The following is a 55,317-nucleotide window of genomic DNA, read 5'->3' as shown; positions in this document are numbered from 1 at the left end:
CCGCGTCCTGGCTGGCCCGGTCGCCCGCCCACATGGCGGCCGCCGCGCGCTCTGCACGTTGCTTGGGTGTCATGCTCAGGGGCTCCTCCCAAAATCCCTTGAATCTTAGGATGCACAAACCCGACCGTGCGGTCAATAGTGTTTCTTCTGGCGCGGTGTGGTCGATTTAACTATACGATGTATAGTTTGTAAATCAGGAGAGTCGAGATGACGACAGGTCACGTGTTCATGGCAATGAGCCTGGATGGCTTCGTTGCGCGCGAAGATCATGGGTTGGACTGGCTGATGAAGCAGCCGGGCGATGACGAGGACCACGGCTATGACGCTCATATCGCGCGCATGGACGGGATCGTGATGGGGGCGGGTTCGTTTCGTACGGTGCTTGGCTTCGGCGACTGGCCCTATACGCTGCCTGTGGTGGTGATGAGCCGGTCGCTGGGCGACGCGGATATTCCCGAGGCGCTCCGGGGCAAGGTGCGGCTGAGCGGCAAGGCGCCGAAGACGTTGATGGCGGAGCTGACCGCCGAAGGATGGCGGCGCGCCTATGTAGACGGCGGTGCCGTGGTGCGGTCCTTCCTGGCAGAAGGTCTGGTCGAGGACATGACCGTGACCATCGTGCCGATCCTGCTGGGTAGGGGCATTCGCCTGTTCGGAGAGCTTCCCGGGGATGTTGACCTGGAGACTTCCGAGGTGCGTTCCCATCCTTCGGGGCTGACGGACCTTGTCTATCGCGTGAAGGCAGGCTGATGGCGCGTCCGCGCAAGGGACAGGGGATCACGCGTGAGGCGGTCTTGGAGGCTGCCCTGTCCCTGCTGGGTGAAGTAGGGGCGGAGGCGGTCAGCTTTCGCGCCTTGGCTGCGCGTCTGGGTGTGACGGCAATGGCGGTGAGCCACCATGTGGGCAGTCGTAGGGACTTGTTTGCCGCGTTGGTAGCTCAGGTGTTTGCCGGGGTCGGGGAGCGGGTGGTTGGGGACACGGCCTCCGACCGTCTGTCGCAGCTCATGACGCGCTACATGGCGCGGGCGCTGGAGCATCCCGCGCTGCTGCAAGCAGTTCTGAGCGATACAAGCCTGATCGCCGGTGAACTGCAGACCCTGACGGATCATCTGATTGCAGAGGTCCGTGCCATGGGAGGGGACGGCATGCGCGAGGTTGGCGTGCTGGTTGATCACGCCCACGGCTTTGCCTTTTCAGCGGCTGCGGCACCCGGGTTGGAGCTCTCAGACTACATGGATGCCCTGGGCTGGCTCATCACAGCCTTGGAGCGCGAAAACCCCGCCTGAGGCGGGGCTTCACCTGTAGCTCCGGCGCCACGTACTGGGTGGGGGCTGTACAACGTGGCGCCGGGTGAGCTCGTGCTCGCTACAGGGTTGTTTTCGGCCACGTTGACGGCAACAGAGGGGAAGGAACGGGGAATGCCGGTGGTCTTTTCGCGGCAAAATTGGGGCAGGGATTGATTTGTTTACCCTTTGCGGGCAGGCTGAAGGCATGAATATGCAGACACCAACACCCTTTCCGGGCCAAGGTTCAGCATCGGGGCAGGGCCAGCAGGTGGCTTTCGACAGGCGCGAATTGGGCACCATCATGGGACTGTATGGACGCATGGTCGCGGCCGGTGAATGGCGCGACTATGGCATGAGTTTCCTCAAGGATGTGGCCGTATTCGATGTCTTTCGACGCACCGCCGAACATCCGCTCTATCGGATCGAGAAACGCCCGGCCCTGCGACTGAAGCAGGGTCAGTACAGTGTGATCGGCATGGACGGGCAGATATTGAGACGTGGTCAGGACCTGAAAACCGTGCTGCGCGTGCTGGAGCGCAAGCTGATCCGCGCGGTGGAATAGTCGCGCCTCTTGCCCGGTGCTTTGCGGGGGCAAGGGGCTCCCGCCGGTCCCGTGCGCGCTTGTCTGCGAGATAAGCAAGCCGCAGATCGGAACTGTCAATCACACGGCGATGGGGCGGAGGGAACGGCTCGATACACCGTAGATTTACGCAGCCCTCAGACGGTCTTGCGCGCCTTCAGGGCAGCCGTGATGGTGCCGTCGTCCAGATAGTCCAGCTCGCCGCCGATCGGCACGCCCTGGGCCAATGAGGTGACCTTGCAGCGGGTTTCCAACTCTTCTGCGATATAGTGTGCGGTTGTCTGGCCGTCGACGGTGGCATTCAGCGCCAGGATCACCTCGGTCACCCCCTCGGCCTCCACCCGTTTGACAAGTCGCGGGATACCCAGTTCGTCGGGGCCGATCGCATCAAGGGCGGACAGGGTGCCGCCCAGCACGTGATAACGTCCGGCAAAGACGCCCGCGCGTTCCATTGCCCAGAGGTCGGCCACGTCCTCGACCACACAGATCTCGCCATTGGCGCGTTTCTCGCTCAAGCAGATCTCGCAGATGTCTGCGGTGCCGACATTGCCGCAGGTCAGGCATTCGCGGGCCCGTTCGGCCACCACCTGCATGCTGTCGGCCAGCGGGGCCAGCACGAGGCCCCGCTTGCGGATCAGGTACAAAACCGCACGCCGGGCCGAGCGCGGACCGAGGCCCGGCAGCTTGGCCATGAGCTCGATCAGCTCTTCGATCTCGCGTGGGGCGTCCATGGGAGACTGGAAACCGCCCTCAGAAGGGCAGTTTCATGTCCTTGGGCAGGCCCATGCCTTCGGTCAGCGCGGCCATTTCCTCTTCGCTCTTGGCTTTTGCCTTGGCCTGGGCGTCCTTGATTGCGGCCAGGATCAGGTCTTCGACCACTTCTTTTTCGTCCGGGTTGAAGATCGACGGGTCGATGTCCAGGCCGGTCAGCACGCCCTTGGCAGTGGCCGTGGCCTTGACCAGGCCCGCGCCGCTTTCACCGGTCACGGTGATGGTTTCCAACTGCTCCTGCATCTCGACCATCTTTGTCTGCATTTCCTGTGCGGTCTTCATCATCTTGGCCATGTCGCCAAGCCCGCCCAAACCTTTCAGCATGTCACGCTCCTTCGCATCCGGTGTTGGAGGTTAGATACGGGGGGCGGGGGCTTTGCACAAGGGGGGGCACATGGGGAGAGGCGCCCCGGCGCAGATCCCCCCTTTGCGGTGTTGTGACTGCCACGCGCCGGATCAGGGTTTGGCTGGTTGGGAACGGGTCGAACCCACGTGCCAAGTGTATCGCGTTGATGCGGCGGGGTCTGCCATCATCTGGATCACTCTGATCGGCAGGCTGATCATTCCTGCAGCAGCTTGCCAGGAGAGATGTCGACCTTCGGCGCGTCTTGGACGCTTGCGGGAACGCAGCAGGTACCGACAATCCCGTAGACGGCCGGGCCTTCTGGTCGATCGGAGCGCGCCTTATCTTCTCCACGGCCGCGTCTTCGACCTTAAACAGGCGCACCAAGGCGGATGCGTCTGGCCATGGGTCGGTTTTCGCGCCCCCGTCAGGGGTGTATTGTCTATATTTGGCCAAATTGTCCCGCCCTGGTGGGGCGTTAGAGCCAAGCGGCAGCCTTTCGCGACATTCGCGGTTTTTTGACCCCCGCGCCTGTGGCAATGCTGCCGATCAAGGGAGGGGCGTCAGGTGGTGCCCCGGCAAGAGGACGCGGTGATGTCGGATCTTCTCGAGGGAGCCTTGCAGGCACTCCGGCTCGTCTTCGGGCTGGACCCGGAGCTGATCGAGATCAGCCTGCGCTCGTTGCGTGTGACCCTGACCGCCCTGTTGGTCGCCTGCATGATTGCCCTGCCGCTGGGCGCTTACCTCGCCGTGCGTCGGTTCCGCCTGCGCCGCTTCGTGATCGCCGTGCTGAACGCGCTGATGGGGCTGCCGCCGGTGGTGGTCGGGTTGATCGTCTATGTCTTTCTCAGCCGGTCCGGACCGTTCGGCGTGTTCGGGCTGCTGTTCACTCCCACGGCGATGATCATCGCCCAGGTGGTCATTATCGTGCCGCTGATCGCGTCCATCGCGCATCAGGCGCTGCGCGAGCTGTGGTCGGATTATCACGACCTGCTGATTTCGATGAACGCAAGCCAGGGGCAGCGCATTCGCGCGCTGCTGTGGGACGGGCGTCGGGCGCTTTTGACCGCCGCTCTGGCGGGCTTTGGCCGGGGCATCGGCGAGGTCGGTGCGATCATGGTCGTCGGCGGCAATATCGACCACCACACCCGCGTGTTGACCACCGCCATCGCGCTGGAAACCGGCAAGGGTGACTTCGCCCTGGCGCTTGCGCTGGGCTTCATCCTGATCGCGATCGCCATCGGCGTGAACCTGGCGATCCACGTGCTGTCGGGCACGGAACGGGAGGGCCGGTGGTGAGCAATCTTTTCCCCCTCACTGTCGAAGGCGCGCTGACCCGGCGCCGGGGTCGGGTGCTGGTTGGCCCCGTCGATTTGCAGCTCGGCCCCGTCGGCACCACGATGGTGATCGGGCCGAACGGGGCGGGCAAGACCTCGCTTCTGCGCATGTTGCATGGGATCGCCCGGCTGGGCGCGGGGCGGATCGACTGGGCCTGTGATGAGCATGAGGCACAGCGACACCAGGCTTTCGTCTTTCAGCAACCGGTGATGATGCGGCGCACGGTGCAGGACAACCTGGCCTATCCGCTGCGCCTGATTGGTGTGAAACGGGTCGAGGCGCGTGCCCGGGCCGCAGCCTGGGCCGGACGTGTGGGCTTGGGGGGCATGCTGAACAGGCAGGCCACGGTTCTGTCCGGGGGCGAGCGTCAGAAGCTCGCCATCGCTCGCGCGCTCATTCGTGATCCGGAGCTTCTGTTCCTGGACGAACCCTGTTCGTCGCTGGATGGCCGCGCTACCCGCGAGATCGAGGACATCCTGAACGGTGTCGCCAAGGCTGGTACACGCATCATCATGTCCACCCATGACATGGGCCAGGCCCGCCGCTTGGGCACCGAGGTCGCCTTTCTTCTGCACGGCAAGGTGCATGAGTTCACCGCTGCCAAGAGCTTCTTCCAAGGGCCATCCACCGAGCAGGCCCGCGCCTTTCTGAATGGAGATATCGTCGAATGAAACGCCTGATCCTAGGGGCCGTTCTGGCCAGCTTGACCGCTACGGCCGCCTTCGCGGAGGAGATGAAACTCGCGGTGACCACGTCCTTCCACAACTCGGGCCTGTCCGACATCCTGGTTCCGCAGATCAAGGCCGACACCGGGATCGAGGTGCAGCTGCTGGTGGTCGGCACCGGCCAAGCCATTCGCCTGGGCGAAGCGGGCGACGTGGATGCGATCCTGGTGCATTCGCGCAAGGCCGAAGACGCGTTTCTGGCCGACGGCTACGGCACTCACCGGCGTGAGATCATGTACAACGATTTTGTCCTCATTGGCCCTTCAGATGATCCGGCCGGGATCGCGGGCGCAGAGAGTGCCGTCGTCGCCCTGGTGGCGATTGCCGAGGTGCAAGCCGATTTCGTCAGCCGCGGAGATGACAGCGGCACGCACAAAAAGGAACTCAGCCTTTGGGCTGCCGCCGGTGTTGCCCCGCAAGGCGACTGGTACAAAGCGGTCGGGGCGGGCATGGGCGCGTCCCTGAATACGGCTGCGGGCCTGGGCGCCTATATCATGTCGGACCGCGCGAGCTGGCTGAACTTCGCCAACAAGGCTGACCAGGCGCTGCTGTTTGCAGGCGACCCGGTGCTGTTCAACCAATATGCCTTTTTGCCGGTGAACCCGGAAAGGCACCCGCATGTGAAGGCAGAGCTGGCTGAGAAACTGGAGGCTTGGCTGGTGTCGGACAAGGCGAAGGACTTGATCAACGGTTACACGATCAATGGCGAGACCTTGTTCACCTTCAACGCGAAGTGACGCGACGGTTGCCGGGTGACCGCCCCAGCGCGGCTCCCACCCTGGCGAACGTCGCGTGGGCGGAGTTGTCGTGGCCTCCCACGCCGCCGCGCCGGGGCGGGTTAAGCGGGCAGGGGCCAGACTTTCATCGCGATTGTCTTGAACTGGGCTACCCCCATGGATCGACGCTCATTGCGCGATTTCGACCCTGGTTCTTCTAGGCGCGCGACGACCTTGTCGCGGGGGGCTTCCCAGATTTCCTGCACTTCGTAGGCACCCGACATGAGCACCAGAAGTACGGCGTCAAAGGGCTTGTCGATGTTGATAGACCCAACGCGGCCCCATGACTTGCCATTCTGCTTCCAGCGGCCCTTGATCTGGAGCCGTTCAACACCCTTTGCGGTCATGCGTTCGGCGTCATAGCCGGGGCTTCGGGCTTCCATCAGGTCGAGGCCCAACAGGCGTGCGGCCTCATATTCGGCGATTTCTCCGGTCACGCCCAGGGGGTTGCCGGTCTTGTTGTAGAACGCGACGGCGAGGGGTTTTACCTGGCTTAGAATGGCAGCAACCTGCGTGTCATCCGTGTCCAAGTCACTCCTCCTCGAACGGATCCCATTCGTCTTCGACCTCCTGCAGGGCCTCGGCGGCGGCTTCGGCCTCGATCTCGTCGGGGGTGCGGATCTCGTTGATCTTGGCGCCGGGGAAGGCGGCGATGACGGCCTGGACCAGCGGATGGTCCTGGGCTTGGGCCTTCAGCTCCAACAGGGCGCTGTCACGGGTTTCCGCGATGGTCAGCGCCTCGCAATCGTTGACCAGGGTCACCACCCAGCGCACGCCGGTCCAGCCGTGCAGGCGTTGTGCGAGCCGCGCGGCCAGGTCACGGGGGGCCTTGTCGGTGGGCGTGAACTCGATCCGACCGGGGGCGTAGTTTGCCAGGCGCACACCGCCCTCGACTTCGACCAGCAGCTTCACGTCGCGCGAGGCGCGGATGAGTTCGACCACGTCATCAAAGCGGGCATAGCTGGCCAGCGAGACCTCGGGCGCCTGGGCCAGGGCTGCGGCCTGACCGCCGCCCGCGTGCATCGTGGGGGCACCGGGGGGTGGCCCGTCCATGCCCATCGGTGCGCCACCTGCGTGGGGCGTGCCGCCGGGCGCGGGATGGCCGCCGCCACCGCCTCCGCCGCCGGGCAAGGGCGGGGGCACGGGGGCGTCTTTCAGGCGCTTGGCCAGTTCCTCGGGCGAGGGCAGTTCGGCCACATGGGTCAGGCGGATCACCGCCATCTCGGCGGCCATCATCGCGTTGGGCGCGCGGCCCACTTCGTCCAGAGCGGTCAGCAACATCTGCCACATGCGTGTCAGCGCGCGCATGCCCAGACCGTCGGCCATGGCCTTGCCGCGCAAGCGTTCGTCGGGCGAGACAGTGGGGTCGTCCACCGCTTCGGGCGTGATCTTGATGACGCTGATCCAATGGGTCACCTCGGCCAAGTCGCGCAGCACTGCCATCGGGTCGGCGCCGTCGGCATATTGCGCGCCCAGTTCAGCCAGGGCGCCCGCCGCATTGCCCTTCATGACGAGGTCGAACAGATCCAGCACCCGCCCACGGTCGGCCAGGCCCAACATGGCGCGCACCTGGTCGGCGGTCGTCTCGCCGGCACCGTGGGAAATGGCTTGGTCCAGCAGCGACTGCGCGTCACGGGCCGAACCTTCGGCCGCGCGGGTGATCAGCGCCAGGGCGTCATCGGCAATCTCGGCCCCTTCCGCACTGGCGATGCGTTTCAGCATGGCCAGCATGTCTTCGGGCTCGATCCGGCGCAGGTCGAAACGCTGGCAGCGCGACAGCACCGTCACGGGCACCTGGCGGATCTCGGTGGTGGCGAAGATGAACTTCACATGCGCGGGCGGTTCCTCAAGCGTTTTCAGGAGCGCGTTGAAGGCGCTCTTGGACAGCATGTGGACCTCATCGATGATGTAGATCTTGTAGCGGGCCGAGGCCGCGCGGTAGTGCACAGAATCGATGATCTCGCGAATGTCACCCACACCGGTGCGCGAGGCCGCGTCCATCTCCATCACGTCGACATGGCGACCTTCGGCAATCGCCACACAGTGTTCGCATTCCCCACAGGGTTCCACGGTGGGTCCGCCGGAGCCGTCCTTTCCAATACAGTTCATGCCCTTGGCGATGATCCGCGCGGTGGTCGTCTTGCCGACGCCGCGAATGCCGGTCATCACGAAGGCCTGGGCGATCCGGTCTGATTCAAAGGCGTTTTTCAGGGTGCGCACCATGGCGTCCTGACCCACCAGGTCGGCAAAGCTTTCGGGCCGGTACTTGCGGGCCAGAACCTGATAGGTCTTTTCGGTGCTTTCAGACATGGTGCCCCCTGCGGTCGGGCGTACAACTGCGCCCTGAATCGGTCCCGACCAACCTAAAGCCTTGCGGGTTCGCCCTGCAACAGGGAAGCGGGGCGGTTCAGCCCGCGCCTCCCGTCGGTTTTGCCGCCAGATGGGCGCGTAGCGAGATCTTGGCGTCGTCGATATGTGCCCGGGTCAGGGCGCAGGCCAGATCCGCGTCACCCGCCTCGCAAGCGTCGAGAATGGCCAAGTGTTCACGGTTGGCCTTTTCCATTCCGTCGGTCAGCAGCAACTGGGCGCGCAGGTAGCGATCCACCCGGTCCATCGCATTGTCGACCACGCCCAGGTGATAGGGCAGGGCGCAGGCCGAATAGAGCGCCCAGTGGAACTTGCGGTTCAACCCGCCCCATTGCATCGGATCTGGGGAGGCGGCGAACTCCTCGCAATAGGTGCGCGCCTCGGCCAGCAGTTCGGCGGACATTTGCGGCACGGCGCGGCGGATCACCTCGCCCTCGACCAGGGCGCGGAACTCGAAAATCTCGGTCGCTTCCTCGATCGACAACCCGGCCACCACGGCACCCTTGTAGCGCTGGGATTTCACCAGCCCCTGTTCCTCGAGCCGCGAAATCGCCTCGCGCACCGGAATGCGCGAAGTGTTGAAGAGCCGGGCGATTTCATCCTGCCTGAGCGGTTCGCCGTCCTGCAACTCACCTTCGATGATCGCCGTGCGCAACGCCTCGAACACCAGCGTCGCGGCGGAGGCTGTTTTCGCAATATCGACCGATTTCAGTTTCATGTGCCCTCTCCGATTGGCGCCAAGTTACCTGCAGTAAAGGGAAAATTGAAGCAAGTAAATTTTATATTGAATATTGGATCCAATATGCATTACCAGATTTGGAAGCCCCGCTCTTGGGGCCAAACAACCGATTCTCACCCGGGCCGCCCCGGGTCTGTCTCTGAAAAGGAGCCCCCTCATGAGCGCCGAGCGCATTGCGAACACGATCTTCTCGGGCACGATCCCGGCCCTGATGACCCCCTGCACCGCCGACCGGTCGCCGGACTATGACGCGTTGGTTAAGAAGGGACAGGAGCTGATCGCCGCAGGCATGTCCGCAGTGGTCTATTGCGGCTCGATGGGCGACTGGCCGCTGCTGACGGATGCCGAGCGCATGGAAGGCGTCGCGCGGCTGGTCGCTGCCGGGGTGCCGACCATCGTGGGCACCGGCGCGGTCAACTCCGCCACCGCGGTGGCCCATGCAGCCCATGCGCAAGAGGTTGGCGCGCAAGGTCTGATGGTCATTCCGCGCGTGTTGTCGCGCGGGCCGTCCATGACCGCGCAGCGCAATCACTTCAAGGCGATCCTGGCGGCCGCCCCCGACCTGCCTGCGGTGATCTACAACAGCCCCTACTATGGCTTCGCCACCCGCGCCGATCTGTTCTTTGCCCTGCGTGCCGACCATCCGAACCTGGTTGGTTTCAAGGAGTTCGGCGGCGCCGAGGAGCTGCGCTATGCGGCCGAGAACATTACCTCGGGCAACCCGGATGTGACCCTGATGATCGGTGTCGATACCACCGTCTTCCATGGTTTCGTGAACTGTGGTGCGGGCGGGGCGATCACTGGCATCGGTAACGCGTTGCCGCGTGAGGTGCTGCACCTGGTGGACCTGTGCCAGAAAGCGGCCGACGGCTGCGCCACTTCGCGCGCCCTGGCGCTGGAACTGGACGCGGCGCTGGCCGTGCTGTCCTCCTTCGATGAAGGCCCGGACCTCGTGCTCTATTACAAGCACCTGATGGTGCTGAACGGCGACGCGGAATATGCGCTGCATTTCAATGAAACCGACGCGCTGTCGGACAGCCAGAAGGCCTATGTCGAAAGCCAGTATGCCCTGTTCAAGACCTGGTATGCCGACTGGGCGGCGCAGGCGTGAGGGGCGGGCAGATGGAGTATCGCAATCTCATCGCCGGGGACTGGGTCGCGGCGGGCGCCGGTGTGCCCAATGTGAACCCCTCCGACATCTCGGACATCCTGGGCCACGCGGCCCAGGCGGGCGAGGCAGAGCTGGACGCCGCCATTGCCGCTGCGCATGACGCAGCGCCCGGATGGGCGGCCTCCACCCCGCAACAACGGTTCGACGTGCTGGACTTCATCGGCACCGAACTGCTGGCGCGGCGGGATGAACTGGGCCACCTGCTGGCCCGGGAAGAGGGCAAGACCCTGCCCGAAGGCGTGGGCGAGGTCGCCCGCGCGGGCCAGATTTTCAAGTTCTTCGCGGGCGAGGCGCTGCGCCAGACCGGGGACATCCTGCCCTCGGTGCGCCCCGGTATCGGGGTCGAGGTCACACGCGGCCCCGTCGGCGTGGTCGGGTTGATCACGCCCTGGAACTTCCCCATCGCCATCCCGGCTTGGAAGGTCGCCCCTGCGCTCGCCCATGGCAACGCCGTGGTCTTGAAACCCGCCGAACTGGTGCCCGGCTGCGCCCATGCCCTGGCCGAGATCATCTCGCGCTCCGGCCTACCTGCCGGTGTGTTCAACCTGGTGCTGGGTCGCGGCTCGCAGTTGGGGCCGCAGCTGATCGCTGACCCGCGCGTGAACGCCATTTCCTTCACCGGTTCGGTGCCTACCGGACGCGGCATCGCCGGCGAGTGTGGCGCACGGATGAAGAAGGTGCAGCTGGAGATGGGCGGCAAGAACCCGATGGTGGTTTTGGACGATGCCGACCTGGACATTGCGGTCGAGGCCTGTCTGAACGGCGCCTTCTTCTCGACCGGGCAGCGCTGCACTGCCAGTTCGCGTCTGATCGTGACCGAGGGGATCCATGATCGCTTCGTTGCGGCGCTGACCGAGCGGATGCAGGCGCTGAGAGTCGGTCACGCGCTGGAGGCAGGTACGCAGATCGGCCCGGTGGTCGATGCGCGCCAGTTGGACCAGGACCTGGACTATGTGCGCATTGCCCGCGAGGAGGGCGGCGAGGTGATCGGTGGCGTGCGTCTGGAACGCCCGACCGAAGGCTTCTTCATGGCCCCTGCGCTGGTCACCGGCACCACCGCCGACATGCGCATCAACCGCGAAGAGGTCTTCGGCCCCGTCGCCAGCGTGCTCCGTGTGGCCGACTATGACGAAGCCCTGGCGGCGGCGAATGACACCGAGTTCGGCCTGTCGGCCGGCATCTGTACGCAGTCCCTGAAACACGCGACCCATTTCAAAGCCCATTCCCAGGCGGGCATGGTGATGGTGAACCTGCCCACGGCGGGCGTGGATTACCACGTGCCCTTCGGGGGCACCAAAGGGTCGAGCTTCGGGTCGCGCGAACAGGGGCGCCATGCGGCCGAGTTCTACACCACCGTCAAGACCGCCTATACGGGGGCGTAGGGTGGCCGAAGTCATCGTCATTGGCGCAGGCGTGGTCGGAATCTCGTCCGCGCTTGCCATCCAGGCGCGGGGGCATCAGGTCACCGTGCTGGACCGCGCGGGTGTGGCGGCGGAGGCATCCTCGGGAAACGCGGGCGCGCTGGCTTTCGCGGATATCGAGCCGCTCGCCACACCCGGCATCCTGCGCCAGGCACCGAAATGGTTGCTGGACCCGCTGGGGCCGCTGTCGGTCCCGCCGGGATATGCACCACGCCTGACCCCCTGGCTCTGGCGGTTCTGGCGCGCCAGCCGCCCCGCGGCGTATCGTGCGGGCACAGCGGCGCAGGCGGCCTTGATGGATCTGTCGCGTGCGGCCTTCGACCGGCAGGTGGCCGATGTGGGCGGGCAAGGGTTTGTCCGGCTCGAAGGGCAATTGCAGCTTTACGAGGGCGAAGGTCAGTTCCGCGCCAGCCTGCTGGGGTGGGAACTGCGCCGCGCCCATGGCGTCGATTTTCGCCTGCTGGAAAGCGCCGAGGAAATCGCCGCGCTGCAACCCGGCATCCATCAGCGTTTCACTCACGCGGGCTTTACGCCCGGTTGGATCAACCTCACCGACCCGAAGCTCTGGGTCGAACACCTGGCGGCGCGCTTCACCGAACGGGGCGGGCGGATCGAACGGGCCGAGGTCGTGTCCATCACCCCTGGCGCGCGGATCATGGTCGAGGCGGGCGAGCTGCGCGAAGCCGATCACGTGGTCCTGGCCGGTGGCGCCTGGTCGCGGCGGCTGGCGGCCGCGCTGGGCGACCCGGTGCCCTTGGAGACCGAGCGCGGTTACAACACCACCCTGCCGATGGGCGCCTTCGACCTGCGCACGCAGCTGACCTTCGGCGGGCATGGCTTTGTCGTCACCCGGATCGGTGAACGGATCAGGGTTGGTGGCGCGGTAGAGCTGGCCGGGCTGAAACGCCCGCCCAACTACGCCCGGGCCGATGTGCTGCTGAAGAAGGCCAAGGACTTCCTGCCCGGGCTCAACGCCGAGGGCGGTGCGCGCTGGATGGGGTTCCGCCCCTCCATGCCCGACAGCCTGCCGGTGATCGGCCCGGCCAGCGCGGATGCACGTGTGACCTATGCCTTCGGTCACGGCCACCTGGGTCTGACCCAGGCCGCGGGCACCGCCGAGATCGTCGCCGACCTGGTCACCGGGCAGGCTCCGGCCATCGACACCTCCCCCTATCAAGCCACCCGTTTCTGAGGCGCCCATGACCCAACACACGTTTCAATGCATCGACGGCCACACCTGCGGCAACCCCGTGCGGGTTGTCACCGGCGGCGCGCCGATGCTGGAGGGCGCCACCATGCTGGAGCGCCGCGCGCATTTCCTGGCGGAGTTCGACTGGATTCGCACCGGGCTGATGTTCGAGCCGCGCGGGCATGACCAGATGTCGGGCTCGATCCTCTACCCGCCGACGCGGGAGGATTGCGATGTGGGCGTGCTCTATATCGAGACGTCCGGCTGCCTGCCGATGTGCGGTCATGGCACGATCGGCACGGTGACCACCGCGATCGAACATGGGCTGGTTACGCCGCGCACGCCCGGGGTGCTGCGCCTGGACACACCCGCCGGTCTGGTGGTGGCTGAATACCGGCAGGAGGGACGGTTCGTTGAAGAGGTACGGCTGACCAATGTGCCCTCCTTCCTCTATGAAACCGGCCTGACGGCGGAGGTTGACGGCCTGGGCGAGGTCACCGTGGACGTGGCCTATGGCGGCAATTTCTATGCCATTGTCGAGCCACAGGAGGCCTTCCGCGATATGGCCGACCACGCGGCGACCCAACTGGTTGGCTGGTCGCCAAAACTGCGCGCGGCCCTGAATGCGAAATACGATTTCATCCACCCGGAAAAGCCCGAGATCACCGGGCTCAGTCATATCCTCTGGACTGGCGTCCCGGTACAGGCAGGGGCCACCGCCCGTAATGCGGTCTTCTACGGCGACAAGGCCATCGACCGGTCGCCCTGCGGCACCGGCACCTCGGCGCGCATGGCGCAATGGGCGGCTACGGGCAGGCTTGGCGTGGGCGATAGCTTCGTGCATGAAAGCATCATCGGGTCGCTGTTTCATGGCCGGGTCGCGGCCACGGCCCGCGTGGGTGACCGCGACGCCATCATACCGTCCATCGGCGGCTGGGCCCGGGTGACCGGGTTCAACACCATCTTCATCGACCCGCGCGACCCCTATGCACACGGGTTCGTGGTTACCTGAGTAGGCAGAAAGGATCAGCCATGCGCACATCGAAAGTGATCCACGTGGTCTCGGCCCATGCCGAGGGCGAGGTGGGCGATGTCATCGTCGGCGGTGTCGCGCCCCCGCCGGGCGATACGGTCTGGGAGCAGCGCGCCTGGATCGCCCGGGACGAGACCCTGCGCAATTTCGTGCTGAACGAGCCGCGCGGCGGCGTGTTTCGCCACGTGAACCTGCTGGTGCCGCCGAAACACCCCGAGGCCGATGCGGCCTGGATCATAATGGAGCCGGAGGATACTCCACCCATGTCCGGGTCGAACTCGATCTGTGTCTCGACCGTGCTTCTGGACAGCGGCATCCTGCCCATGTCGGAACCGGTAACGGAGCTGGTGCTGGAAGCGCCCGGCGGGCTGGTGCGGGTCAAGGCCGACTGCGAGGGCGGCAAGGCCAAGCGTATCACCGTGCAGAACCTGCCATCGTTTGCGCAGCATCTGGACGCAAAGCTGGAGGTCGAAGGGCTCGGCACTTTGACCGTCGACACGGCCTTCGGTGGGGACAGTTTCGTGCTGGTGGATGCGCCTGCGCTGGGTTTCTCCATCGCGCCGGACGAGGCGGGGGACATCGCCCGGCTGGGGGTGAAAATCACCAATGCCGCCAATGAGCAGCTGGGGTTCAGCCACCCCACGAACCCGGACTGGACGCACATCAGCTTCTGCAACTTCGTGACCCCGGTTGTGGACGGACAGGCGCGGTCGGCCGTGGCGATCCAGCCCGGCAAGATTGACCGTTCGCCCTGCGGCACCGGCGTGTCGGCCCGCATGGCGGTGCTGGCGACGAAGGGGCTGATGGGGGAGGGGGACGCGATCTCCACCCGCTCGATCATCGACGGCGAATTCACCGGGCGCATTGCCGGGCTGACTGACCTGAACGGCACCTCCGCGATCATTCCCGAGATTTCGGGCCGTGCCTGGATCACCGGCACGCATCAGCACATGCTGGACCCGGAGGACCCATGGCCGGGCGGCTACCGCCTGACGGATACCTGGGGGGCACGCTGAGTGCCTGACGATTTCGCGATCCACCAGCTGCCCGCCGGCGGGGGCTGGCTTGGCATCTGTCCTCTGCCGCGGGCGGGCGACATGGCGGAGCTCATGGACTGGGCGCCGGACCTTGTGCTGTCGATGACCGAGATGGATGAGATGGTGCAGCTGGGCGCCGGGGGACTGGGTGAGGCCCTGGAACAGGCCGGGATCGCCTGGCACCACTTGCCGATCCGCGACTTCGGCGCGCCACCAGTGGAGGTGCAGGCGGTCTGGCCTGCCGTTTCCGCCCAAGCGCGGGCTATCCTCGCGGGCGGTGGCAAGGTGCTGGCCCATTGTCGCGGTGGCTGTGGCCGGTCTGGCATGGTGCTTCTGCGGCTGATGGTCGAGCTGGGGGAGGTGCCGGAGGCGGCTTTGACCCGGCTGCGCAGAGTGCGCCCCTGTGCGGTTGAAACCGAAGGGCAACGCGCCTGGGCCGAACAAGGTTTGATCTAGGCGGGATCGCGCCCGCAGGGCGCGCGCCCCTGTAGCAAAATTATTCAAATAGTTTTCGCGGACGCGGAGGAGGCCGCCCTTCGTGCGGGGGCCGCGTCGGGTTGGCAAGGGGCTACGCCGCCTCGGACGCGATCCGCGCGAGAATATCCATTGCGACCGCCTCACGCCCCTCGGGCACGAAGAGGTGGTCGTGGAAGAAGCCCGAGACAGGGTTCACCCCCATGCCATGGCGTGCCAGTTCACTTGCGATACGGGCGATGAAGCCGACCGCCTCCAGCGAAGAATGCACGTCCAGCGTGATCATGCGGCAGGGAAACTCGCAGGCCAGCCCGTGCGCCTCGGCCTCGGATTTCAAGCAGATGAGCGTCGTGCCCTCGTCCTCCTGAAACACCATGCGCGGGGCCAGGCCAGCGGGCAGGCGCCCGTCGGGCAGGGTGACGAAGACATAGGTGCCTTCGACCAACTGGGCCGATAGGGTGGCAAGAAGCGCGTTCAGATCGGTTTCGCCGGACATGGGGGCTCCTGTGAAGGGTGGAACATCACGAACTCATAACACCATTGGGAGGGCTTGCCGTTTTTAGTTGAGTATCGCAGGCGACCCTGGCCCTAGTCCCGCACAGCAGATGCAGATGGATACGCTCGGATTGGTCCCGTGTTACATTGCCTTATGTGCTTCCAGAAACGAGTTGAAAACCCCAGGAAAATCAAACTGTATCGGCTCACTTCGATAGAACTCTCTCAGCTTCGCTGTTTCGGGACAGTCCATCAAATACGAACACAGCCGCTGTCGAAATTTCCACGGCTTGGCTTTGGCTGGTAAGCGTGAAAGCCAGTGTTTGTTGGGCCGCCCAACCGGGCATTCAGGGGCAAGCGATCTACCGGAAGGCAACGGGTTCCGCGAAAGGACATCAATAAAATGATCGAGTTCCTGAGGCATCGCAAATCGCAGATCAACGCCATCGAAGTGAACTTCCAGCAGGCACCATAGCTTCCTTTGAGACAGGAATGGATGTTGAACGGACTTCGGTCTCATTCTCTGCCCGCTGATATTGGTCTGCTTCACCCACCCGATCCATTTTGCTCCAGCACGTCCACTGACTGGAGTTTCTGGAAAGCTCTCGTGATATGTCAATTTGGCTGATTTCATATCTTGGTCGTCCGCTATGGCGTACTTGGTGTGATGCCTGACCCAACTGGTCAACTGAGGATTAAAGTGGCCATTTGCCTCAACAGGCCGATGTGGGTCTGTACCAACGGAGGCGGTTGGTCAGGGGACGGGTGACACCCCCGAACTGAAACGCCCGCCAGTGACCCGGCGGGCGCGGGGTTTCAACGCCCCTTGCGCTTGTGGGACTGTTTCACCACGCCCTTGACCATCTTGGCGAAGGCTCTGCCCTTGGCGCGGTTCTCGGCGATGGTCTCAGAGTTGCGATTGTCCTCGGCCAGCAGTTTGCGCCAGCGTTCCAGCCGCTCGGGGTCGAGCGAGCCGTCTTCCAGCGCCGCCTTCACGGCGCAGCCCGGTTCGGTCTCATGCGCGCAGTCCGAGAACTTGCAGTTCGTCGCCAGCTCCAGGATGTCGGCATACAGCACCTCGATCCCCTCGCTGCTTTCCTCAAGCCGCAGCGCACGCATACCCGGCGTGTCGATGATCCAACCGCCGTTCGCCATGGGTTTGAGCGTGCGCGAGGTGGTCACGTGACGGCCCTTGGCGTCATCCTCGCGGATCGCGCCGGTGGCGGCATCGCCGCCGGTCAGCCCATTGGTGAGCGTGGTCTTGCCCACGCCGGAACTGCCCAAGAGGGCGGCGGTCTGGCCGGGCTTGACCCAATCGGCCAGCATGGCCACGTCGCTTTCGTCCTTGGCGTTGACCAACAGAACGGTCAACATCGGGTCCAGTGTCCGCGCCTCGCGTTCGTAGTCACCGGGGTCCTCGCAGAGGTCCGGCTTGGTCAGCACCAGCACCGGCCAGGCGCCTGCGTCATGGGCCAGGGCCAGGTAGCGCTCCAGTCGCGCGACATTGAAATCTGCGTTGCAGCTCGACACGATGAACAGCGTGTCCACATTGGCCGCGATCAGCTGCACCTTGGCCTCGCGCCCGGCGGCGCGGCGGTGCAGCAGGGTTTGCCGGTCCAGAAGCGCGTGAACGTGGTCCTGGTCGTTGGCCAGCACCCAGTCGCCCACGGCGAAATCGCCGGTCGAGGCGCCCGGGGTCAGAAGCGTGTGCGGCCCATCGGGGCCTAATGCGATGAGGCGGTCGTAATGCACCTCGCTGATACGCAGCGGGGTCAGGTCGGTGGGGTCATATTCCGCGAATTGCGCGGCGAAATGGGAGGACCATCCAAGGTCGGAAAGAGTCAGGGTCATTGCTCTGCCTGTCTTGCAAGTAAATCGACACCGCCCGCGCGCTCGCGGCGGGGGTGGGAAGGGTTCAGGCAGGTAATGGGTCTATCCCGTCAGAAACGGCCTGCCCGAAGGGCGGTTGCAACAGTCATCAATGGCCCTCCGTGGTTTGGCGTGGGGCGGGTGGCCCCGGTTTCTGGGTGCGCGGTGAGCCAGAAGGCTCTCGTTGAATTCTTTGAATTCAACTGCCGCCCGACGTGCATGTGCTGTGCACATGCACTTGGGTGAGAGGTTGGACATCGACCCAAGCGGGGCTCGTTGTGGCTGCTACCTTCCGGTCCTGACCAGGTTGGCGAGGCGCTTGCCCGCGCCAACCCCTCGCGCCCGATATAGGCTGGGTTTGCACGGGATGCAAGACGCTGTGGGGGTCAGAAGGTCAGGCGGAACTGCTGAAAGCCGCTGGGCAGGCTGGCGCGCGGAGACAGGTGCGGGCCCGTGCCCATGGCCGCCACCTCATCGACCAGAGAGAGGGCGCGTGGGCTGCAGTCGAGGGTTGCCGTGGTGCCCGGCGGTGCCACCAACTGCCAGTGAAGCTCGGGCGTATGATCCGCGACCGGTGTCTCGCGCACATGATCGCGCAGGATATCGCGAATGCAATCCCCCGCACCCAGGACCTGCTCGGCCTCGGGCGGGATCGGATAGCGCCCGCCACCGCTGGCGCGAAATCCGTTGGTGACCAGCAGAAACTCCGCCTTGTCATGCAGCGGTTTGCCGTCGTGGTGCAGATCCTGTACCCGCCCCGGTCCCGGCGCTTGGCGGATCCGCGCCCCACGAGGTGTGTAGAGCGCGGGCTGGGTAAGGTCGATTCGGTAATCCAGACCCAGAACGGTCTCATACAGGTAGCAGGGGGTGGAGGGGGCGATCACCGGTTCGTCCCGCCGGGTCAGGTCGAGCCGATTGAACACGGAGGCCGCGCGCTCCAGCCAATCACGCATCATGGCACCGGTGACTTTCAGGGCCACCAGATCGTTGGGGTAGAGGTAAAGATCAGATATGGCGCGCAGAGTCAGCTCGCCCGCAGGTACATCCGTGTAGTGATCCGGCCCGCCGATCCCTCCGCATTTGAGTGCGGACGCCGACGAGAGGATCGGCAGTTCCGCATATGGTGTGCCTGTCAGCACGCGTGCGGCGAAATCGCGCTGTGCCCGTTGCACCAGCTGCACCGCCGCATTGGGCGCGATCAATGAGAAATAGCTGTGCAGGCGTCGGTCGCTGTGCCCCACGGGTGTGCGCACATAGGCCAGCGTGCGCTGGTGGTCAGTGGCAAGCCTGTCTGAAATCCCCACGTCTTCCGGCGCGGCAGCGTGGGCCTTGCCGTCGGAATCCCGGTCAAAGACCGCACGGAGTGCGACCTTGTCGGAGGCCACGGACCAGCGTTCGCCATCATGGGTCAGATCCAGGTCGATGACCCCCAGGTGCGAGCCCCAGAAGCCGGGAACGGCCACAGGCACATTGTTGATATGGCCGCTCTCGGGTGACAGCTCCGGTATATGCGAAGCGGAGATCCCGCCCGGAAAGATCTGATGTGCATGTCCGCCGATGATCGCGTCGATCCCGGGCACACGCGACAGAGGGATCAGCGCGTTTTCCAGGCCCGGGTGATGGTCTGCCTCGCCGATACCGGTATGGGCCAGCAGCAGCACGATATCGGCACCTTGGGCGCGCAGCGTGGGTACGACCCTTTGGGCGGCGGCCACCATATCCTCGGTGCGCGGCAGGGTCTTGAGCGTGCGGCGTGGCCGGATCGACTGTGGTGGAAGAAGGCCCGTGATACCAACGCGCAAGGGGCGCAGCGTGCCGGTCTGATCCGGCAACGTGCGGGTCAGGATCGTGTGCGGTGGCAGGAAAGTGGCGTCCGCGCCCGGCCGGTCGACATTGGCCAGGACGAAGGGGAACCGCGCCTGGTCGAGGATCTGCTCCAGCCGCGTGAAACCCTGGTCGAAATCGTGATTGCCCAAGGTGGCCGCGTCATATTTCAGCCGGTTCATGACCGAGATCATCGGGTGCGGTGTGGTCGGATCTGTTCCCGGCGCCTCCATCCGCTGGGCAAATTCGTCATCCATGGGTGTGCCGGTGAGAAAGTCGCCATTGTCGACCAACAGGCAGTTTTCGGCCCCAACTTCAGCCCGGGCGGCATGGATCAGGCTGGCGGTCCGTGCTAGTCCACGGGTCTGGGACACCGTATCGGTGAAGTAGTCGTAGGGCAGGATATGCATGTGCAGATCGGTTGTCGCGAGGATGCGCAACCGTGCCCGTGCTGATCCAATGGCGCCCTCAGCGCGAACTGCCTTGTCCAATTGGTGTATCCCGCATTGTCAGCCCCGAGCCATGACCCGGGGTCACTGTCCTTCCCGTTAACGCGGAAACTCTATCCTGTGGATAACCTTTTCGCCATACTGGGCGAGCAATTTTCCAAACATTCACGTTAAAGTTGAATTCTGGTGCAATCTACCTGGCGCAATCTGGAGGCCACCTTCCGCCCTCAAGCGTGCGGTTTACCTTTGTCCTCGGATCGCTAGTCTGCGAAAGTGCAAACTCTATGCCGGAAGGGACCTCCGCCAATGCGCCATGCCGAAACCGTGACCTTCGCAGGCGGCGGGCTGGACCGCGCTGCCCATTTGCGGGGGCGCCCCGAGGAACTGGCCTTGCTTGAGGCCGAGTACGTGCCGATGTGGAAGGGCCGCCCGGCTTTCCTTCCTGATGGGTGTGAGGGGCATCAATTGGTCCGGGTTCCTGCAGGCCACCCTGTACTGGAACCGGCGGCTGAGGCGCCCGTATTTCTGGGCCTTGTCGAGGGCAGGGCTCTGTTTGCCCAAGATATTTCCGCGTGGGAACCGGATGGGGGGCTGCCCGACCCGACCCTATTCTTTGATGCGAGCGAACAGCCGCACCCGGCTTTGACGCCGGACGCCCGGTTTGCCGAGCTGCGGGGTGTGATGGCTGGCCTGCCCGCGCTGGACGCCGAACTGGCTGCCACCGCGCGCTCCATCCTCAGCTGGCAGCGCAGCCACCGGTTCTGCGCCGCCTGTGGTGAGTCCAGCGAGATGGTGCAGGCGGGGTGGCAGCGATCCTGCCCGGCATGTGGCGCGCAGCATTTCCCCCGGACCGATCCGGTGGTGATCATGCTGGTAACTCATGGCAACTCGGTGCTGTTGGGTCGTTCGCCGGGCTGGCCGGAGGGGATGTATTCCCTGCTGGCCGGGTTCCTCGAGCCGGGCGAGACGGTCGAGGCCGCCGTTCGCCGCGAGGTATTCGAAGAGGCGGGGGTGCGTATCGGACGGGTCGGTTATCTGGCCTCGCAGCCCTGGCCTTACCCCTCGTCGCTGATGATCGGCTGTCGGGCCGAGGCGCTGGGTCGCGAGATTACGCTGGACCCTGCCGAGCTGGACCACGCGCTCTGGGCCACACGTGAAGAGGTGCTGGAGGCCTTCGCCGGTCGCCACCCGGTGCTGCGCCCGGCGCGAAAAGGAGCGATTGCGCATTTTCTTCTCAAGAACTGGCTTGCGGACCGGCTGGATTAGGCCCAGAATCCGCGCGCGCACCGGCTGACACGAGCAGGAAAGAAAAGAGGCTGTCATGAAACTGTCCACCCGAGAAGATATTGCCGCCCCAATCGAGGCGGTGTTTGCCGAGCTTTCCGATTTCGACGGGTTCGAACGAGCCGCGCTGCGGCGCGGGGCGGAGGTGATGCGCACCGATGGCAATGGCGCGGTGGGCGTCGGCATGACCTGGCGTGCTCAGTTCCCGTTTCGCAACCGCGAACGGGTGGCCGATCTGAAACTTATGGAGTTCGACCGGCCGAACGGGATGAAGGTCTTTTCCAAGATCTCCGGCGTCGAGGCCGAGATCGTGGTTGACCTTGTCGCCCTGTCGCGGTCGCGCACCCGTATGTCAATGTCCGTGGACATGCGCCCGAAATCGATCCCCGCGCGGCTGATGATCCAATCGATGAAGCTGGCCAAAACCAGCCTGACCAAGCGTTTTCAGAAACGGGTGGCGGACTATGCGTCGGTGATCGAGGATCGGCACGGGGCCTGATAATCCTTCAACCTCGACTAGCGTGATCAGACCCCGGCGTGCCCGGGGTCCGTCTTTCGCTCAGTGCCGTTTGGGATCGGCCGGGTAAGTGCCCAGGATATCCATCTGCGAGGTAAAGTAGCTCAACTCCTCCAGAGCAAGCTGCACGTTGCGGTCATCCGGATGCCCTTCGATATCTGCATAGAACTGGGTGGCCGAGAAGGAACCATCGACCATGTAGCTTTCCAGTTTGGTCATGTTCACCCCGTTCGTGGCAAACCCGCCCATCGCCTTGTAGAGCGCGGCGGGGATGTTGCGCACGCGGAAGACGAAGCTGGTCATCATGCCATGCTCACCTCCGCGCCGCGACATGTCGGGCTCGCGCGCCATCAAGAGGAAGCGGGTGGTGTTGTGGGCGTGATCCTCGATGTGACGGGCCAGGATGTGCAGCCCGTTGAGTTCGGCCGCGAGGTCCGAGGCAAGCACGCCCTCGGTCCGGCTTCCGGACCGCGCCAGTTCCTCGGCCGCGCCTGCGCTGTCAGCGGCGGCCTCGCCCTTGATCCCGTATTGCTTCAGAAACCCCGCGCTTTGCGGCAGCAGCACCAGATGGGCGCGCACCGTGTCGATATCCTCGATCTGCACGCCGGGCAGGGCCATCAGGCTGATGTGTACGCGCACGAAGGCCTCTTCGACGATGTGCAGCCCGCTTTCCGGCATCAGCCGGTGTATGTCCGCCACCCGGCCGTAGGTCGAGTTCTCGACCGGCAGCATGGCCATGTCGGCCTCGCCCTTCTGCACCGCGCGGATCGCGTCCTCGAACGTGTGGCAGGGCAGGGGCTCCATGTCGGGCCGCGCGTCGCGACAGGCCTGGTGGGAATAGGCGCCAGGTTCCCCCTGGAAGGCAATTCGTCCGGTCATATCCGCCCCTTCTTCGGAATGTTTGCGCCGAAAGGCGCGGCTGGAGGTTGTCATACCGCTTGATATTGAGGAACGGAAGCGGCTAGAAGGCTTTGGAAATCTGGACGAGACGGATCGCGACATGTTCGACACAATGACTATCACCAAGCTGGGCGGCGGCGTTTTGGGCGCTCTGCTGTTCTTCCTGCTCGGCAACTGGGCCGCTGAAAGCCTCTATCACACCGGTCCCGCCGGACATGGCCATGGCGATGAAGAGCACGCCATGGGCTATTACATCGCCACCGGCGACGATGACGCCGCGGTCGAGGAAGAGGTCGAGGAAGGCCCGAGCTTTGAAGAGCTGATGGCTGCCGCTGACCCCGCCAAGGGCGAGAAAGTGTTCTCGAAATGCAAGGCCTGCCACAAGCTGGAAGACGGCGCCAATGGCACCGGCCCGCACCTGTATGGTGTGGTTGACCGCGCCGTTGCCTCAGTTGACGGCTTCGGCTACTCCGATGTGGTTGCCGGCCTGGGCGGCGCCTGGGGTGCGGCCGAACTGAACGCCTTCATCGAGAACCCGAAAGGCTATGCGCCGGGCACCAAGATGTCCTTCAAGGGCATTTCCAAGCCCGCCGACCGCGCCAACCTGATCGCCTTCCTGCAAACGATCGGCGGCTGATACTTGCTGGACCTTCGTCTGGCAGGCACGAAAACGAGGGCCCGTCGCGAATTCGCGACGGGCCCTTCGCCTTTGGAATGATTGAGTTTTCGGGCGGACGCCAAATCGCCTGCGCAACCGGCAGCGCACGGAGCATTCACACTTTATTCACCAATTCGCACCTTGAATGTACCGGGGCTGCGGCTTTAGCTTGGATTTGAACAAATTCACGCGCAAAGCCGCGACATACGGAGGAGAGCACATGCGCCAGACGCACCGCGCCAGGGCCAGGGCGACAACTCGTACAGGGATTGATCTACGGCCCGTTCTGCTGATGCTCTACACAGCCTGCGCTTTGGTTTTGACGGGGAGTTTGGTTCATGCTGAAGGGAACATCGTTTCCCATGGATATTCCTACTTCGGTGACCTGAAATACCCTGCCGATTTTCCCCACCTGGACTATGTGAACCCGGACGCCCCCAAAGGGGGGGAAGTGGCCATTTCCAACGAACGAGGGACGTTTGACAGTTTCAACCCCTACGCGCGCAAAGGGGTGCCTGCCGCGCTGTCCTCGATCAATATCGAACGGTTGATGAGCGGTGTCGCTGATGAGGTAGGCACACAGTACGGGCTGATTGCGGAAAGCCTTGAATACCCTGCCGACCAGAGCTGGGTGATCTTTACCCTGCGCCCAGAAGTGCGCTTCGCCGATGGCACGCCGACCACGGCCCATGATGTGGCCTTTACCCATGAGCTGTTCATGGAGCAGGGGCTGATTTCCTTCCGCGAGGGGGTCAAGCGTATCATCGCCAATGTGGAGGCTCTGGACGACCGGCGCGTCAAATTCACTTTTGTCCCTGATAGCCCGGTCCGCGAGCGTATCGTGCAAGCCGGTGCCACGCCGGTGATGTCGAAAGCCTGGTTCGAAGCAACCGGCGCACGTTTGGACGAAAGCCGACTGGAACCCGCGATGGGCACCGGCGCCTATATGCTGGATCGCTTCGATATCAACGAACGCGTGGTCTATCGCCGCAACCCCGACTACTGGGGGGCGGACCTGCCAATCAACCGCGGGCGGTGGAACTTCGATCGCATCCGCATTGAGTACTTTGCCGATTCAAACGCAGCGTTCGAAGGGTTCAAAGCAGGGGCCTATACCTTCCGGATCGAAAACAGCTCGAAGATCTGGGCGACGGGGTACGAATTCCCCGCGATCGAAGACGGGTTCGCGGTACAGGAAGTTCTTGTCGACGGGGCGCAGGCGTCGGGACAGGGGTTCGTCTTCAACCTTCGGCGCGAGAAGTTTCAGGACCCTCGCGTGCGGGAAGCGATTGGCTTGATGTTCAACTTCGAATGGTCAAACAAGACCCTGTTCTATGGTCTCTATAAACGCGGTAACAGCTTTGCCGAGAACTCGCCTCTGGCGGCCAGCGGGTTGCCAGACGACGCCGAGCTGGCCTTGCTGGAACCTTTGGCCGAGCAACTGCCCGAAGGCGTGCTGGACAGCGAACCTTTTACTTTCCCTCCGAGCGGAGAACGGCAGCTCGACCGAAAGGCCCTGCGTCGGGCGGCGGCCCTGCTGGACGAGGCCGGTTGGCTTGTGGGCGATGATGGTATGCGCCGCAATGCGGCAGGACAGACCCTGAAGGTGGAGTTTCTGGAACGCAGCCCGGCCTTCGACCGTGTCATCAATCCTTATGTTGAAAATCTGCGCCGCCTGGGGGTGGATGCGAAGCTGAACCGGGTGGACAATGCGCAGTTCGTCGATCGGCGCTACGCGTTCGACTACGATGTGATCACCGACCATCTGGGTGTGGGGGAGGAGCCTGGCGGCAACTTGGAACAGTCCTATGGCTCGAAAGAGGCGGCGGTTTCTGTGTTCAATTCGGGCGGCTTGGCCGATCCGGCGGTTGACGCGTTGATCAATGTCGCGCGCAATGCCTCGACCCGTGAAGAGCTGACCACCGCCGTCCACGCGTTGGATCGTGTGATGCGGGCGAAACGGTACTGGGTGCCGCAGTGGTACAAACCAGAGTATTGGGTGGCCTATTACGACATGTTCGAACACCCCGCCGAAACGCCGCCTTATGATTTGGGCTACCTGGATTTCTGGTGGTTCAATCCCGAAAAACACGAGGCCTTGAAGGCCGAAGGCGCGCTGCGCTGAAAACGGTATAACAACACGTTAGGACACCGCGATGGGCGCCTATATCCTCAGGCGATTACTGCTGATCATCCCCACGCTGATCGGGATCATGATCGCGAATTTCGCGCTGACCCAATTCGTGCCCGGCGGCCCGATTGAACAGATCATTGCCCAGGTCGAAGGCGAGGGTGATGTGTTCGAAAGCATCGCCGGAAGCGGTGGGGACGCGGGCGCGTCACAAAGCGGTCAGGGTGGTGAGGACAACGGGTACCAAGGTGCGCGCGGATTGCCACAGGAGTTCCTGGACAGCCTCGAGCTGGAAATGGGTTTTGCCCGCATCGTATGTGCAGAGGGCTTCGAAGGCGAAGTCGACCTTGCCAACGACGCCTGCGTGAAAGAGAAAATCCCCGCGGTCGAACGGTTCTTCCTCATGATGGGCCGCTATCTGCGTTTTGACTTCGGCGAAAGTTATTTCCGTTCGGTCGGAGTGCTGGAGCTGGTGATGGAGAAGATGCCCGTCTCGATCACCCTGGGCCTCTGGTCGACGCTGATCGCCTATATGATCTCGATCCCCTTGGGTATTCGCAAGGCTGTGAAGGACGGGTCGCGGTTCGACACCTGGACGTCAGGCGCGATCATCGTGGCCTATGCGATCCCCGGCTTCCTGTTCGCAATCCTTCTGCTGGTGCTCTTTGCAGGCGGGTCGTATTTCCAGTGGTTCCCGCTGCGCGGCCTGACCTCGGACAATTTCGGTGACCTCAGCCTGGTGGGAAAGGTCGGTGACTATTTCTGGCACATTGCGCTGCCGGTGCTGGCCTCAACCATTTCGGGTTTCGCCACGCTGACGCTTTTGACCAAGAACAGCTTCCTGGACGAGATCAAGAAGCACTATGTCACCACCGCGCGCGCAAAGGGTGTTTCCGAAGGACGTGTGCTTTATGGACATGTCTTTCGCAATGCGATGCTGATTGTCATCGCAGGGTTCCCGGCGGTGTTCCTGGGCGTATTCTTTGGCAGCTCGGTCATCATCGAAACGCTCTTCTCGCTTGATGGGCTCGGGCGTCTGGGGTTCGAGGCCGCGCTGGCGCGCGATTACCCGGTGATTTTCGGGACGCTCTATTTTTTCGGGTTGATCGGCCTACTGGTCGGCATCCTGTCGGACCTGATGTATGTCTTCATCGACCCGCGCATCGACTTTGAGGCGAGGGAAACATGAAGCTGTCACCGCTCAACCAGCGCCGCTGGCGCAACTTCCGCCGCAATGGCCGCGCCTTCTGGTCGCTGATCATCTTCCTTGTCCTGTTCATTACGTCGCTGTTTGCCGAGTTTCTGGCGAATGAAAAGCCGATCCTGGTGAACTATAGGGGCGGCTATTACATGCCGCTGTTCAACGTCTACCCCGAGACCGAGTTCGGTGGAGATTTGAGGATCGAGGCGATCTATCGCGATCCCGAGGTCGAATGCCTGATCGTGACCGGCGGGCTGGTCGACTGTTGGGACGATCCCGAGGGGCTGATGGAGGACGCAGGTGACGGCGTGATCGACGGGGAGGAGATCCACAAGGGCTGGGTGCTCTGGCCGCCGATCCGCTATGGCTACAAGACCGCTGCCGATCTGGGCGGCCCGGCCCCATCGGCGCCGGATGGGGAACACTTGCTGGGCACAGATGACACCGCCCGCGACGTGCTGGCGCGGGTGATCTACGGCTTCCGCCTGTCGGTTTTCTTCACAATCGTCGTGACCATCCTGACCTCGATCATCGGTATCGCGGCCGGCGCCGTACAGGGCTATTTCGGCGGGCGCACGGACCTGATCTTCCAGCGTGCGTTGGAGATCTTCACGGCGATCCCGTCGCTCTATGTGATCATCATCCTCTTCGCCATTTTCGGCCGCAGTTTCTGGCTGCTTGTTTTCGTCACGGTCCTGTTCGGCTGGCCCGCCCTGGTGGGCGTGGTGCGCGCGGAATTCCTGCGTGCGCGCAACTTCGAATATGTGCGTGCGGCGCGGGCGCTGGGCGTGTCGAATCGAGTGATCATGTACCGCCATGTGTTGCCCAACGCGATGGTCGCCACATTGACCCTGCTGCCCTTCATCATCACCGGCACGATCTCGACCCTAGCCGCGTTGGACTTCCTGGGCTTCGGTCTGCCGTCGTCCGCACCATCACTGGGGGAGCTGACCCGCCAGGCCAAGCAGAACCTGCAGGCCCCGTGGCTGGGCTTTACCGCCTTCTTCACCTTCTCGATCCTGCTGTCCCTGCTTGTCTTCATCTTCGAAGGTGTGCGGGACGCCTTCGACCCGCGAAAGACCTTTCAATGAGTGTGCTTGAGGTAAAAGACCTGCGGGTCACCTTCCGCCAGGATGGCAAGGAAAACCCGGCCGTGCGTGGGGTGTCCTTCTCCATAGGTAGGGGCGAAACTGTCGCGCTGGTCGGTGAAAGCGGTTCGGGCAAGTCGGTGACGGCGCTATCGACCGTTGCGCTCTTGCCGGATTCGGCCACCATCGAAGGGTCCGTGACCTACGGCGGCCAGGAAATGGTCGGCGCCTCCGAGGCCACCTTGCGCCAGGCGCGCGGCAATGACATCAGCTTTATCTTTCAGGAGCCGATGACCTCGCTCAACCCGCTGCACACGATCGAAAAGCAGCTGAGCGAGTCGATCGAACTGCACCAAGGCCTGCGCGGTGACAAGGTGCAGGCGCGTATCATCGAATTGCTGACCAAGGTCGGCATTCGCGACCCGGAGACGCGGCTGAAAGCCTATCCGCATCAGCTGTCCGGGGGGCAGCGGCAGCGGGTGATGATCGCCATGGCGCTCGCCAATGGGCCGGAATTGCTGATTGCAGACGAACCCACCACAGCGCTCGATGTGACGATCCAGGCGCAGATCCTCGACCTGTTGAAAGACCTCAAGGATCGTGAGGGGATGAGCCTTCTGTTCATCACCCACGACCTGGGCATCGTACGCAAGATCGCCGACAAGGTCTGTGTGATGAAGGATGGCGAGGTGGTCGAGGCGGGGCCAACGGCCGAGATCTTCGACAATCCCACCCATGACTACACCCGCACCCTGCTGGAGGCAGAAGCAACCGGCCAACCGTTGCCGGTTCCGGCCGACGCGCCCGAGATCGCCAAGACTGACGATCTGCGCATCTGGTTCCCGATCCAGCGAGGGCTGTTGCGCCGCACGGTGGGGCACATCAAGGCGGTCAACGCGGCAACCTTCCGCGTGCGGGCAGGTGAAACCGTGGGCATCGTCGGCGAAAGCGGCTCGGGCAAGACGACGCTGGCGCTTGCCGTGATGCGGTTGATCTCGTCCGAGGGGCCAGTGGTCTTCCTGGGCGAAGACATTCAGGGTCGCAAATCACGTGACCTGGCCCCGCTCAGGCGCGACATGCAGATCGTGTTCCAGGACCCGTTCGGCTCGCTTTCGCCCCGCATGACGGTTGAAGAGATCATCGCCGAGGGTCTGACCGTGCATGGGGTCGAGCCCGGGCGCAACCGGACCGAGATGGTGGCCGAAATCATGCAGGAGGTCGGGCTGGATCCGGCAACGATGCATCGTTATCCGCACGAATTTTCGGGCGGGCAGCGCCAGCGCATCGCGATTGCGCGCGCGATGATCCTGCGCCCCAAACTGGTGGTGCTGGACGAGCCGACTTCGGCGCTGGACATGACCGTGCAGGTGCAGATCGTCGACCTTCTGCGCAAACTTCAGGCCGATCATGGGCTGGCCTATCTGTTCATCAGCCACGACCTGCGCGTTGTGCGCGCGCTATCGCATCAGGTCATGGTGATGCGTGCGGGCGACGTGGTCGAAAGTGGGTCTGTTGACCAGGTTTTTGATGCGCCGCAGACGGATTACACCCGCGCGTTGATGGCGGCGGCCTTCGACATGGAAGTACGGGAGGGTGCGGCGGATTAAGCCCGCCGCAGCCAGGGTCAGCTTGGGCCGATCACCTTGCAGGATGCGCTGCGCGCTTCCAGACGGCGGCAGGCCAGTTCGGCGCCTTCTTCGCTGAGCCCCACGAAATTCGCGTGCCAGCCATCGGGGCGTTTCACCACCTTGCGCAGGGCCTCGTCCAGCGTGCCCAGTTCGTTCAGCGCGGTCTTCAAGAGCAGCCTCTCGGCCTGGTGACGCGTGGTCATGACGCCCACGTTGACACCCCAATGTCGCCCGCCGGAGGTGGACATGCGGGTTACGACTTCGGGTTCGGCCTCTTCCGGGGCCGGGGTAGCCAGCGCGGTCAGGGTAATCGTCGCCGGGCGCGGTTGCGGCGCGGGGGTGGTAAGGGGGGCGGAGGCGGTGGCCGTAATAATCTCGGCCTCGGCCACACGCGTGTCCGCCGGGGGCTCCTCTGCGGTGATCTCGGCGACCGGTTCGGCGGCTTGGCTGGCCTCTTCCAGGGCCTCGGCCACGCTGGTCTCGAGTTCGGCGATCAGAGTGTCGGGCACGTCCTCGGCCACCGGGCGCCGGATCGGGCGTGGGCTGGTGGCGGGGGCCACGACGACGCGAATGGTCTTGCCAGGCGGGGTTTCCCCCGGGCCGGAGCCACCAGCCCCCTGATAGGCAGGGCGGGACGGGCGACGCAGCGCCACGCGGGTGGGCGCACGGCGGAAGCCCAGGTCCATCAGCTCGGCAACCTTGGCATTGCGCGAGGCCACGCTGCGCCCGCCGAAGACGGTGGTGATGATGCGCTCGCTGCCACGCTCGGCAGAGGCGACGAGGTTGTAGCCTGCCGCGCGGGTGTAGCCGGTCTTGATCCCGTCCGCGCCGCGGTAGCTGTTCAGGAACCGCGTGTTCGTATGGGCCACGCGCTTCACGCCCGCATTGGCTGTCAGGCGCGAGAACAGGTTGTAGTACTGCGGATAGTCATAGAATAGCTGCCGCCCCAGGGTGGTCATGTCGCGCGCGGTCGACAGGTGCCCGCTTTCGGTCAACCCGTGTGCGTTCTTGAAATGGGTGCGCGTCATGCCCATTGCCCCCGCGGTGCGGTTCATGCGCCGGGCAAAGGCGGCCTCGGAGCCGGAGATCGCCTCGCCAATCGCGGTGGCCGCGTCGTTGGCAGACTTGATCGCGGCGGCGCGCAACAGGTAGCGCAGCTTGATCTTCTGCCCGCGGCGCAGGCCCAGCTTCGACGGCGGTTCGGCGGCGGCCTTGGCCGACACGGTGACCAGGGTGTCCAGGCTGATCTCGCCATTCTCCACCGCCTCGAAGGCGATGTAGAGGGTCATCATCTTGGTCAGCGAGGCCGGGTGCAGCTGTGTGTCGGCATTGCGCGAATGCAGGACCTTGCCAGACCGCGCGTCAATCACCATCGCTGCATAGGGGGCGGCCAGCGCCGCCGTTTGCGTCAGCATCACGCCGACACCCAGAACCATCAGGAAAAGCCCGAAACGGGCATACTGCCCCAGACGTTGCATCACGTCATCACCTGTATTTTGCCTCGAATGTGCCGTGGTCTTGTGCCCGGCTGATTTGTCCGAAGCGTAACATGTGAATGCGCATGGGGAAAACGGATTGTTTTCAACGGGTTCAAGCGTGACCTTCACGCCACGCCCCATATGTTGGGGCGTGTGGTCCTGCAGGGGCTACATCTGCTCGAATTCCGCCACTAAACCGGGTAGGGCGCCCAGATGTGGAATTTTGCGAAAGCGGGAATGCGCCAATGGCGTGTCGGCATGTTCATAGGCCCAGGTCAACTCATGGGGCACGTGAACCGCCCAGGAGCCAGCCTCAAGTGCAGGAATGACGTCTGATTTCAACGAGTTGCCGACCATTACCGCCGCTTCCGGGCCAGTGTCGGCAAAGGCAGTCAAATAGGTCTGCGCGGTCTTGTTCGAGACCACGTGAACTCCGTCAAACAGCTCCCCCAGCCCCGATTGGGCCAGTTTCCGCTCCTGATCCAGCAGGTCGCCCTTGGTGATCAGCAGAATCTCGTGGGCTTCGGCCAGCTGTATGACGGTTTCAGCGGCGTGCGGCAGCAGGTGGATCGGATGGGCGAGCATTTCCTGCCCTGCGGCAATCAACTCGCGGATGACACTGGCGGGCACCTGCTCCTCGGTCACCTCGATGGCGGTTTCGATCATCGACAAGGTAAATCCCTTCACGCCGAAGCCATAGTGGCCAATGTTGCGCCGCTCCGCCGCCAACAGCCGGTCGGCCAGGTGATCCGGGTCGGCAAAATCGGCCAGCAGGTCTGCGAATCGGTCTTGCGTCAGGCGAAAGAACGCCTCGTTCTGCCACAGCGTGTCATCCGCATCGAAAGCAATTGTTGAGACTTTTGTGCCCATTCTGTATGTGCCTTGCAGGTTTGCCCGTGGCTGCCCCTTTTCCGGGGCGGCTCAGGGGTTATATTGTTTTGCCACATGGTGTCGAACACAAGTCCGGAGACGCGCGTGACCCTCAAGCCCTTCATGATGGCCGGTACACCCGATGATGACGGTGATGCCGCGCTGGCAGTGGCGACCAAGCCCAAGACCAAGCGGCCGCCGATGTACAAGGTGTTGCTGCTGAACGACGATTTCACGCCGATGGAGTTCGTCGTCATGGTGCTGGAACGCTTCTTCGGCATGGATCATGCTCAGGCGTTCGAGGTCATGCTGACCGTGCACAAGAAGGGCGTCGCGGTGGTCGGTGTCTTCAGCCACGAGATTGCCGAGACCAAGGTGACCCAGGTCATGCAGGCGGCGCGCGATCACCAGCATCCGCTGCAATGCACGATGGAAAAAGAGTAATCCGCGTGTCCGCATCCCGACTGACCCTGGCGCTGGAGGGTGCCGTTTCGCTGCCCGAGGGCCGGATCGCTGTGCTTGGTGCGCATGCGGGGTATGACCTATCGGCCCTGCCGCGCGAGAGCGTGCAGGTGGTGCAAAGGTTCTACCCCGATCATCAGGTCTGGGCCCGGCTGGGATATGACGTTTCCGTAACCCCAGAGGGGGTGTTCGCCGCCGCCGTAATCGTGCTTCCCCGGTCCAAGGCGCAGGCCCGCGCGATGGTTGCAGAGGCGCTGCGCATCACCGATGACGGGCTGGTTGTGGTTGATGGGCAGAAAACCGACGGCATAGACAGCCTGTTGAAATCACTTAAGAAAGAGGTTTCCATAGAGCAGGTCATTTCCAAGTCCCACGGCAAGATCGCGTGGTTCCGGGGTGGTGCGCTGCCCGGTTGGGAAACCTCGGATACCACGCTGCCCGGAGACTTCGTGACCCGGCCCGGTGTGTTCTCTGCAGACAAGATCGACAAGGGGTCGGAGGCGCTGTTGGCGGTTCTGCCGGAAGATCTCAAAGGGCATGTGGCCGATCTAGGGGCTGGCTGGGGATACCTGTCGCGCGCGATCCTGGACCGGCCCGGTGTCACCACATTGGACCTCGTGGAGGCTGATCACGTCGCGCTGGACTGCGCCCGGTTGAACGTGACCGATGATCGCGCACGCTTCTTCTGGGACGACGCTACCACCTTCGAGCCGCGCGCGCTGTGCGATGTGGTGGTGATGAACCCGCCCTTCCACACCGGCCGCGCGGGCGATCCCGAATTGGGCCGCGCCTTCATCCGCACCGCCGCGCGCATGCTGAAACCAACCGGGCGGCTGATCATGGTTGCCAACCGCCACTTGCCCTACGAACAGGAACTTTCCAGCCGCTTTGCCCAGGTCGAAGACCTTGGTGGCACGCCAGGCTTCAAGGTGCTGGCAGCGGCAAAGCCACGTCGCCAGGCGCGCTGAGTTGGTCTAGGCTCGGCCAGAGAATCAGGAGGCATCCATGTCGCTATCCATCCAGGGCAAGACCGCCATCATCACCGGCGCCGCCAATGGGGTCGGGCTGGCCATTGCGCGCCACTTTGCCGATCACGGGGCCAATGTGATCTGCGCGGATATGGACGAGGACAAGCTGATCGAGGAATGGGGCGAGAACCCGGACCCAGATGCCGAAGAGGCCTCGAACATCCGTTATTTCGCGGGTGATCTCCGCGAGAAGCTGACCATCGCCAACCTGCTGTCAGCCACGATTGATGCCTTTGACCGGGTCGACATTCTGGTGAATGCAAGTCGTCAGGTGATGACGGCGGATCCGCTGGATTCGGATGACAAGACGGTGCAGCTGCTTCTGGATCAGAACCTCATGACCAGCCTGCGCCTGAGCCAGGCCGTGGCCGCGCGCATGATGAAACAGGGCGACGGACTGGGTGACGATGACCAGGACGAGCCCCTGGGCGCGATTGTCAATCTCAGCTCGATTGCCGGGACGCGCACCCAACCCGGTTTGATGGCGTTTTCAATCGCTTCGGCCGCGCTGGATCAGATGACACGCTCGCTGGCCGTGGCCCTGGCGCCGCGCCGGATCCGGGTGAATGCCGTCAGCTTCGGCAGCGTGATGAGCGCAAGCCTGATGGACGCCCTGCGCGAAACGCCCGAACGCCGGGTGGATGTGATCGAAGGTACGCCGATGGGACGCATCGCCTCGGCCAATGAGGTGGCCGAAGCGGTGCAGTTCCTGTCTTCGGACGGGGCGGGGTTCATGACCGGCCATGTGATGGTCGTCGATGGGGGGCGGTCGCTCTGCGACGTGGTCGGCGACCCGGCCCACTGAGCGGGCTTACCCTTCTGGATACGTCACCGCGCATTGTGCAAATTCCCGCTGCAATGCCGCCTTGCGTTTGAGCAGGGCGTCAAGCTTGGCTTGCTCGGCCGCCGGGTCAATGCGCACGCGGCGGTAGTTCGGAAAATTCGAACCGGTGCAAAGACGAAAATCACCGCGATGCGAACAGAAGCCGGTCCCGATGGTAAAGCCGAAGTCCTGTTTCACCAATGCATAGCCGCGTGACAGGTTGTCCTCGGTCATGTCGATTTGAAGGTTGATATCATGCAGATGATTGCGCGCACGGCTTTCACAGGTCTGACGCTCTGTGCAGGCGGCAAGCACCAGGGGCAGGGCGACAAGAAGGAACATATAACGCATGGAACTTCCCCTTTCGTGGCAAGTCTAACCCGGTTGCGGCCCCGTGGAAACCGCCGTTTCCTTGTGGGGGGAATCCTGCTAATCCGCTGGTAATAGAGGGCAAAGGGGGATCCGATGACGGAAATGATGACAGACGAAAAGGCGCGCGCCAGCGTCTGGTTTCGCCAGCTGCGCGACGAGATCGTGGCGGCCTTCGAGGCGTTGGAAGACAAGCCTGTCAGCGGCCCCTTTGCCGATCTGCCCCCAGGTCGGTTCGAAGTGACCGAGACCACCCGCGCCTCCGACGATGGCAGTGACGCGGGCGGTGGGCTGATGTCCGTCATGCGCGGTGGGCGCGTGTTCGAGAAGGTCGGCGTGAATGTCTCGACCGTCTATGGCACCCTGGGCAAGGCGGCGCAGCAAGCGATGGCCGCGCGCGGCGTGCCCGGGATTGAGGACGATCCGCGCTTTTGGGCGTCCGGTATCAGCCTTGTCGCTCATATGCAGAACCCGCACAGCCCTGCGGTGCACATGAACACCCGCATGTTCTGGACCCCCGGCGCCTGGTGGTTCGGCGGTGGGTCCGACCTGAACCCCTGTATCGAATATGACGAGGACACGGCGCATTTCCATGCCGTGCAGAAGGAACATCTGGATCCGCATGGCGAGGCGCTCTACCCTGAGCTCAAGGCTTGGGCGGACGAGTATTTCTTTGTCCCCCACCGGGGACGTGCGCGGGGGGTTGGCGGCATTTTCATGGATGATCGCAACACCGGGGATTGGGAGGCGGATTTCGCGCTCACCCAGGACATTGGCCGCGCCTTCCTGCCCGCCTTCCTGCCGGTCACGGAGAAACGGTACAACACTCCTTGGACCGATGAGGACAAGGATGTGCAGCTGGTCCACCGCGGGCTTTACGCCGAATACAACCTGGTCTGGGACCGTGGCACCAAGTTCGGGCTGGCCACCGGCCATGACGCGAATGCGGTGCTGATGAGCTTGCCGCCAATGGCGAAATGGGTATGAGCATGAAACTGGCACTTGTGACGGGCGCCGCCCGTGGGATTGGGCATGCAACCACGAAGCTTTTCCTGGAAGAGGGGTGGCAGGTCGCCATGATCGACCGTGACGGCCCCGCGCTGGTGGCGGCGTCAGAGGGGTTGGAAGGCGTTCTGCCGATCCTCTGCGACGTGTCCCAGCCCGATCAGGTCGACGCGATGGTGGTCGAGATCCTGTCCGGCCCCGGCCGGATTGATGCGCTGGTCAATAACGCCGGGGTGGCTGATTTCGGCCCGATCGCCGAGACGGATTTCGCCCGCTGGCGCCGAGTGATGGAGACGAACCTGGACGGTGTGTTCCTGACCTCCCAGGCCTGTCTTGAGCCGCTGAAGGCGTCCCGGGGCGCCATTGTCAACATCGGATCCATTTCCGGTCACCGCGCCAGCACACTGCGCGTGGCCTATGGCACGTCGAAAGCGGCGGTTATGCATCTGACACAGCAACAGGCGGCGGAGCTGGGCGAGTTCGGCATCCGCGCCAATTGCGTCTGCCCCGGTCCGGTGCGCACCAAACTGGCGATGGCCGTGCACACGCAGGACATCATCGACGCCTACCATGATGCGATCCCGCTGAATCGCTACGGGTCCGAGGAAGAGATCGCCCAGGTCATCACCTTCCTCTGCTCGGACAAGGCCTCTTACGTGACCGGGCAGGTGGTCAGTGTCGATGGCGGGTTTGAGAGCACGGGCATCGGTCTGCCCGCGCTCAGGTCTTGACCCTAGAATGTCGACATGTGCCCTTCCAGCTCGCTGGCATCAGTGATCCCCTTCAGGGTCAGCGTGTGGCCCCCTCCGAAGTCGAACACGAGGTCCCCGCCAACGACGCTGGCAAAGGCTAGAAGCTCGGCATCGGTCTTGTCTCCGCCACCCCAGAGCCCCCTGCGAAACTTCAGGTTGTCGAACTCCGAGGCATCGAAGTCGGTGACCACATCGTCATGGTGGGTAAAGATGAACGTATCCGCCCCAGCACCTCCGGTCATGATGTCGTCTTGACCGCCTCCGTGCAGCACGTCAATTCCCGTGCCGCCGATCAGTGTGTCATTGCCCCCCTGGCCATACATCCAGTTCCGTCCGGCGTGGGATGTGAGCGTATCGTTTCCGGAACCGCCATAGAGCACGTCATTGAAGTTGCCATAACCACCATCCAGCACATCATTGCCCGTGCCCCCGTCGACCACATCGTGGCCATTCCGGCCCCAGAGCTGGTCATTGCCCGCCCCGCCATCGATCCGATTGTCGCCATTGCTGCCCTGCAGATGGTCATTGAAATCCGAGCCGATCAGGTTCTCGACATTTCGAATCTGATCCCCGTTCGCCGCGGCCCAATAGTCGTCCGAGACAAGGTTCACGCCGACCAGACCATCCGCGTCGGAATAGTCCACCGTATCTATGCCCCCGCCGCCATTCATATAGTCGGCGCCGACACCGCCGATCAGGATGTCGGTTCCGGTACCGGCCCCTCCGACGAGGTAATCGTCGCCCGTGCCGCCGATCAGAACATCATTCCCGGATCCGCCATAAAGGGAGTCGGCGCCATTGCCGCCGCGCAGCACATCATCCCCTCCTTCCCCTTTCAGCCAGTCGTTCCCGTCATTGCCAATCAGGTGGTCCATCTCTCCCGTCCCGACGAGAGTGTCCCCATCGCTTGCGCCAACTTGCGTATCGGGCATGGGCACATTGATGTATGCGACTTCGTAGGGCCCAAGATCGATCTGCACGACGCCGTCGATGACGCCTGCGGTTATGGTCGTCCAGAGCAGGTCCCCATCAGCCTCCAGGTACTCAGGGACGTTGTCGTAGATGACGCTGCCTTCCTTGAACTTCCCGTCATATTCGGCGGTGCCGACGTTCGACGTGTCGAACTTGCCAACCACCACCGTTACCTGGGTGACATTGACGCCCAGCGACCATAGGTCGATGCTGACGGTCTGGTCCTCTGCCAGCAGCGAGGGCACGAACAAGACGCCCTCTTCGTCATCTGCGAAGAAGTGCGCGTCATAGGCATCATTGTCGACACCCAGCTCGATATAGCTTTTGCCGAGGGTCTGGTCCTGGAGCGCTTTCATGAACTGGCCCGCGATTTGCAGGTGTTCGTGGCCATCGTCCCCACCGTCGATATCATTATTCGCCCCCATGGACGTGTCGTGGTAGAGCGCGCTCCACAGATGCGTCCCGTCCACGCCATTGGCCATCATGGCGCTGAACATCTCGAGCATCGGCGCGATCTGCTTCATGCCGAAATTGGCCTGCGCTTCCCAGCCGTCCTCGTTTTGATCCTTAAGGGTTTTTGTGTTTACATTCCATTCGGTGAAATGCCAGGTCAGGTCGTTCCCGGTTGCGGCGTCCCAGATCTCGAATAGATCACGCATTTCCTCGAAGCGCTGGTTGATCGTGTTATAGCCTACGGTGACCGCGTTCCCGTCAGCATCATAGACCTCGTTTTGACGGTAGTAGTAATGTGAGGCCACGCCGTCGACCAGGTTCAAGGCCTCTGCAGCTTCGAATTGATCAATGACGACGTTCGCGCGGTCCTCCCAGTCCTGGGGGCTCCAATCCGTTGTCCCTGCCTCATTGCTGAGCGTGGAACGAACCTGAACCAGGGTATCCGGATCATTTTGTGCTTCGGTCAAACCGTTCTGGGTATTGAAGGCGGAAATGGCGTCGTTGACGAAAATGGCGATTTCTGCGGCGACCTGGCCATAGGTTTTGGAACTGAAGAAACTCGCGTACTCATTGCCGATTTCAAAGGCGTTGATGTAGATTGGGCCACCAGGAGCGTCCAGAGCGGCCTGCATGACCTCGGTGACGTAGCCTTTGATGGCTGCTTCGAAGGCGTCGTACTCTGATGTTCCGCGGGTCAACTCGCCATTCACGAAAGGGTCCATGCTTGCGTCATAGGCCCATTTCGCGTGGGCGTTTGGCGAATGGGGGCCAAACCAGGCTGTCGGGATGGTGATCGTGGGGGCGGTGCCAGTTTCGGCGCACCATTTCAGGAAATCATCCAGAGGCTGGATTTCCGTGTCGTCCGGCCCTCCATACTCGGCGTTCAGGTCATTCAGGTCAAACCAGGCGTCCTGCTCGCCGTAGGCCCCTCCAGGCCAACGCACATTTTGCGTGCCCAATTCCTCGGCCACTTCATCGAACTTGCGCCAGGTTTTCCCGATCTTGTTGGACGCAGCGCTAAGGTTCAGCCCGAAGTGGTCGGCGGTAATGACCTCTGAATGTTCCGAGGGTTGGATGCTGCCGTCATAGACGGCATTGAAACTAATCGTATTAGCCATTCTGGCCTCCCGTTGGTTAATCAACGAGAGGCACGCTAAACCTGTGCGGGTGTTGGGCCTTGACTTGAATCAGCCTGACGTTGGGTCAAGCTTCGCGGACAGCATCAATCATGCGCTGCACGTTGTCGGGGTCCGCATCCGGGGTAATTCCGTGGCCCAGGTTGAAGATATGGGGACCACCCGCGAAGGCTTTGCAGATGCGCCTGGTCTCGTCGACCAGGTCTTGCCCGCCGGTCACCATGTGCGACGAAGCCAAGTTGCCCTGAACGCAGCTGTCAACCTGCACGTGTTCAGCCGCCCATTCGGCCGAAACCGAGTTGTCCAGCGCCACGCAGTCCGCGCCGGTGGCCTTGGCGAAGCCGATGTAGCCGTTGCCCGCCTCGCGCGGGAAGGCGATTACGGGGATGCCCGGGTGGCGGGCTTTCAGCGCTTGGGTGATCTCGCGGGCAGGCTCCAGCGCGTATTTGGTAAAGGCGTCACCTTTCAGCGAACCGGCCCAGCTGTCGAAGATCTTGACCACTTCGGCACCCGCTTCGATCTGCTTGGACAGATATTCGATGGTGGCCTTGGTCAGGATGTTGATCAGCCCTTCAAAGACCTCGGGCTGTTCCTGCATCAGCGCGTGGGCCGGGCCCTGATCCTTGGTGCCGCGCCCGGCGATCATGTAGGTGGCGACGGTCCAGGGGGCGCCGGCGAAACCGATCAGCGTGGTTTCCTTGGGCAGCTCGCGCGACAGAATGCGCACGGTTTCGTAGATCGGGTTCAGCACTTCGTCGATCTCGTCGATCGGTTTCAGCTGGGCCAGACCGTCCGCATCCGTGATCGTGGACAGGCGCGGGCCTTCGCCCGTGACGAACCACAGGTCGGCGCCCAGGGCCTGGGGCAAGAGCAGGATGTCGGCGAACAGGATCGCCGCGTCGAAGCCGTAACGGCGGATCGGTTGCAACGTGACCTCGGCGGCCAGGTCCGAGTTGTAGCACAGCGACAGGAAATCCCCGGCCTCGGCCCGTGTTGCGCGGTATTCCGGCAGGTACCGGCCCGCCTGGCGCATCATCCAGATCGGAGGCGTGGGCAGGGTCTCACCGGCAAGGGCGCGCAGGATGGTCTTGGTCATGGGGTCGTCCTCGTTCGCGTTGTCTCATGCGTGGTGGGCCACACGTAGCGCGATGTCAAGTCGGGCACTTGATGTAGGTTATGGACAGGCCGATTTGTCGCGTCTAAACGGGGCCCATGGTGACCAATCTTCCGACCCCCGCCGAACCCCTGAAAATCGGCACCCGCGGTTCGCCGCTGGCGCTGGCCCAGGCCCATGAGACCCGCGCGCGCCTTGGTGCGGCCTTCGAGCTGCCCGAGGAGGCGTTCGAGATCGTGGTGATCAAGACCACCGGCGATGACCGGTCGATGATCGACGCGGACCGCCCGTTGAAGGAGATCGGCAATAAGGGGCTGTTCACCAAGGAGATCGAAGAGGCGATGTTGTCGGGCGGGATCGACATCGCCGTGCATTCGATGAAGGACATGCCGGTCCAGCAGCCCGAGGGGCTGGTGCTGGACTGCTACCTGCCGCGCGAGGATACGCGCGATGCTTTCGTGTCGTTGAAATACAAGGCGATTGCGGACCTGCCGGAGGGTGCCGTGGTGGGCACTTCGTCGCTGCGCCGCAAGGCGCAGTTGCTGAACCGTCGCCCGGACCTGACCATTGTCGAGTTTCGCGGCAACGTGCAGACCCGCCTGAAAAAACTGGGTGACGGCGTGGCCGAGGCGACCTTCCTCGCCATGGCTGGTCTGAACCGGCTGGGCATGGATGACGTGCCGAAAACCGCGATCCCGACCGGCGACATGCTGAACGCCGTGGCCCAGGGTGCGATTGGCATCGAGCGGCGCGAGGATGACCTGCGTGCCAAGGAAATGCTCGCTGCGATCCACGACCACGAGACGGGCCTGCGCCTGGCTGCCGAACGTGCCTTCCTGGGCGCGCTGGACGGCTCCTGCGAGACGCCTATTGCGGGCCTGGCCACGCTAGACGGTGACACGCTGACCCTGAAAGGGGAGATCCTGCGCACGGATGGGTCCGAGGCGCTCACGGATGAGGTCACCGGCCCGACTGCCGAAGGTCCGACCCTTGGGCGTCAGCTTGCTGAAACCCTGCTGGCGCGGGCTGGCGAAGGCTTCTTCGACTGGAAATGAGCCCCGCTGGGCCTTCCCCGGCCCGGCTCCCCCCCTTTGCATCCCCCTACGAGGCCGAACGCGGGTGCCACCCCACCCCGCCGGGCCGGGAAAGGGGCGCTTGATCCGTAATGGCATCTTGGTAGGGTCGCCGGAAGGAGGCCCGCCATGACCCGATCCGTGGTATTGCGCAACAAGGACCGGTTCCCGGACCTGGTGCGCCTGCGCCTGTCCGACGGCCATCGCAGCCCCGCCGAGGATATCGATCCGCGTGACTACGACAGCCTGCACGGGTTCTTTCAGGTCTGGGGCGGGGCGTTCCTGGCCATCTTCAGCCTGGAGGGGCGCGTATTCTTCGTCCACGAACAGGACATCCTGCTGATCGAAGAGATGCGCTTTCATACCACGGGCCCCCTGGAGGCGCGTGAGTTCACCGCCTGGCACAAAACCCACCTCCTGTGCCGCCTGACTGACTCGGTGCATGAACACGGCTATGTCGAAGGCGACCCGACCGCTTTTGTTGACATGGAGGATTTCGACTTTGGTCTCTATGTGCAGAGTGTTGTCAGGAGTCGGCGTGCGTCACACCATGATCTTCCCTGAACTCGGTATTGATCGAAGCTCTCTAGGCATGCGCGATGGAGCGCCAGCGACGCCGCGCGCAGCGCGGCACCCCCTAGTGACTTCAAAGGAACGTGCCGCAGGCGCGTGACGTGAAGGCGCAATCCTTTAGTCCGGCAATACCTTGCCCGGGTTCATGATCCCCTTCGGATCCAGAGCGGCCTTGATCTGCCGCATCACTCTCAACGCCACCGGATTCTTGCGTCGCGCCATCGAAGGTTTTTTCGACAGGCCGATCCCGTGTTCGGCGGAGAACGACCCGCCCAGCTCGGCCACCACATCCTCGACCGCCTGCGTAACCGTGTCGCTCAGCGCAGTATCGGTTGGGTAGACCGTGTAGTGGATATTGCCGTCGCCCAGATGCGCCACGCTCAGCGCCTCGGCCCCCGGATCGAGCCGGGGTAGCACGCTTTCCATCCGTGTAAAGAAGGCGCCGACCTGGTCCAGCGGCACCGAGATGTCATTGTTGACCAGCGGCTGACGGCCCAAACAGACCGCGGCGGCAGCCTCGCGCCGGGCCCACATTTCGGCCCGCTGTGCGTCAGTCTGCGCAATCACCGCGTCCAACACACCACCCTGCTCCAGCATCTCGCCCAGAACTTCCTCCAGATAGGCCGCGACCGGAATGGACCCATCCGGCCCCGGCACGGCGTCGCGCGGGGCGGTTGCGCCGATCTCGACCAGAATATTGACCTCATGCCGCGCCTCGAAAGGCGCCCGCGCGCCGGTCTTGGCGATATGAGCGTCGACATAGGCGCCGGGCATGTACTCGAATGCCTCCACCGCGCCGCCGGTGGCCTCCTGCAGCCGGTTCAATAGCCCCAAAGCCTCATCCAGCCCAGGGGCTGCCACCATCGCCGTGGCAAAGGCGCGTGGGGTGGGGGAGAGCTTCAATACCGCACCGGTAATCACGCCCAACGTGCCCTCGGCGCCGATGAACAGGTCCTTCAGATCATAGCCCGTGTTGTCCTTGTGCAGCTCGCTCATCAGGTTCAGCACCTCGCCATCGGGCAGCACCACCTCCAGCCCCAGGCACAGATCGCGCGTATTGCCATAGCGCAGCACGTTCGAACCGCCCGCGTTGGTCGCCAGCATCCCGCCCAGGGTGCAGGAGCCCTTGGCCCCGAATGTCATCGGAAAGCTCAGCCCATGCTCGGACACGGCCTCGTGCAACTGCTCCAACACCACGCCCGCCTCGACGATCGCCAACCGCGCTGCGGGCTTGATCTCGCGAATGGTCCGCATCCGGTCGAGCGACAGGGCAATCGCGCCCTCGGCATGGGTGCCGCCGGAAAGGCCCGTATTGCCCCCGACCGGGACTACTGGCGTGCCGGTCTCATGGGCCTGCGCCATGATGCGGGCGACCTCTTCGGTGGATCCGGGGCGGACAACGCAAAGCGGTGCGCCCTTGTACTTGCCGATCCAGTCCGAGGCCCAGGGGGCCATGTCGGCATCGGTGAGGACGTGGGTTTGACCAACGGCCCGATACAAGGAACTGATATCTGTCAAAGCGTTGACCTCACCTTCCTACTCTCTTTCTGCGGAGAAAAATGGCAGTTCGCCAACTACGATCGGGCTACGCGATCCTACCCGGTCCAGAAGGGGGGTACGGCCGGAAACACCCCTTGTTTGGGAAGCCGACAGTATTTCGGTTTCGCTGAGATGCCGAGCTGCGAGGCGACGAAGGACTTCCAAGACACTCGCCTCTGATAAGCGTCCATCCAAATGGCCGATGACAGTTGGACCGCAGTCCCCGTCGTGTTTCCGAATAATCCAGCCCAAACCTTTCTCCTCGCCCGCACGCTATCCCGCCCATCCCCCCTCTACAACTGCCCTTCTCCTTGACCTTCCCGCGCGCAAGCCCCACTTTGCCCGCAACGAGGCAAGGAGCAGAAATGGCCCGCAGCACAGCCCCCTTTTCCCGCTTCGAGTGGATGATCGCCTGGCGCTACTTGCGCGCCCGCAAGGCCGAGGGCGGGGTCAGCACCATGACCTGGATTAGCCTGATCGGCATTACCCTCGCCGTCGCCGCCCTGATCATCACCCTCGCCGTACGCACCGGGTTTCGCGAAGAGTTCGTGGATACGATCCTGGGCGCCAATGCCCATGTCACCGTCTACTCGCAGACCTATGTGACCGAAAACGGCCAGACCCGCCGCGACATTCCCGACTACCAGGGCTGGGCTGATCGCATTGCCCAGGTCCCCGGCGTCACCCGCGCGGCCCCGCTGGTCAAGGGCCAGGTCATGGTCAACAAGGGGCAGGTGAATGCGGGCGTCGAGGTCTATGGCATCGCCTATGAAGACCTGCTGACCATTCCGCGCATTGCCCAGCCGGAACGCGCTGTGGGTGATATTCGCGACTTCGATCAGGGCATTGCCATCGGCTCCGGCGTGGCCCAGGCGCTGGGGGTCACTGTAGGCGACAAGATCAAGGTGATCTCGCCCAACGGGGTCAAGACCGCCTTCGGCACTTCCCCGCGCGTCAACGCCTATGAGGTCACCTATATCTTTACCGCCGGGCGCTGGGACATCGACCGCACCCGCGTCTACCTGCCCTTTGCCGAGGCGCAGGCCTTCTTCAACCGTGAAGGTGCGGCGGATGAGATCGAGGTCATGGTCGCCGAGCCCGAGGGCATCGACCCGCTGCTCATGCCGATCATGCGCGCCGCCGACCCGCTGGCCACGGTCTGGACCTGGCGCGACCGTTCCGGCGCCTTCCTGCGTGCGCTGGACATGGAGGACAACGTGATGTTCATCATCCTGTCGATCCTTGTCCTGATCGCCTCGATGAACATCATTTCGGGGCTGATCATGCTGGTGAAGAACAAGGGGCGCGACATCGGCATCCTGCGCACCATGGGGCTGACCGAAGGCTCGGTTCTGCGCGTTTTCTTCCTCTGCGGCGCCGTCACCGGCGTCGTCGGCACCATCATGGGCGTGATCCTGGGCTGCCTCTTTGCGATCAACATCGACAGCGTGTTCTCCCTGGTGAACTACCTGTCCGGCGGCGGGGTCTGGGACCCATCGATCCGCGGCATCTACCGCCTGCCTGCGAAGCTGGAGTTCTGGGACGTGGTCTCGGCCATCTCGCTCTCGCTCTTCCTCAGCTTCGTCGTGACGATCTTCCCGGCGCGCCGCGCCGCCCGCATGAACCCGGTGGAGGCCCTGCGCTATGAATGACACCGTGTTGAGCCTTAAGGGGATCGAGAAGGTCTATAACCGCGGCCTGGCCTCCGAGGTCGCCGTGCTGCGCGGCGCGTCGCTGTCGATCGCGCGGGGCGAGGTCGTGGCCCTGGTCGCCCCCTCCGGCGCGGGGAAATCGACGCTGTTGCACATCGCGGGGCTCTTGGACACGGCGGATGCCGGCACCGTGCAGATCGCGGGCCAGGACATGACCCAGAAGAGCGACCGCCGACGCACTGCCACGCGCCGGGAAAAGGTCGGCTTCGTCTATCAATTCCACCACCTGCTGCCCGAGTTCACGGCGGCCGAGAACGTGGTCCTGCCGCAGCTCGCCAATGGCGTGGGGCAGGGCGCGGCGCAGACCCGCGCGCTGGACCTGCTGGGGCGGGTAGACGTCGCCAAACGCGCCACCCACCGGCCGGCCGAGCTGTCGGGCGGCGAACAACAACGGGTGGCCTTCTGCCGTGCGCTTGCCAACAAGCCCGCGCTTCTGCTGGCGGACGAACCCACGGGGAACCTCGATCCCGAGACCTCCGACACCGTCTTCGAAGCCCTCATGGAACTGGTCCGAGACACCGGCCTCTCCGCCCTCATCGCCACCCACAACCTGGAACTGGCGGCGCGAATGGACCGGGTACTGCGGCTGGAGAATGGGGTGATTACCGAGGGGTAGGCTGCCCCGCCGAACTTGGCGTTAGAAGGCTGTCCCATCCACCGTCCCGCCCGGCGGCACCGCCGGGCAGCGCCCGACCCTCCCCACGGGAGGGCGCTACCGCGATGGTGTGGTCTGGGTGGAGCAGTTCGAGGGATGTACCCACGCCGCCCTAATCACCCGTAGAGGCCGCCCACCCAGGGTCGGGCGCTGCCCTCATTACTGGTTTTCCGGGTCGCAATAAACTAGCGTGGGCTGTACCGAACCGAACTCAAACCTCTGAAGGCGTTTTTGGCCTCGAATGTTGGTAGTCGCCGCCTCTAGTGTGTATATTGTGGTTTCGTCCAGCATTCGACCGTCGTTGGCCGCGAGAGAAAACTGATGCGCGGAATTTCGGTCCAAATAGGGAACCAGGTTGTTGGTCAACGCAATGTCGTCATTTTTCTCAAGTGTCAGAGTTCCTTCGGTGCATGCTGCTCCAATGTTTGTCAAAGTGAAATCATAGCGGTGTCTTCCACCCGACGAAGATCCGCCACCACGTTTAAGTTGGAGAAATGGTAATTCTTTCGAGATACTTGCCTTTGTTTGCTCTTCACGCACCTTAATGTCGAGCTTCAATTGTTGTTCGGTTATTCCAACCATTGCTTTTTGTTGCTCAACAGAACTTGCTAGCTCTTTGGCTTGAAGCTCCAAGGTCTTTACAGAGTTTCTAAGCTCTTCGCCCTGTTGAAAGAAACCGAGAACTAGCCAAAATATGGCAAGTGGGCCAAAGGCACCTGCTAAGAAGTCCCCAAGCTCATTGAGCTCAAGGCTGTGTAGCTCGATTGCGCCAAAATAGGCTAAAGTCGGCACCCCTCCTACTAATACAATTAAATAGACCTTCGTTGCAGCTAACCCCCAGCGTTCTAAACGCTTAGATCCACTTGTTTCACTCAAACATCCAACTCCTCCACAAACCGCGCGTTCTCCTGAATATACTGGAACCGCAGTTCGGGTTTCTTGCCCATGAGCTGTTCCACAAGCGCGCCGGTTTCGCCGGGTTCGTCCTCGTCGATGGTGACCCGGATCAGGGTGCGGGAACTCGGGTCCATGGTGGTCTCTTTCAGGTCCTTGGCGTCCATTTCGCCTAGACCCTTGAAGCGGCTGACGTCGATCTTGCCCTTGCCGCCCAGGCCCTTCTCCAACCACTCGTCGCGTTCGGCCTCGTCCACGCAATAGACCCGGCGCGCGCCTTGGGTCAGGCGGAACAGGGGCGGGCAGGCCAGGTACAGGTGGCCCGCGTCGATCATCGGGCGCATCTGGGTGTAGAAGAAGGTCATCAACAGCGCGGCAATGTGGGCGCCGTCGACGTCCGCGTCGGTCATGATGATGATCTTGTCATAACGCAGGTCGTCGACGTTGAACTTGGTGCCCAGTCCGACGCCAAGCGCCTGGGTGAGGTCGTTGATTTCGGCGTTGGACCCCAGCTTTGACGACGCCGCGCCCAGCACGTTCAAGATTTTGCCGCGCAGGGGCAGCAGCGCCTGGGTCTTGCGGTTGCGTGCCATCTTGGCCGAACCACCGGCCGAGTCGCCCTCGACGATGAACAGCTCGGTGCCCTCGCGGTTGGTGGCGGAGCAATCGGTCAGCTTGCCGGGCAGGCGTAGCTTCTTGGTGGCGGTCTTGCGCTGGGTCTCTTTCTCCTGCTTGCGGCGCAGGCGTTCCTCGGCGCGCAGGACCAGGAAATCGAGGATGGCACCGGCGGACTTGTTATCCGCCGCCAGCCAGTTGTCGAAATGGTCGCGCACCGAGTTTTCCACCATGCGCGCGGCGCTTTCGGTCGACAGGCGGTCCTTGGTCTGGCCGACAAAGGCCGGGTCCGAGATGAAGCAACTGACCAGGGCGCAACCACCGGTCATCAGGTCGTCGCGGGTGATCTGGCCCGCCTTCTTGTTGCCCACCAGCTCGCCATAGGCCTTGATCCCCTTCAGGATCGCGGCCCAAAAGCCGGTCACATGGGTGCCGCCCTCGGGCGTGGGCACGGTGTTACAGTAGCTCTGGATGAACCCGTCACGCGACGGCGTCCAGTTGATCGACCATTCCACGTAACCCGCCTCGCCGAACTTCTCGCGAAACTCGACCTTGCCGCCGAAGGGCTGATCCGCGTAGGTCGTGGCGCTGCCCAGCGTTTCCTTGAGGTAATCGGACAACCCGCCGGGGAAGTGGAAAGTGGCCTCGGTCGGGGTTTCACCGTCATCGATATGGCTTTTCCAGCGAATCTCAACGCCCGAGAACAGGTAGGCCTTGGAACGCACCAGGGTGAACAGCCGTTTGGGTTTGAACCGGTGGTGGCCGAAGATTTCCTCGTCGACGTGGAAGGTAACCTCGGTGCCACGCCGGTTGGGGGCTGCGCCGATCTTCTCCAGCTTGCCCTGCGGCACGCCGCGCACGAAGCGTTGCTCGAACAGCTCCTTGTTCTTGGCGACCTTGACCACCAGGCTGTCGGACAGCGCGTTCACCACGGTCGAGCCCACGCCATGCAGACCGCCCGAGGTCTGATAGGCCTTGCCCGAGAACTTGCCGCCCGCGTGGAGTTCCGTAAAGATCACCTCCAGCGCGGATTTTTCCGGGAATTTCGGGTGCGGGTCGATCGGAATGCCGCGCCCGTTGTCGGTCACGGTGACGGCGTAATCCTCGTGCAGCGTGACCTCGATCCGGTTGGCGAACCCGGCCACCGCCTCGTCCATCGAGTTGTCGATGATCTCTGCCGCCATGTGGTGCAGCGCGCGTTCGTCGGTGCCGCCGATATACATGCCCGGGCGTTTGCGCACGGCCTCCAGTCCGTCCAGAACATCGATGGAGGAGGCGTCATAGGGCTCGCCCCCGGCGGGCGTCAGAAGATCGTTCATGCGGGCTGCTCGTCGCTTGTCGTTGGTTGTGGGCCATTATGCCCCGACCGGGTGGTGGGGTGCAATGCATGAAACCGGTCGGGGCGTGTGTCAGAAGGACAGGACGCCCGCGTTATAGGTCTCCAGGTTCACTTGCGCGGGGCCGTCGCCGACCTGTTCCAGCTCGATATGGGCGGGCGGGTGGCCAAGGCCGCTGGCCAGGTTGCCGGCGTTGCCGCCGCCGCCCGGCAGCACGTTAACCCGCACGCCGCCGCCGAAGTTGTCGAAGCTGGCGCCGCCCGAGGGGGACCAGTGCCCGTCACCGCGCACATAGGGCGTGACCGGGCCAATGCTGGGGCCTGCCTCGACCCGCACATCGACGCTGCCGTCGCCGTTCACCTTCACATGGGCCGAGAAACCCGGCACGCCGATCGAGAAGCCTGCGTTCAGCCCCGGGATCATGATGCCGTAGTCCGGGAAATCCTCGCTGCAATCATAGGCGGTCGGGTAGGGTTTGCCCTCCTGACAGGCCAGTTGGGCCGAGGAGTTCTCGATCTCACAGGTCACCGACTGTATGCCGCCAATGATGCTTTTCGGGCAAATCTCCTGGCAGCGGAAGTTGACGTTGCAGGAGGGACCGACATTGTCGCGATAGCTGCCCTGGCTGGAGGGCAGATTGCCCACCGCGGTCAGAAGGGCCATGCCGTTGGGCTCCAGCGCATGGGCGCGGGCCAGCGCGACGCCCGCTGCGTCGTTGTCGCCTGCCGCGTCCAGGGCACGGGCCAAGTTGCTCCAGAAGAGCGGCTCGCCCGGGGCCAGCTCTGTCGCGCGCGTGGCTGCGGCCACGGCGGCTGCGGTATTGCCAGCCGCCCGTTCGGCATTGGCCAGGGTGTTGTGGAATGCTGCATTCTCCGGTGCCATCCCCGCCGCCGCCTGGGCTGCAAGGCGCGCAGCGTCGATCCAGTCCGCGGGCACCTCCCCGGCGGCATGAAGCTCGGTCACTAGTGCTGCGAAATTGTTAAGCGAGACAGGGTCGTCGGGATTCGCCATGGCGTCTTTGCCAAAGAACCAGGCCGCCTTGTCGAAATGCCTGCGGGTGTAGAGCAGATGGCCGAAGGTATCGCCGGTCACGCCTGCAGGGGCATCGGCCAGAGCTTGGGTAAAGCCCGCCGCCTCTCCGTCAGGGAATGTCGCGCCAAGGGTGTCCAGTGTGCCGCTCAACGCGCCGTTCACGTCCTGTGCCTGGACGGGCGTCAACCCAAGGGCCAGGGTCAGGGCCGTGGCCGCGCCGTGTAGAATGATCCGCATATCTGTTCCCCCTTGGTGTAGTTTACCTTGGGGAAAGCTTAGCGCGGATGCCGGGTTCGATCCAGTTGGAGCTACTGGCGGGTCATCTGAAGGTGCAGGCGGAAGGAGGGGAAGAAGAACAGCACGAAGCCTAACATGGTGAAGCTGAAGAACAGGATCGGCAGCCACAGCACGCAGAGCACCACGCCGATCCCGCCGGCCAGTTTGGTGGCACTGCGCGGCTCCATGAAGCGCATCAGGGTCAGCTGCAGCAGGCGGCCTCCGTCCAGGGGCTGCACCGGGAGCAGGTTGAAGATGGCGAGGAACAGGTTCAGCCAGGCGATTTGCGATAGCAGCACGAGCACGCTCAAGGGCAGCGACAGATAGAGGTTCATGAAGGCCAGTGAGGCCGCCGCCCAGAGCACCAGGTTGACGATCGGCCCCATGGCGGTGATCAGCTCGTCCTCGCGCCGGGTGGTCGTTCGGGCGTGTTCGCAAAACCCGCCACCGCCATAGATCATGACGCGCCGCACCGGCACGCCCTGCACGTGACAGCCCCAGGCGTGGCCCAGCTCATGCAACAGGGTCGACCCGAACAGGATTGCCACGAAGATGAGCCCATCTGTCACTCCCCCGTTCGAGGCGTTCAGCATGACGATCAGCAATGCCAGCATGGGCGCCGAGGATCCAATCTGGATAGGCACACCCCAGGGGCCGCGAAACTCGAACAGGACACTCTCGGAATTCATCAACCAATCCTCTTTTGGGAAGAGGTAGCGCGGGGGATGGGAGAGGGCCAGCGGAAATGCTTACAGAGGGAACCGTGTTTCGAAATTCGTCAGGATCCCGGCAAGGCGGCCGTCCAATCGGGCCCGGGTCGGGCGGTCAATCTGGGGCGGAACGCCGAAGAACGGTCCGGCGATCGTGCCCGCCATGCAGGCAATCGTATCGCTGTCCCCGCCGATTGATATCGCGCGTCTGATTGTGTCCTCGAAGTTCTGACCTTCGCGAAAGGCGACCAGCGCCTGTGGCACGGAACCCTGGCAGGTCGCGTCAAAGGCGTAGTGGTCGCGAATGTCGTCCAGGTGGAAGCCAAGATCGTAACCTGACAGCGCCACGGCCTCGGCCAGGATATCGTCCTTGCTGGCGCCCTTGCGTGCCATGAACCCGGCCTGCGCGATGACCTGCGCGCCCTTGATGCCTTCGGGGTGGTTATGGGTTGGGGCCGCGCTTTCGGTCGCAAGGCTCAGGGCTTCTTCCCGGTTGCTTGCAACCGCCACGACGGGGGACACGCGCATGGGCGCGCCGTTACCGTAGCTTTCATAGGGGCCGCGGGTGGGGTCCATGGCCCAGGCCTTGAACATGAACCCATAACCTGCCTTCGGATACCATCCGCAGAAGCGCCTGTAGTTTTCCGCGATGCCACGCCCGTTCATCAAGGCCTCGGCCAGGGCCAGGGTCATCACCGTATCGTCGGTGAACGTCGACCTGTCCGGGAAGAGGTCGAACCCCAGGTGGCGCACATTGGCGTGCTCATAGGTCGATCCGATCACATCCCCGGCGATGGCCCCAATCATCGGTGATGTTCCGCGAATGGGTCCTCGGGATAGGTCACCTGCGCCAGGTAGAGCCCTTCCGGCGGGCAGACCGGGCCGCAGGCGGCACGGTTTCGGGCTTCGAGCGCCTTGCGGATGTCGTCGGGCGCCCAGGTGCCGCCGCCGACCTGTTCCAAAGAACCGACGAAGCTGCGCACCTGATTGTGCAGGAAGCTGCGCGCGCGGATCGTGAACCGGTATTCGGTGCCATGCGGGTATTCGCGTGCCTCGATGCTCAGCTCGTCCAGCGTCTTCACGGGGCTGTCCGCCTGGCAATAGGTCGACCGGAAGGTGGTAAAGTCATGGCGCCCCAGCAGATGCTGCGCGCCCTCCAGCATAGCCTCCAGGTCCAGCTTGCGTGCGGTGCGCCAGGCCAGCCCCTTGTCATGGGTCAGCGGCGCGCGGCGTGAGATCAGGCGAAACAGATAGCGCCGTTCGGTGGCCGAGAAACGGGCGTGGAATTCATCTTCGACCTGCGCGCAGGCAGTGATCGCCACCGGGGCGGGTTTCAGGTGAAAGTTCAACGCCTCGGACAGGCGGAAGGGATCCCAGTCCTTGGCCATGTCGCAATGGGCGACCTGACCGGTGCCATGCACGCCTGCGTCTGTGCGCCCGGCAGCCGCAATCGTGTGTGTGCCCGGTTCCAGCCTGGCCAGCGCAGCCTCGATCGCACCCTGGACCGAGGGATGTTCCTTCTGGCGCTGCCATCCGGCGAAAGGGGCGCCGTTGTATTCGACTTTCAGGGCGTATCTGGGCATGGGGCACCGATAGCGCGCGGGCGCGGTTGGGGCAAGCGGGGAGCACTGTGGGGGTGCAGACATAAAACGCGCGGAAGGTCTCCCCACCGCGCGTTTAGGTGTTCAGCTTGTCAAGCCTCAGCGCGAGCGCACAAGGCCCACGATGTCATAGGTCTTCTGCAGGATCGGTTGGGCGATTGCGTCGGCCTTTTCGGCACCCTTGGCGAGGATTGCGTCGATCTCGTCGGGTTCCTTCATCAGGCGGGCCATTTCCTGGCTGATCGGCGCCAATTTCTCGACCGCCAGATCGGCGAGCGCGGGTTTGAACTTGCCCCAGCCGGCGCCGGCGTATTCGGTGATGACGGCCTCGGGCGTGACCTCGGACAGGGCCGCGTAGATGTCCACGAGGTTGCGCGCCTCGGGCCGGTCCTTGAGCCCCTCCAGCGTATCCGGCAGCGCATCCGGGTCGGTGCGCGCCTTCTTGAATTTCTTGGCGATCTTGTCCGCATCATCGGTCATGTTGATGCGTTCCATGTCGCTTTCGCCCGATTTCGACATCTTCTTGGTGCCGTCGCGCAGGTTCATCACACGGGTGGCGGGGCCTTCGATGATCGGCTCGCACAGCGGGAAGAAGTCCTCCGCCTTGAAGTCGTGGTTGAATTTCGAGGCGATGTCGCGGGTCAGTTCGACATGCTGTTTCTGGTCCTCGCCCACCGGCACATGGGTGGCGTGATAGGTCAGAATGTCGGCGGCCATCAGCGAGGGATAGGCGTAAAGACCCAGGGACACTTTTTCGGCGTTCTTGCCCGCCTTGTCCTTGAACTGGGTCATGCGGTTCATCCAACCGACGCGGGCGACACAGTTGAAGATCCAGCCAAGTTCAGCGTGGGCGGGCACCTGGCTCTGGTTGAACAGGATCGACTGGGTTGGATCAATGCCCGAGGCGATGAAACCCGCGGCCACTTCGCGCGTGGCGGATTTCAGCTCCGCCGGGTCCTGCCAGACGGTGATCGCATGCAGATCGACGACGCAATAGATGGTCTCGAACTCCTGGCCCTGCATGTCCACGAAACGCTTGATTGCGCCGAGGTAGTTGCCAAGGGTCAGGCCGCCCGAGGGCTTGATGCCCGAGAAGACGCGCGGGGTATGGGTGGTCATGGGACGCTCCCGTCTGGATTTCCTGTCCGGGGTCGCTTACCCATGTGGCGAAGTCCCGTCAAGGAAACGGGCGGTTTCAGGAGCCCAAGCCCATGTCGAGTGACCCCAATGCCTCGCCAATCAACCCGTTGCCACCGATCGTGGTGGCGCTGGCGGTGTTCCTTGTGGGCGTCGAGCTGGTGTTCCAGGCAGGTGAGAACGGGCTGGCGGGAGGGCCGGGGGCCGTGGGTTGGCGCCTGGCCGCGATGGAGAAATGGAGCTTCTTCGAACCGCTCTTCGACTGGATGGTCAGCAATCGGATCTTTCGTTGGGACTATGCCGTGCGCTTTGTGACCTATCCGTTCATTCACGGGAACCTGACCCATCTGCTCTTCGTGCTCGTGTTCCTACTGGCGCTGGGCAAGATGGTGGGGGAGCTGTTTTCGGCCCTGGCCGTGCTGGTGATCTTCTTCGGATCGGCCATCCTGGGGGCGCTGGTTTACGGGTTTGTCTGGGACACCCGGGTGCCGCTGATCGGAGGATATCCGGCGGTTTACGGGCTGATCGGCGCCTATAGCTTCCTGCTGTGGGTACAACTGGCGGGCACCGATCAGAACCGGCTACTGGCCTTTCGTCTGATCGCCTTCCTGATGGGCATCCAGCTGGTGTTTTCCCTGTTCAACTGGGGCAGCCTGAATTGGGTGGCGGACATCTCCGGCTTCGTGGCCGGGTTCTTCTTGTCCTTCCTTGTGGCGCCGGGCGGGTTCAGACGTGCGCTGGAGCTGGTGCGGCGGCGCTGATCCCTGCGCTAGGCCCCGGCACGGGCTCCCACCCTGGCGGGCGTTATGCGTGGGGCTGGACCTGTGGCCTCCCACCCCGCCCGCGCCGGGGCGTCACCCCCGCCGCATCGCCGCCTTGAACTCGCCCAGTCGGAAGGCGCCCAGCATCTGGCCGATCATGCCATAGGCCGCCATGCCCAGGGCGACCAGCAGGGCCAGTGCCAGGTAGCGCAGGGCGCCTGCACCGAACATTGGGCCCAGAGCCACGGCGCCCATCCACAGCACCGCGCCCATCAACCAGCTGGCGGCGGCGATGCGCCAGAAGCGGCGCCAGAAGCGGCGGTCGAAGCGAGTGTCCTCGCCCATGCGCCAGCTGCCCCACCAGAGAAGCCCGGTCATCGCCCAGCCGGCGACGGTGGTGCCCACGGCGGCGGCGATGAAGCCGATCCAGTAACTCAGCCCCACGGCTAGCACCGCGTTCACCACCATCGCAACCAAGGCGAACCGGAACGGCGTGCGGGTGTCCTCGCGGGCGAAGTAGATCGGTTGCAGTACCTTGGCCAGCACGAAGGCGGGCAGGCCCAGCCCGTAGACAGCGCAGGCCAGTGCCGTGCGCGCGGTGTCGTCCGAGGTAAAGGCGCCGCGTTGAAACAGCACCTCGACCAGTGGGCCCGGAATGACGATCAGGGCGACGGAGGCGGGGAAGGTCAGGGCCAGCGATAGCTCTCCGGCGCGAGACAGGGCTTCGCGCGATCCCGCCGTGTCACTTGCCCGCAGGCGGCGTGAAAGGTCGGGCAGCAGCACGATGCCGATGGCAATACCCACCACGCCCAGGGGCAGCTGATACAGGCGGTCGGCGTAGTAGAGCCAAGCAAAGGCGCCCTCGAAAAAGCTCGACACCTGGCGGCCGACCAGCAGGTTGATCTGGGTCACGCCGCCGGCCAGTGCGGCGGGGGCGGCGATGATGGCGAGGCGTTTCAGCTCCGGCGTCATGATCGGGCGGCGTGGGATTAGGCGGTAGCCTGCGCGCGAGGCAGCGACCCAGACCAGCGCGACCTGTGCGAGCCCTGCCAGAGGCACGGTCCAGGACAGCGTCAGCCCCATGTCCCAGCCCAGAAGCGCGCCTCCGGTCATGGCGGCGATGAAAATGACGTTCAACAGCACCGGTGCGGCGGCGGCGGCGGCAAAGCGGCCCAAGGCGTTCAACACGCCTGACAGCAACGCGGCCACAGATATGAACAGGATATAGGGAAAGGCGATACGGCCGTAGATCACTGCAAGGTCGAAGCGTTCGCCGCCTGAGAACCCGGAGGCCATGGCATAGACCAGCCAGGGCATGAAAACCTGACCCAGGACCGTAAACAGCACCAGGACGAACAGCAGCCCCGACAGCGCGTCCCGGGCGAAATCATGGGCGTTTTCACCCCCTTCGACCTTCTTTGCGAACATCGGCACGAAGGCGACGTTCAGCGTGCCCTCGGCAAAGAAGCGGCGGAACATGTTGGGCAGGGAAAAGGCGGCCAAAAAGGCCTCGGCCACGGCCGATGAGCCCAGGTAGGCGCCGATCAGGATGTCGCGCACGAAGCCCAGGATGCGGCTGGCCATGGTCCAGCCGCCCACGGTGGCAAAGGCCCGCAAGAGGCGCGGGGCCGCCATCAGGCCGTGGCCCT

The 55,317-nt window shown here is 63.6% G+C and carries 55 protein-coding genes and 1 other RNA gene (2 of these 56 cut by a window edge); 29 read left to right on the top strand and 27 right to left on the bottom strand.

Annotated elements, in window-relative coordinates; translation table 11 throughout:
• Positions 1-73 carry the beginning of a hydroxyphenylacetyl-CoA thioesterase PaaI gene (gene paaI / locus ACO07D_RS02965; RefSeq protein WP_421701458.1) on the bottom strand. 386 nt of this gene lie to the left of the window's left edge, so only the first 73 of its 459 coding nucleotides appear in the window; its start codon is at positions 71-73; its stop codon lies beyond the left edge, outside the window.
• Positions 74-207: 134 nt separating this feature from the next.
• Here paaI and ACO07D_RS02960 point away from each other — a divergent pair, with 134 nt between their 5' ends.
• The 3 genes from ACO07D_RS02960 to ACO07D_RS02950 all read left to right on the top strand — a co-directional run bounded on the left by ACO07D_RS02960 (position 208) and on the right by ACO07D_RS02950 (position 1,845).
• Positions 208-747: a dihydrofolate reductase family protein gene (locus tag ACO07D_RS02960; protein ID WP_421701457.1), complete on the top strand. Its 540-nt coding sequence runs from the start codon at positions 208-210 to the stop codon at positions 745-747.
• Complete coding sequence (locus ACO07D_RS02955) at positions 747-1,283, top strand: TetR/AcrR family transcriptional regulator (protein ID WP_421701456.1); 537 nt, start codon at positions 747-749, stop codon at positions 1,281-1,283. The genes ACO07D_RS02960 and ACO07D_RS02955 overlap by 1 nt, the downstream gene beginning before the upstream one ends.
• Positions 1,284-1,488: 205 nt before the next feature.
• On the top strand, positions 1,489-1,845 hold the full coding sequence (locus tag ACO07D_RS02950; RefSeq protein WP_421701455.1) for a DUF2794 domain-containing protein: 357 nt from the start codon (positions 1,489-1,491) through the stop codon (positions 1,843-1,845).
• A 155-nt stretch (positions 1,846-2,000) separates the two neighbouring features.
• On the opposite strand, the gene recR is transcribed toward ACO07D_RS02950, so the two are convergent.
• Together recR and ACO07D_RS02940 are read right to left on the bottom strand one after the other, a co-directional pair.
• Entirely contained in the window at positions 2,001-2,594 is a 594-nt protein-coding gene (gene recR / locus ACO07D_RS02945; protein WP_421701454.1) for a recombination mediator RecR, read from the bottom strand.
• Between the two features lie 19 nt (positions 2,595-2,613).
• Positions 2,614-2,958: a YbaB/EbfC family nucleoid-associated protein gene (locus ACO07D_RS02940; protein ID WP_421701453.1), complete on the bottom strand. Its 345-nt coding sequence runs from the start codon at positions 2,956-2,958 to the stop codon at positions 2,614-2,616.
• Positions 2,959-3,571: 613 nt separating this feature from the next.
• On the opposite strand from ACO07D_RS02940, the gene ACO07D_RS02935 reads away from it, so the two are divergent.
• Genes ACO07D_RS02935 through ACO07D_RS02925 form a run of 3 tightly spaced genes read left to right on the top strand, consistent with a single transcriptional unit; the run spans position 3,572 to position 5,777 of the window.
• The gene (locus tag ACO07D_RS02935) at positions 3,572-4,276 is read left to right on the top strand and encodes an ABC transporter permease (RefSeq protein WP_421701452.1); all 705 of its coding nucleotides are present in this window, start codon (positions 3,572-3,574) and stop codon (positions 4,274-4,276) included.
• Entirely contained in the window at positions 4,273-4,986 is a 714-nt protein-coding gene (locus ACO07D_RS02930; protein ID WP_421701451.1) for an ATP-binding cassette domain-containing protein, read from the top strand. The genes ACO07D_RS02935 and ACO07D_RS02930 overlap by 4 nt, the downstream gene beginning before the upstream one ends.
• Complete coding sequence (locus tag ACO07D_RS02925) at positions 4,983-5,777, top strand: substrate-binding domain-containing protein (RefSeq protein WP_421701450.1); 795 nt, start codon at positions 4,983-4,985, stop codon at positions 5,775-5,777. The genes ACO07D_RS02930 and ACO07D_RS02925 overlap by 4 nt, the downstream gene beginning before the upstream one ends.
• Before the next feature lie 101 nt (positions 5,778-5,878).
• Here ACO07D_RS02925 and ACO07D_RS02920 read toward each other — a convergent pair whose 3' ends face one another.
• From ACO07D_RS02920 to ACO07D_RS02910, 3 genes are all read right to left on the bottom strand, one after another.
• The gene (locus ACO07D_RS02920) at positions 5,879-6,346 is read right to left on the bottom strand and encodes a DUF6998 domain-containing protein (RefSeq protein WP_421701449.1); all 468 of its coding nucleotides are present in this window, start codon (positions 6,344-6,346) and stop codon (positions 5,879-5,881) included.
• Position 6,347: 1 nt separating this feature from the next.
• Positions 6,348-8,126 (bottom strand): DNA polymerase III subunit gamma/tau, encoded by a 1,779-nt coding sequence (locus ACO07D_RS02915; RefSeq protein WP_421701448.1) that lies wholly within the window; start codon positions 8,124-8,126, stop codon positions 6,348-6,350.
• Between the two features lie 97 nt (positions 8,127-8,223).
• Positions 8,224-8,901 carry a GntR family transcriptional regulator gene (locus ACO07D_RS02910; RefSeq protein ID WP_421701447.1) on the bottom strand — a complete coding sequence of 226 codons (678 nt, stop codon included), beginning with the start codon at positions 8,899-8,901 and terminating at the stop codon, positions 8,224-8,226.
• Positions 8,902-9,079: 178 nt separating this feature from the next.
• On the opposite strand from ACO07D_RS02910, the gene ACO07D_RS02905 reads away from it, so the two are divergent.
• The 6 genes from ACO07D_RS02905 to ACO07D_RS02880 are packed head-to-tail and all read left to right on the top strand — an operon-like array spanning position 9,080 to position 15,229.
• Entirely contained in the window at positions 9,080-10,033 is a 954-nt protein-coding gene (locus ACO07D_RS02905) for a dihydrodipicolinate synthase family protein (RefSeq protein ID WP_421701446.1), read from the top strand.
• An 11-nt stretch (positions 10,034-10,044) separates the two neighbouring features.
• Positions 10,045-11,475 carry an aldehyde dehydrogenase family protein gene (locus ACO07D_RS02900; protein ID WP_421701445.1) on the top strand — a complete coding sequence of 477 codons (1,431 nt, stop codon included), beginning with the start codon at positions 10,045-10,047 and terminating at the stop codon, positions 11,473-11,475.
• Positions 11,426-12,706: an NAD(P)/FAD-dependent oxidoreductase gene (locus ACO07D_RS02895; RefSeq protein WP_421701444.1), complete on the top strand. Its 1,281-nt coding sequence runs from the start codon at positions 11,426-11,428 to the stop codon at positions 12,704-12,706. The genes ACO07D_RS02900 and ACO07D_RS02895 overlap by 50 nt, the downstream gene beginning before the upstream one ends.
• Positions 12,707-12,713: 7 nt before the next feature.
• Entirely contained in the window at positions 12,714-13,715 is a 1,002-nt protein-coding gene (locus ACO07D_RS02890; protein WP_421701443.1) for a 4-hydroxyproline epimerase, read from the top strand.
• Positions 13,716-13,735: 20 nt separating this feature from the next.
• On the top strand, positions 13,736-14,752 hold the full coding sequence (locus ACO07D_RS02885) for a trans-3-hydroxy-L-proline dehydratase (RefSeq protein WP_421701442.1): 1,017 nt from the start codon (positions 13,736-13,738) through the stop codon (positions 14,750-14,752).
• Positions 14,753-15,229, top strand: coding sequence for a protein phosphatase (locus tag ACO07D_RS02880; RefSeq protein WP_421701441.1), 477 nt, complete (start codon positions 14,753-14,755; stop codon positions 15,227-15,229).
• Between the two features lie 112 nt (positions 15,230-15,341).
• On the opposite strand, the gene ACO07D_RS02875 is transcribed toward ACO07D_RS02880, so the two are convergent.
• The 5 genes from ACO07D_RS02875 to ACO07D_RS02855 all read right to left on the bottom strand — a co-directional run bounded on the left by ACO07D_RS02875 (position 15,342) and on the right by ACO07D_RS02855 (position 19,926).
• Entirely contained in the window at positions 15,342-15,743 is a 402-nt protein-coding gene (locus ACO07D_RS02875; protein WP_421701440.1) for an ACT domain-containing protein, read from the bottom strand.
• Positions 15,744-15,884: 141 nt separating this feature from the next.
• Positions 15,885-16,376, bottom strand: a complete 492-nt coding sequence (locus tag ACO07D_RS02870) for a hypothetical protein (protein ID WP_421701439.1) — start codon at positions 16,374-16,376, stop codon at positions 15,885-15,887.
• A gap of 182 nt (positions 16,377-16,558) precedes the next feature.
• Positions 16,559-17,593: a ribosome small subunit-dependent GTPase A gene (gene rsgA, locus ACO07D_RS02865; RefSeq protein WP_421701438.1), complete on the bottom strand. Its 1,035-nt coding sequence runs from the start codon at positions 17,591-17,593 to the stop codon at positions 16,559-16,561.
• A 258-nt stretch (positions 17,594-17,851) separates the two neighbouring features.
• An RNA gene (gene ffs / locus ACO07D_RS02860) (signal recognition particle sRNA small type) lies at positions 17,852-17,950 on the bottom strand.
• 47 nt (positions 17,951-17,997) lie between these two features.
• Positions 17,998-19,926: a bifunctional 2',3'-cyclic-nucleotide 2'-phosphodiesterase/3'-nucleotidase gene (locus ACO07D_RS02855; protein ID WP_421701437.1), complete on the bottom strand. Its 1,929-nt coding sequence runs from the start codon at positions 19,924-19,926 to the stop codon at positions 17,998-18,000.
• A 264-nt stretch (positions 19,927-20,190) separates the two neighbouring features.
• On the opposite strand from ACO07D_RS02855, the gene nudC reads away from it, so the two are divergent.
• The gene (gene nudC / locus ACO07D_RS02850; protein WP_421701436.1) at positions 20,191-21,150 is read left to right on the top strand and encodes an NAD(+) diphosphatase; all 960 of its coding nucleotides are present in this window, start codon (positions 20,191-20,193) and stop codon (positions 21,148-21,150) included.
• A gap of 55 nt (positions 21,151-21,205) precedes the next feature.
• Entirely contained in the window at positions 21,206-21,667 is a 462-nt protein-coding gene (locus ACO07D_RS02845) for an SRPBCC family protein (protein ID WP_421701435.1), read from the top strand.
• 60 nt (positions 21,668-21,727) lie between these two features.
• Here the strand turns inward: ACO07D_RS02845 and ACO07D_RS02840 are convergent, their stop codons facing one another.
• On the bottom strand, positions 21,728-22,564 hold the full coding sequence (locus ACO07D_RS02840) for a prephenate dehydratase (protein WP_421701434.1): 837 nt from the start codon (positions 22,562-22,564) through the stop codon (positions 21,728-21,730).
• A 133-nt stretch (positions 22,565-22,697) separates the two neighbouring features.
• Between ACO07D_RS02840 and ACO07D_RS02835 the strand changes: the two genes are divergently transcribed.
• The 5 genes from ACO07D_RS02835 to ACO07D_RS02815 all read left to right on the top strand — a co-directional run bounded on the left by ACO07D_RS02835 (position 22,698) and on the right by ACO07D_RS02815 (position 29,270).
• On the top strand, positions 22,698-23,222 hold the full coding sequence (locus ACO07D_RS02835; RefSeq protein WP_421701433.1) for a c-type cytochrome: 525 nt from the start codon (positions 22,698-22,700) through the stop codon (positions 23,220-23,222).
• Positions 23,223-23,574: 352 nt separating this feature from the next.
• Positions 23,575-25,368 carry an extracellular solute-binding protein gene (locus ACO07D_RS02830; protein WP_421701432.1) on the top strand — a complete coding sequence of 598 codons (1,794 nt, stop codon included), beginning with the start codon at positions 23,575-23,577 and terminating at the stop codon, positions 25,366-25,368.
• Between the two features lie 31 nt (positions 25,369-25,399).
• Positions 25,400-26,563, top strand: coding sequence for a microcin C ABC transporter permease YejB (locus ACO07D_RS02825; protein ID WP_421701431.1), 1,164 nt, complete (start codon positions 25,400-25,402; stop codon positions 26,561-26,563).
• Entirely contained in the window at positions 26,560-27,666 is a 1,107-nt protein-coding gene (locus ACO07D_RS02820; RefSeq protein ID WP_421701430.1) for an ABC transporter permease, read from the top strand. The genes ACO07D_RS02825 and ACO07D_RS02820 overlap by 4 nt, the downstream gene beginning before the upstream one ends.
• Positions 27,663-29,270, top strand: a complete 1,608-nt coding sequence (locus ACO07D_RS02815; RefSeq protein WP_421701429.1) for an ABC transporter ATP-binding protein — start codon at positions 27,663-27,665, stop codon at positions 29,268-29,270. The genes ACO07D_RS02820 and ACO07D_RS02815 overlap by 4 nt, the downstream gene beginning before the upstream one ends.
• A gap of 17 nt (positions 29,271-29,287) precedes the next feature.
• Here the strand turns inward: ACO07D_RS02815 and ACO07D_RS02810 are convergent, their stop codons facing one another.
• Together ACO07D_RS02810 and ACO07D_RS02805 are read right to left on the bottom strand one after the other, a co-directional pair.
• Complete coding sequence (locus ACO07D_RS02810; protein ID WP_421701427.1) at positions 29,288-30,769, bottom strand: serine hydrolase; 1,482 nt, start codon at positions 30,767-30,769, stop codon at positions 29,288-29,290.
• 168 nt (positions 30,770-30,937) lie between these two features.
• Positions 30,938-31,639, bottom strand: coding sequence for an HAD family hydrolase (locus ACO07D_RS02805; RefSeq protein ID WP_421701426.1), 702 nt, complete (start codon positions 31,637-31,639; stop codon positions 30,938-30,940).
• A 123-nt stretch (positions 31,640-31,762) separates the two neighbouring features.
• Between ACO07D_RS02805 and clpS the strand changes: the two genes are divergently transcribed.
• The 3 genes from clpS to ACO07D_RS02790 are packed head-to-tail and all read left to right on the top strand — an operon-like array spanning position 31,763 to position 33,934.
• Positions 31,763-32,083: an ATP-dependent Clp protease adapter ClpS gene (gene clpS, locus ACO07D_RS02800; protein WP_300520126.1), complete on the top strand. Its 321-nt coding sequence runs from the start codon at positions 31,763-31,765 to the stop codon at positions 32,081-32,083.
• Positions 32,084-32,088: 5 nt separating this feature from the next.
• Positions 32,089-33,069 (top strand): class I SAM-dependent methyltransferase, encoded by a 981-nt coding sequence (locus ACO07D_RS02795; protein ID WP_421701425.1) that lies wholly within the window; start codon positions 32,089-32,091, stop codon positions 33,067-33,069.
• 37 nt (positions 33,070-33,106) lie between these two features.
• A complete protein-coding gene (locus tag ACO07D_RS02790; protein ID WP_421701424.1) occupies positions 33,107-33,934 on the top strand; it encodes an SDR family NAD(P)-dependent oxidoreductase in 828 nt (275 codons plus the stop codon).
• A gap of 6 nt (positions 33,935-33,940) precedes the next feature.
• Here the strand turns inward: ACO07D_RS02790 and ACO07D_RS02785 are convergent, their stop codons facing one another.
• Positions 33,941-34,303 (bottom strand): hypothetical protein, encoded by a 363-nt coding sequence (locus ACO07D_RS02785; protein ID WP_421701423.1) that lies wholly within the window; start codon positions 34,301-34,303, stop codon positions 33,941-33,943.
• A 114-nt stretch (positions 34,304-34,417) separates the two neighbouring features.
• Between ACO07D_RS02785 and hemF the strand changes: the two genes are divergently transcribed.
• Complete coding sequence (gene hemF, locus ACO07D_RS02780) at positions 34,418-35,308, top strand: oxygen-dependent coproporphyrinogen oxidase (RefSeq protein WP_421701422.1); 891 nt, start codon at positions 34,418-34,420, stop codon at positions 35,306-35,308.
• A complete protein-coding gene (locus tag ACO07D_RS02775; protein WP_421701421.1) occupies positions 35,305-36,057 on the top strand; it encodes an SDR family NAD(P)-dependent oxidoreductase in 753 nt (250 codons plus the stop codon). Before hemF ends, ACO07D_RS02775 begins: the two co-directional genes overlap by 4 nt.
• Positions 36,058-36,059: 2 nt before the next feature.
• Here the strand turns inward: ACO07D_RS02775 and ACO07D_RS02770 are convergent, their stop codons facing one another.
• Both ACO07D_RS02770 and hemE read right to left on the bottom strand, forming a co-directional pair.
• Positions 36,060-38,621: a calcium-binding protein gene (locus ACO07D_RS02770; RefSeq protein ID WP_421701420.1), complete on the bottom strand. Its 2,562-nt coding sequence runs from the start codon at positions 38,619-38,621 to the stop codon at positions 36,060-36,062.
• An 85-nt stretch (positions 38,622-38,706) separates the two neighbouring features.
• Positions 38,707-39,735: a uroporphyrinogen decarboxylase gene (gene hemE / locus ACO07D_RS02765; protein WP_421701419.1), complete on the bottom strand. Its 1,029-nt coding sequence runs from the start codon at positions 39,733-39,735 to the stop codon at positions 38,707-38,709.
• A gap of 116 nt (positions 39,736-39,851) precedes the next feature.
• Between hemE and hemC the strand changes: the two genes are divergently transcribed.
• Positions 39,852-40,808, top strand: coding sequence for a hydroxymethylbilane synthase (hemC, locus tag ACO07D_RS02760; RefSeq protein ID WP_421701418.1), 957 nt, complete (start codon positions 39,852-39,854; stop codon positions 40,806-40,808).
• Positions 40,809-40,955: 147 nt separating this feature from the next.
• Positions 40,956-41,390 (top strand): hypothetical protein, encoded by a 435-nt coding sequence (locus ACO07D_RS02755; RefSeq protein ID WP_421701417.1) that lies wholly within the window; start codon positions 40,956-40,958, stop codon positions 41,388-41,390.
• Positions 41,391-41,516: 126 nt separating this feature from the next.
• Here the strand turns inward: ACO07D_RS02755 and ACO07D_RS02750 are convergent, their stop codons facing one another.
• A complete protein-coding gene (locus tag ACO07D_RS02750) occupies positions 41,517-42,854 on the bottom strand; it encodes an FAD-binding oxidoreductase (protein WP_421701416.1) in 1,338 nt (445 codons plus the stop codon).
• 449 nt (positions 42,855-43,303) lie between these two features.
• Here ACO07D_RS02750 and ACO07D_RS02745 point away from each other — a divergent pair, with 449 nt between their 5' ends.
• Positions 43,304-44,590 carry a lipoprotein-releasing ABC transporter permease subunit gene (locus ACO07D_RS02745; RefSeq protein ID WP_421701415.1) on the top strand — a complete coding sequence of 429 codons (1,287 nt, stop codon included), beginning with the start codon at positions 43,304-43,306 and terminating at the stop codon, positions 44,588-44,590.
• A complete protein-coding gene (locus ACO07D_RS02740; RefSeq protein WP_421701414.1) occupies positions 44,583-45,266 on the top strand; it encodes an ABC transporter ATP-binding protein in 684 nt (227 codons plus the stop codon). The genes ACO07D_RS02745 and ACO07D_RS02740 overlap by 8 nt, the downstream gene beginning before the upstream one ends.
• Before the next feature lie 198 nt (positions 45,267-45,464).
• Here the strand turns inward: ACO07D_RS02740 and ACO07D_RS02735 are convergent, their stop codons facing one another.
• From ACO07D_RS02735 to trpS, 7 genes are all read right to left on the bottom strand, one after another.
• Positions 45,465-46,181: a hypothetical protein gene (locus ACO07D_RS02735; protein WP_421701413.1), complete on the bottom strand. Its 717-nt coding sequence runs from the start codon at positions 46,179-46,181 to the stop codon at positions 45,465-45,467.
• Entirely contained in the window at positions 46,178-48,133 is a 1,956-nt protein-coding gene (gene parE / locus ACO07D_RS02730; protein WP_421701412.1) for a DNA topoisomerase IV subunit B, read from the bottom strand. The genes ACO07D_RS02735 and parE overlap by 4 nt, the downstream gene beginning before the upstream one ends.
• A gap of 90 nt (positions 48,134-48,223) precedes the next feature.
• A complete protein-coding gene (locus ACO07D_RS02725; RefSeq protein WP_421701411.1) occupies positions 48,224-49,420 on the bottom strand; it encodes a tetratricopeptide repeat protein in 1,197 nt (398 codons plus the stop codon).
• A gap of 71 nt (positions 49,421-49,491) precedes the next feature.
• Positions 49,492-50,148, bottom strand: coding sequence for a site-2 protease family protein (locus ACO07D_RS02720; RefSeq protein WP_421701410.1), 657 nt, complete (start codon positions 50,146-50,148; stop codon positions 49,492-49,494).
• Positions 50,149-50,208: 60 nt separating this feature from the next.
• The gene (locus ACO07D_RS02715) at positions 50,209-50,976 is read right to left on the bottom strand and encodes an ADP-ribosylglycohydrolase family protein (protein ID WP_421701409.1); all 768 of its coding nucleotides are present in this window, start codon (positions 50,974-50,976) and stop codon (positions 50,209-50,211) included.
• Positions 50,973-51,752, bottom strand: a complete 780-nt coding sequence (gene truA / locus ACO07D_RS02710) for a tRNA pseudouridine(38-40) synthase TruA (protein WP_421701408.1) — start codon at positions 51,750-51,752, stop codon at positions 50,973-50,975. The genes ACO07D_RS02715 and truA overlap by 4 nt, the downstream gene beginning before the upstream one ends.
• Before the next feature lie 117 nt (positions 51,753-51,869).
• Positions 51,870-52,889, bottom strand: a complete 1,020-nt coding sequence (trpS, locus tag ACO07D_RS02705) for a tryptophan--tRNA ligase (protein WP_421701407.1) — start codon at positions 52,887-52,889, stop codon at positions 51,870-51,872.
• A 92-nt stretch (positions 52,890-52,981) separates the two neighbouring features.
• Here trpS and ACO07D_RS02700 point away from each other — a divergent pair, with 92 nt between their 5' ends.
• Positions 52,982-53,668, top strand: a complete 687-nt coding sequence (locus tag ACO07D_RS02700) for a rhomboid family intramembrane serine protease (protein ID WP_421701406.1) — start codon at positions 52,982-52,984, stop codon at positions 53,666-53,668.
• Positions 53,669-53,761: 93 nt separating this feature from the next.
• Here ACO07D_RS02700 and murJ read toward each other — a convergent pair whose 3' ends face one another.
• Positions 53,762-55,303 carry a murein biosynthesis integral membrane protein MurJ gene (gene murJ / locus ACO07D_RS02695; protein WP_421701405.1) on the bottom strand — a complete coding sequence of 514 codons (1,542 nt, stop codon included), beginning with the start codon at positions 55,301-55,303 and terminating at the stop codon, positions 53,762-53,764.
• A protein-coding gene (locus ACO07D_RS02690) for a [protein-PII] uridylyltransferase (protein ID WP_421701404.1) crosses the window boundary here: on the bottom strand, positions 55,303-55,317 show its final stretch. Its footprint extends 2,739 nt past the window's final position; the window shows 15 of its 2,754 coding nt (coding positions 2,740-2,754); the start codon falls outside the window, past its right edge; it ends in the stop codon at positions 55,303-55,305. Before ACO07D_RS02690 ends, murJ begins: the two co-directional genes overlap by 1 nt.

The sequence above is a fragment of the Aliiroseovarius sp. genome, from assembly GCF_965228805.1.
GTDB lineage: Bacteria > Pseudomonadota > Alphaproteobacteria > Rhodobacterales > Rhodobacteraceae > JASBTN01.
This window is presented reverse-complemented; position numbering and strand designations above follow the sequence as displayed.

Bases quoted from the DNA above. Each gene is read 5' to 3' on its own strand.
- clpS (WP_300520126.1), top strand. From the start codon at position 31,763: ATGATGGCCGGTACACCCGATGATGACGGTGATGCCGCGCTGGCAGTG.
- ACO07D_RS02885 (WP_421701442.1), top strand. From the start codon at position 13,736: ATGCGCACATCGAAAGTGATCCACGTGGTCTCGGCCCATGCCGAGGGC.
- ACO07D_RS02785 (WP_421701423.1), bottom strand. From the start codon at position 34,303: ATGCGTTATATGTTCCTTCTTGTCGCCCTGCCCCTGGTGCTTGCCGCC.
- ACO07D_RS02740 (WP_421701414.1), top strand. From the start codon at position 44,583: ATGAATGACACCGTGTTGAGCCTTAAGGGGATCGAGAAGGTCTATAAC.
- ACO07D_RS02940 (WP_421701453.1), bottom strand. From the start codon at position 2,958: ATGCTGAAAGGTTTGGGCGGGCTTGGCGACATGGCCAAGATGATGAAG.
- ACO07D_RS02720 (WP_421701410.1), bottom strand. From the start codon at position 50,148: ATGAATTCCGAGAGTGTCCTGTTCGAGTTTCGCGGCCCCTGGGGTGTG.
- ACO07D_RS02815 (WP_421701429.1), top strand. From the start codon at position 27,663: ATGAGTGTGCTTGAGGTAAAAGACCTGCGGGTCACCTTCCGCCAGGAT.
- ACO07D_RS02890 (WP_421701443.1), top strand. From the start codon at position 12,714: ATGACCCAACACACGTTTCAATGCATCGACGGCCACACCTGCGGCAAC.
- ACO07D_RS02755 (WP_421701417.1), top strand. From the start codon at position 40,956: ATGACCCGATCCGTGGTATTGCGCAACAAGGACCGGTTCCCGGACCTG.
- rsgA (WP_421701438.1), bottom strand. From the start codon at position 17,593: ATGACCCTGACTCTTTCCGACCTTGGATGGTCCTCCCATTTCGCCGCG.
- ACO07D_RS02925 (WP_421701450.1), top strand. From the start codon at position 4,983: ATGAAACGCCTGATCCTAGGGGCCGTTCTGGCCAGCTTGACCGCTACG.
- ACO07D_RS02790 (WP_421701424.1), top strand. From the start codon at position 33,107: ATGTCGCTATCCATCCAGGGCAAGACCGCCATCATCACCGGCGCCGCC.
- ACO07D_RS02875 (WP_421701440.1), bottom strand. From the start codon at position 15,743: ATGTCCGGCGAAACCGATCTGAACGCGCTTCTTGCCACCCTATCGGCC.
- ACO07D_RS02845 (WP_421701435.1), top strand. From the start codon at position 21,206: ATGAAACTGTCCACCCGAGAAGATATTGCCGCCCCAATCGAGGCGGTG.
- ACO07D_RS02745 (WP_421701415.1), top strand. From the start codon at position 43,304: ATGGCCCGCAGCACAGCCCCCTTTTCCCGCTTCGAGTGGATGATCGCC.
- nudC (WP_421701436.1), top strand. From the start codon at position 20,191: ATGCGCCATGCCGAAACCGTGACCTTCGCAGGCGGCGGGCTGGACCGC.
- recR (WP_421701454.1), bottom strand. From the start codon at position 2,594: ATGGACGCCCCACGCGAGATCGAAGAGCTGATCGAGCTCATGGCCAAG.
- ACO07D_RS02895 (WP_421701444.1), top strand. From the start codon at position 11,426: ATGCGGCCGAGTTCTACACCACCGTCAAGACCGCCTATACGGGGGCGT.
- ACO07D_RS02910 (WP_421701447.1), bottom strand. From the start codon at position 8,901: ATGAAACTGAAATCGGTCGATATTGCGAAAACAGCCTCCGCCGCGACG.
- ACO07D_RS02750 (WP_421701416.1), bottom strand. From the start codon at position 42,854: ATGGCCCCCTGGGCCTCGGACTGGATCGGCAAGTACAAGGGCGCACCG.
- ACO07D_RS02840 (WP_421701434.1), bottom strand. From the start codon at position 22,564: ATGACCGGACGAATTGCCTTCCAGGGGGAACCTGGCGCCTATTCCCAC.
- ACO07D_RS02935 (WP_421701452.1), top strand. From the start codon at position 3,572: ATGTCGGATCTTCTCGAGGGAGCCTTGCAGGCACTCCGGCTCGTCTTC.
- ACO07D_RS02775 (WP_421701421.1), top strand. From the start codon at position 35,305: ATGAGCATGAAACTGGCACTTGTGACGGGCGCCGCCCGTGGGATTGGG.
- ACO07D_RS02900 (WP_421701445.1), top strand. From the start codon at position 10,045: ATGGAGTATCGCAATCTCATCGCCGGGGACTGGGTCGCGGCGGGCGCC.
- ACO07D_RS02725 (WP_421701411.1), bottom strand. From the start codon at position 49,420: ATGCGGATCATTCTACACGGCGCGGCCACGGCCCTGACCCTGGCCCTT.
- murJ (WP_421701405.1), bottom strand. From the start codon at position 55,303: ATGGCGGCCCCGCGCCTCTTGCGGGCCTTTGCCACCGTGGGCGGCTGG.
- ACO07D_RS02810 (WP_421701427.1), bottom strand. From the start codon at position 30,769: ATGCAACGTCTGGGGCAGTATGCCCGTTTCGGGCTTTTCCTGATGGTT.
- ACO07D_RS02950 (WP_421701455.1), top strand. From the start codon at position 1,489: ATGAATATGCAGACACCAACACCCTTTCCGGGCCAAGGTTCAGCATCG.
- hemE (WP_421701419.1), bottom strand. From the start codon at position 39,735: ATGACCAAGACCATCCTGCGCGCCCTTGCCGGTGAGACCCTGCCCACG.
- ACO07D_RS02905 (WP_421701446.1), top strand. From the start codon at position 9,080: ATGAGCGCCGAGCGCATTGCGAACACGATCTTCTCGGGCACGATCCCG.
- ACO07D_RS02770 (WP_421701420.1), bottom strand. From the start codon at position 38,621: ATGGCTAATACGATTAGTTTCAATGCCGTCTATGACGGCAGCATCCAA.
- ACO07D_RS02870 (WP_421701439.1), bottom strand. From the start codon at position 16,376: ATGAAATCAGCCAAATTGACATATCACGAGAGCTTTCCAGAAACTCCA.
- ACO07D_RS02825 (WP_421701431.1), top strand. From the start codon at position 25,400: ATGGGCGCCTATATCCTCAGGCGATTACTGCTGATCATCCCCACGCTG.
- hemC (WP_421701418.1), top strand. From the start codon at position 39,852: ATGGTGACCAATCTTCCGACCCCCGCCGAACCCCTGAAAATCGGCACC.
- ACO07D_RS02960 (WP_421701457.1), top strand. From the start codon at position 208: ATGACGACAGGTCACGTGTTCATGGCAATGAGCCTGGATGGCTTCGTT.
- ACO07D_RS02700 (WP_421701406.1), top strand. From the start codon at position 52,982: ATGTCGAGTGACCCCAATGCCTCGCCAATCAACCCGTTGCCACCGATC.
- ACO07D_RS02805 (WP_421701426.1), bottom strand. From the start codon at position 31,639: ATGGGCACAAAAGTCTCAACAATTGCTTTCGATGCGGATGACACGCTG.
- hemF (WP_421701422.1), top strand. From the start codon at position 34,418: ATGACGGAAATGATGACAGACGAAAAGGCGCGCGCCAGCGTCTGGTTT.
- ACO07D_RS02955 (WP_421701456.1), top strand. From the start codon at position 747: ATGGCGCGTCCGCGCAAGGGACAGGGGATCACGCGTGAGGCGGTCTTG.
- truA (WP_421701408.1), bottom strand. From the start codon at position 51,752: ATGCCCAGATACGCCCTGAAAGTCGAATACAACGGCGCCCCTTTCGCC.
- ACO07D_RS02820 (WP_421701430.1), top strand. From the start codon at position 26,560: ATGAAGCTGTCACCGCTCAACCAGCGCCGCTGGCGCAACTTCCGCCGC.
- ACO07D_RS02915 (WP_421701448.1), bottom strand. From the start codon at position 8,126: ATGTCTGAAAGCACCGAAAAGACCTATCAGGTTCTGGCCCGCAAGTAC.
- ACO07D_RS02715 (WP_421701409.1), bottom strand. From the start codon at position 50,976: ATGATTGGGGCCATCGCCGGGGATGTGATCGGATCGACCTATGAGCAC.
- trpS (WP_421701407.1), bottom strand. From the start codon at position 52,889: ATGACCACCCATACCCCGCGCGTCTTCTCGGGCATCAAGCCCTCGGGC.
- parE (WP_421701412.1), bottom strand. From the start codon at position 48,133: ATGAACGATCTTCTGACGCCCGCCGGGGGCGAGCCCTATGACGCCTCC.
- ACO07D_RS02835 (WP_421701433.1), top strand. From the start codon at position 22,698: ATGACTATCACCAAGCTGGGCGGCGGCGTTTTGGGCGCTCTGCTGTTC.